Origin of the sequence: Chryseosolibacter indicum (assembly GCF_018598585.1) — a bacterium.
Lineage (GTDB): Bacteria > Bacteroidota > Bacteroidia > Cytophagales > Cyclobacteriaceae > Chryseosolibacter > Chryseosolibacter indicus.
This window is the reverse complement of the sequence record NZ_JAHESD010000052.1, coordinates 1-42,881: the sequence shown is the minus strand read 5'-3', so window position 1 is coordinate 42,881 and position 42,881 is coordinate 1. Positions and strand designations below refer to the sequence as shown.

36 protein-coding genes, 1 tRNA gene and 2 pseudogenes are annotated in these 42,881 nt (G+C 38.2%); 21 read left to right on the top strand and 18 right to left on the bottom strand.

Annotated elements, in window-relative coordinates; translation table 11 throughout:
- The 7 genes and pseudogenes from KK060_RS18645 to KK060_RS18615 all read right to left on the bottom strand — a co-directional run.
- Window positions 1–182, bottom strand: a pseudogene (locus KK060_RS18645) (hypothetical protein); the annotation flags it as partial.
- Window positions 183–308: 126 nt separating this feature from the next.
- Window positions 309–3,713, bottom strand: coding sequence for an efflux RND transporter permease subunit (locus tag KK060_RS18640; protein ID WP_254155289.1), 3,405 nt, complete (start codon window positions 3,711–3,713; stop codon window positions 309–311).
- Between the two features lie 68 nt (window positions 3,714–3,781).
- On the bottom strand, window positions 3,782–4,918 hold the full coding sequence (locus KK060_RS18635; RefSeq protein ID WP_254155288.1) for an efflux RND transporter periplasmic adaptor subunit: 1,137 nt from the start codon (window positions 4,916–4,918) through the stop codon (window positions 3,782–3,784).
- Between the two features lie 31 nt (window positions 4,919–4,949).
- Complete coding sequence (locus tag KK060_RS18630) at window positions 4,950–6,416, bottom strand: TolC family protein (RefSeq protein ID WP_254155287.1); 1,467 nt, start codon at window positions 6,414–6,416, stop codon at window positions 4,950–4,952.
- A 1-nt stretch (window position 6,417) separates the two neighbouring features.
- Window positions 6,418–7,059 (bottom strand): TetR/AcrR family transcriptional regulator, encoded by a 642-nt coding sequence (locus KK060_RS18625; protein ID WP_254155286.1) that lies wholly within the window; start codon window positions 7,057–7,059, stop codon window positions 6,418–6,420.
- A gap of 150 nt (window positions 7,060–7,209) precedes the next feature.
- The gene (locus KK060_RS18620) at window positions 7,210–7,542 is read right to left on the bottom strand and encodes a hypothetical protein (RefSeq protein ID WP_254155285.1); all 333 of its coding nucleotides are present in this window, start codon (window positions 7,540–7,542) and stop codon (window positions 7,210–7,212) included.
- 33 nt (window positions 7,543–7,575) lie between these two features.
- Window positions 7,576–8,130 carry an RNA polymerase sigma factor gene (locus KK060_RS18615; protein WP_254155284.1) on the bottom strand — a complete coding sequence of 185 codons (555 nt, stop codon included), beginning with the start codon at window positions 8,128–8,130 and terminating at the stop codon, window positions 7,576–7,578.
- A gap of 156 nt (window positions 8,131–8,286) precedes the next feature.
- Between KK060_RS18615 and KK060_RS18610 the strand changes: the two genes are divergently transcribed.
- The 7 genes from KK060_RS18610 to pth all read left to right on the top strand — a co-directional run bounded on the left by KK060_RS18610 (window position 8,287) and on the right by pth (window position 16,440).
- A complete protein-coding gene (locus KK060_RS18610; RefSeq protein ID WP_254155283.1) occupies window positions 8,287–9,117 on the top strand; it encodes an alpha/beta fold hydrolase in 831 nt (276 codons plus the stop codon).
- 449 nt (window positions 9,118–9,566) lie between these two features.
- On the top strand, window positions 9,567–13,250 hold the full coding sequence (gene purL, locus KK060_RS18605) for a phosphoribosylformylglycinamidine synthase (RefSeq protein WP_254155282.1): 3,684 nt from the start codon (window positions 9,567–9,569) through the stop codon (window positions 13,248–13,250).
- Window positions 13,251–13,324: 74 nt separating this feature from the next.
- Entirely contained in the window at window positions 13,325–13,900 is a 576-nt protein-coding gene (locus tag KK060_RS18600; protein WP_254155281.1) for a DUF4136 domain-containing protein, read from the top strand.
- Between the two features lie 118 nt (window positions 13,901–14,018).
- A tRNA-Gln gene (locus KK060_RS18595) sits at window positions 14,019–14,091 on the top strand.
- A gap of 78 nt (window positions 14,092–14,169) precedes the next feature.
- Window positions 14,170–15,099 carry a ribose-phosphate pyrophosphokinase gene (locus tag KK060_RS18590; RefSeq protein ID WP_254155280.1) on the top strand — a complete coding sequence of 310 codons (930 nt, stop codon included), beginning with the start codon at window positions 14,170–14,172 and terminating at the stop codon, window positions 15,097–15,099.
- A gap of 22 nt (window positions 15,100–15,121) precedes the next feature.
- The gene (locus KK060_RS18585) at window positions 15,122–15,778 is read left to right on the top strand and encodes a 50S ribosomal protein L25/general stress protein Ctc (RefSeq protein WP_254155279.1); all 657 of its coding nucleotides are present in this window, start codon (window positions 15,122–15,124) and stop codon (window positions 15,776–15,778) included.
- Window positions 15,779–15,879: 101 nt separating this feature from the next.
- Window positions 15,880–16,440: an aminoacyl-tRNA hydrolase gene (gene pth / locus KK060_RS18580; protein ID WP_254155278.1), complete on the top strand. Its 561-nt coding sequence runs from the start codon at window positions 15,880–15,882 to the stop codon at window positions 16,438–16,440.
- A gap of 99 nt (window positions 16,441–16,539) precedes the next feature.
- Here pth and metG read toward each other — a convergent pair whose 3' ends face one another.
- Complete coding sequence (gene metG / locus KK060_RS18575) at window positions 16,540–18,633, bottom strand: methionine--tRNA ligase (protein WP_254155277.1); 2,094 nt, start codon at window positions 18,631–18,633, stop codon at window positions 16,540–16,542.
- 65 nt (window positions 18,634–18,698) lie between these two features.
- Window positions 18,699–20,603: a tetratricopeptide repeat-containing sensor histidine kinase gene (locus KK060_RS18570; RefSeq protein ID WP_254155276.1), complete on the bottom strand. Its 1,905-nt coding sequence runs from the start codon at window positions 20,601–20,603 to the stop codon at window positions 18,699–18,701.
- A 287-nt stretch (window positions 20,604–20,890) separates the two neighbouring features.
- On the opposite strand from KK060_RS18570, the gene KK060_RS25100 reads away from it, so the two are divergent.
- Both KK060_RS25100 and KK060_RS18565 read left to right on the top strand, forming a co-directional pair.
- Entirely contained in the window at window positions 20,891–21,025 is a 135-nt protein-coding gene (locus KK060_RS25100; RefSeq protein ID WP_302180119.1) for a hypothetical protein, read from the top strand.
- A 39-nt stretch (window positions 21,026–21,064) separates the two neighbouring features.
- Complete coding sequence (locus KK060_RS18565; protein WP_254155275.1) at window positions 21,065–21,226, top strand: hypothetical protein; 162 nt, start codon at window positions 21,065–21,067, stop codon at window positions 21,224–21,226.
- Between the two features lie 266 nt (window positions 21,227–21,492).
- Here KK060_RS18565 and KK060_RS18560 read toward each other — a convergent pair whose 3' ends face one another.
- The 5 genes from KK060_RS18560 to KK060_RS18540 all read right to left on the bottom strand — a co-directional run bounded on the left by KK060_RS18560 (window position 21,493) and on the right by KK060_RS18540 (window position 26,601).
- Window positions 21,493–21,717, bottom strand: a complete 225-nt coding sequence (locus tag KK060_RS18560) for a hypothetical protein (protein WP_254155274.1) — start codon at window positions 21,715–21,717, stop codon at window positions 21,493–21,495.
- A gap of 150 nt (window positions 21,718–21,867) precedes the next feature.
- Window positions 21,868–23,436: a tetratricopeptide repeat protein gene (locus KK060_RS18555; RefSeq protein WP_254155273.1), complete on the bottom strand. Its 1,569-nt coding sequence runs from the start codon at window positions 23,434–23,436 to the stop codon at window positions 21,868–21,870.
- Window positions 23,437–23,447: 11 nt separating this feature from the next.
- Window positions 23,448–24,917, bottom strand: coding sequence for a tetratricopeptide repeat protein (locus KK060_RS18550; protein ID WP_254155272.1), 1,470 nt, complete (start codon window positions 24,915–24,917; stop codon window positions 23,448–23,450).
- A gap of 143 nt (window positions 24,918–25,060) precedes the next feature.
- Complete coding sequence (locus KK060_RS18545; protein WP_254155271.1) at window positions 25,061–26,161, bottom strand: tetratricopeptide repeat protein; 1,101 nt, start codon at window positions 26,159–26,161, stop codon at window positions 25,061–25,063.
- On the bottom strand, window positions 26,158–26,601 hold the full coding sequence (locus KK060_RS18540) for a hypothetical protein (RefSeq protein WP_254155270.1): 444 nt from the start codon (window positions 26,599–26,601) through the stop codon (window positions 26,158–26,160). Before KK060_RS18540 ends, KK060_RS18545 begins: the two co-directional genes overlap by 4 nt.
- 165 nt (window positions 26,602–26,766) lie before the next feature.
- Between KK060_RS18540 and KK060_RS18535 the strand changes: the two genes are divergently transcribed.
- From KK060_RS18535 to KK060_RS25360, 3 genes are all read left to right on the top strand, one after another.
- Window positions 26,767–27,462 (top strand): sensor histidine kinase, encoded by a 696-nt coding sequence (locus tag KK060_RS18535; protein WP_254155269.1) that lies wholly within the window; start codon window positions 26,767–26,769, stop codon window positions 27,460–27,462.
- A gap of 187 nt (window positions 27,463–27,649) precedes the next feature.
- Entirely contained in the window at window positions 27,650–27,874 is a 225-nt protein-coding gene (locus KK060_RS18530; RefSeq protein ID WP_254155268.1) for a hypothetical protein, read from the top strand.
- A 239-nt stretch (window positions 27,875–28,113) separates the two neighbouring features.
- On the top strand, window positions 28,114–28,194 hold the full coding sequence (locus KK060_RS25360; RefSeq protein WP_496196145.1) for a hypothetical protein: 81 nt from the start codon (window positions 28,114–28,116) through the stop codon (window positions 28,192–28,194).
- A 91-nt stretch (window positions 28,195–28,285) separates the two neighbouring features.
- On the opposite strand, the gene KK060_RS18525 is transcribed toward KK060_RS25360, so the two are convergent.
- Window positions 28,286–28,915 (bottom strand): response regulator, encoded by a 630-nt coding sequence (locus tag KK060_RS18525; RefSeq protein WP_254155267.1) that lies wholly within the window; start codon window positions 28,913–28,915, stop codon window positions 28,286–28,288.
- An 884-nt stretch (window positions 28,916–29,799) separates the two neighbouring features.
- Between KK060_RS18525 and KK060_RS18520 the strand changes: the two genes are divergently transcribed.
- The 9 genes from KK060_RS18520 (at window position 29,800) to KK060_RS18490 (ending at window position 37,758) form a co-directional block, all read left to right on the top strand.
- Window positions 29,800–29,991 (top strand): hypothetical protein, encoded by a 192-nt coding sequence (locus tag KK060_RS18520; protein ID WP_254155266.1) that lies wholly within the window; start codon window positions 29,800–29,802, stop codon window positions 29,989–29,991.
- 219 nt (window positions 29,992–30,210) lie between these two features.
- Window positions 30,211–30,366: a hypothetical protein gene (locus KK060_RS18515; protein WP_254155265.1), complete on the top strand. Its 156-nt coding sequence runs from the start codon at window positions 30,211–30,213 to the stop codon at window positions 30,364–30,366.
- A gap of 68 nt (window positions 30,367–30,434) precedes the next feature.
- A complete protein-coding gene (locus KK060_RS25250) occupies window positions 30,435–30,881 on the top strand; it encodes a CPBP family glutamic-type intramembrane protease (RefSeq protein ID WP_367397508.1) in 447 nt (148 codons plus the stop codon).
- 148 nt (window positions 30,882–31,029) lie between these two features.
- A complete protein-coding gene (locus KK060_RS25245) occupies window positions 31,030–31,512 on the top strand; it encodes a CPBP family intramembrane glutamic endopeptidase (protein WP_367397507.1) in 483 nt (160 codons plus the stop codon).
- Window positions 31,513–31,684: 172 nt separating this feature from the next.
- Entirely contained in the window at window positions 31,685–32,839 is a 1,155-nt protein-coding gene (locus KK060_RS18510) for an HlyD family secretion protein (RefSeq protein WP_254155264.1), read from the top strand.
- Between the two features lie 12 nt (window positions 32,840–32,851).
- A complete protein-coding gene (locus tag KK060_RS18505; RefSeq protein ID WP_254155263.1) occupies window positions 32,852–35,050 on the top strand; it encodes a peptidase domain-containing ABC transporter in 2,199 nt (732 codons plus the stop codon).
- Window positions 35,051–35,374: 324 nt separating this feature from the next.
- Window positions 35,375–36,199: a hypothetical protein gene (locus tag KK060_RS18500; RefSeq protein ID WP_254155262.1), complete on the top strand. Its 825-nt coding sequence runs from the start codon at window positions 35,375–35,377 to the stop codon at window positions 36,197–36,199.
- Window positions 36,200–36,263: 64 nt separating this feature from the next.
- On the top strand, window positions 36,264–36,776 hold the full coding sequence (locus tag KK060_RS18495; RefSeq protein WP_254155261.1) for a hypothetical protein: 513 nt from the start codon (window positions 36,264–36,266) through the stop codon (window positions 36,774–36,776).
- A 25-nt stretch (window positions 36,777–36,801) separates the two neighbouring features.
- Window positions 36,802–37,758: an HTTM domain-containing protein gene (locus KK060_RS18490; protein WP_254155260.1), complete on the top strand. Its 957-nt coding sequence runs from the start codon at window positions 36,802–36,804 to the stop codon at window positions 37,756–37,758.
- 91 nt (window positions 37,759–37,849) lie between these two features.
- Here the strand turns inward: KK060_RS18490 and KK060_RS18485 are convergent, their stop codons facing one another.
- The 3 genes and pseudogenes from KK060_RS18485 to KK060_RS18475 all read right to left on the bottom strand — a co-directional run.
- Window positions 37,850–39,466, bottom strand: a complete 1,617-nt coding sequence (locus tag KK060_RS18485; protein ID WP_254155259.1) for a prolyl oligopeptidase family serine peptidase — start codon at window positions 39,464–39,466, stop codon at window positions 37,850–37,852.
- A gap of 144 nt (window positions 39,467–39,610) precedes the next feature.
- Entirely contained in the window at window positions 39,611–42,481 is a 2,871-nt protein-coding gene (locus tag KK060_RS18480) for a fibronectin type III domain-containing protein (protein ID WP_254155258.1), read from the bottom strand.
- A 173-nt stretch (window positions 42,482–42,654) separates the two neighbouring features.
- Window positions 42,655–42,881, bottom strand: a pseudogene (locus tag KK060_RS18475) (biotin synthase BioB); the annotation flags it as partial.

The window sequence follows — 42,881 nt, the reverse complement described above, 5'->3', positions numbered from 1 at the left end:
TCACTTAAGTTGCCGAAATTCCACCAAATAACCGCTAAAACAGATAATACCGACGGGAACCAGAACCCATAACGAATAAAGCTTTTCCAGAAAGGAGTCCAGTTTTTGCTAACAGCAAGTATTGCCTGAAATAGATAAATATCAATCAGAAAGAAGATTATGATAAAAATAATAAACGTCATGATGCGTGCTTTCATCGTAAATATATCAGTGCCGGAAGACACTTTAAAATGAGCAGGTGTTGCCCTATTATGAATAAAAAAAGTCGTCCTATATCTAAGACGACTTTTTTTAAAATTTAGTTTCTGTTAGCTCAATGCTACTGCACCTTCAGGGTTTGATGATGGACTTTCTCGTCTTTTATAAACCCGATCCTTTAATTTATCAACCAACAGATAAAGCACTGGAACGAGTATCAACGTAAGGAAAGTACCGAATATCAGTCCAAAGATCATAGTCCAGGAAAGTGGTCCCCAGAAAGCTACGTTATCGCCACCAAAGAAAATATGCGGATTAAACTCTGTAAATAATGTTACAAAGTCTATGTTTAAACCAACGGCTAATGGTATCAGGCCAAGTGTGGCAGCAAGCGCTGTAAGAATAACCGGGGTCATCCTTGTCTTTGCAGCTTCAATAACGGCCTCTCTCGTTTTATAGCCTTGGCTCTTCAAGAGATCCGTAAACTCAACCAAAAGAATCCCGTTACGAACCACAATTCCTGCCAATGCCATCACCCCTACTCCAGACATTACTATCGATATTTCCATTTTAAAAAGTGAAAAACCAAGTAATACACCAATTACACTGAAGACAATTTCAGTAAGGATAATCAGTGGTTTGCTTATGGAATTAAACTGAATAACCAGGATCATAAGGATGAGCATAAAAGCCACACCGAATGCTGTTACAAGAAACGTCCCTGTCTCTTCCTGATCTTCCTGTTCACCTGTCATTTTAATCTCTACTTGATCTGGTTTCGAAAATGAAGGAAGACTTTGTTGTATCTGCGCTACAATCTCATTAGCATTATAGCCAGACAACACATTGGATGCTAATGTTACTACACGCTTCTGATCTATCCTTCTGATCCCCGCATAACTATTTGAGTATTCAATTTTAGCTAACGCAGATAAAGGAACTTGCCTCACAGCCCCACCAGACGCCATATCACGATAAGTAATTGGCAGGTTCATCAAAATGTTGATGTCATTCCGCTGCTCTTCTTTAATCCTTAACTGGATCGGATAATCGTCATTTTCATCACGGAATTTTGATATTTCATTTCCATAGATAGCTGTACGCAAGGCCATACCAATTTGTCCTGTAGAAATACCCTCACGATTTGCTTTTTCGCGATCAATATTAATTACAATCTCAGGTTTATCACTTTGAAAATCTGATTTCAATTCTTCAACACCCGGAATCTGTAGTGAGTCCAGGTATCTTTTCAAACGATCAGCCGTTGACACGAGCATATCAAATTCATCTGCAGCTATCTCAATGTTAATAGGCTTACCCGTTGGAGGACCATTCGCTTCCTGGTCTACAGAAATCTCAGCACCTTTAACACCTTTTACTACTTCCCTGATTTTATTGAGGTAGTCTTTTGTAGAACGTCCATCGCGTTGGGCAAAATCAACAAAAGCAACGGTCACCTTGCCCAAATGAGGGCTGGCCTGGCTGCCTCCTTCTAATTGGTTTTCGTTTGCACCAATGGCTACATTAGAGATAATGGACTCAACAAGCGTTGAATCTTCTTTAACAAGTTCCATTATTTTATTTTCAACCGTGCGAGTAACAGAATCAGTTACGCGTTGATCAGTTCCTATCGGCATTCTGATGTATGCATAGATAAAGTTAGGGTCGCCTTGCGGGAAGAATACAACCGGAGGCTGACGAATTCCTGTGAAGATAATAGAGAAGATAAACAACCCTATAACACCAACCACAATCCATATCGGACGATATCTGTGTAAGCACCAGGTAATCATCCTGCTATAGGCATGCTGTACCGACGGCCAGGTGTTGTTCTGAAATCTTACAATCACATTCTTCAAATAGAAGTGATGAAGGGCATATAAAGCGAAAAGGAATATGGTAAAGTTTCCTAATCCAGGCGCACCAACAATATATGACATCAACGCAATTGACCCCAACACAACTGCTGTAATCTTAAAACCTTTTGTTATACGACCTTTCTCTTCATGATCATAGTCATGTGGTTTCATAAAGTCTGCCGCAAACACAGGATTCATAATATACGCCACAAGCAATGATGCAAGAAGTGCGACAATAAGTGTTATAGGCAAGTACATCATGAACTTTCCAATTACACCTGGCCAGAAAGCCAGTGGAATAAAAGGTGCAAGCACTACCAGCGTTCCCGAAAGTACAGGGAGAAACACTTCACCCGCCGCAATCTTTGCTGCTTTTCTAATGGGTACTTTGCCATTATCAAATACTCGGTGCGTATTCTCAATCACTACGATGGCGTCATCCACGACAATTCCCAATGCTAGTAAGAATGAGAACAGCGTCATCATGTTTAATGTAAATCCAAGCGTAGGAAACACAAGGAATGCAATAAAGCTTGAAAGAGGAACGGACAATCCAACGAATATCGCGTTAGTAGCTCCCATAAAAAACATCAGAATCAATGTTACCAGTACAAACCCAATAATGATGGTATTGATCAGGTCATGCAACGTCATCCGGGTGTTGTCGGATTGATCGGCTGTTATCGTAATCTTAACACCAGGAGGAAGAATATCTTTTTCAAATTCTTTTACAATTTCATTAATTTGATCAGACGCAAGAATAAGGTTCTCACCACTTCTTTTAATAACGTTAAGTGTAATTACATTCTTCTTATCTAAGCGCGCAAAGCTCTCTTGCTCTTTATGCGAATCAACAACCTCTGCTATATCTTTCAGATAAACCTTACCGCCACGTATCGATCCTACAACGGTATTAGCCAATTGCTCAGCAGATTCAAATTCACCGTTTACACTAAGGGAACGCTTCATTCCATCTACCGATAGCTGCCCGCCTGATACAATAACGTTCTCATAGGATACAGCACTGATAATATCATCAAGGCTAACACCTGCAGAGGCAGCTTTAAACATATCTAGATTGATCTGAATTTCTCTGTCTAATGCTCCTACAATATCCACCCTTCTGATCTCTTTCACAGATTCAATACGATCCTGCATATGCTCAGCATACTCTTTCAACGTATGAAGGTCGTAGTCACCAGAAAGGTTTACGTTCATAATAGGGACTTCGGAAATATCTATCTCAATTACCTGTGGATCTTCATCAAGATCTGTAGGAAGATTTCGCTTCGACCTGTCAACAGCGTCTTTCACTTCCTGCTTGGCATCATCAATAAGAATGTCCGGTTCAAATTCAATAATTACATTTGAAAAGTCCTGAACCGAGTTACTGGTAATTTTCTTTACGCCTGAAATTGATTTTACTTCTTTTTCAATCTCTTTTGTAATCAGGTTCTCAATGTCCTCTGGGGCAGCACCCGGATAAATAGTAGCAACATATATCTGCGGAAAAACAACCTCAGGGAAATTCTCTTTCGGAAGACTGATGTATGTTAAAATACCAGCCAAACAAATGATAACAGTAGCAACATAAATGCTGACTTTATTATCAATGGACCAGCTGGTAGGTTTAAATTCTTTATTTGGTTCAACCATAAATTAGTATGCGTTAAAAGTTGATAAAAAATAGTCGTACTCAAATTTGAGTGCGACTATCTTCATAACTAGATTTTTATTACTTCTCCATCACTTAAACCCTGATATCCAAAGGTTACAATTTTATCACCTGCCTTTAGTCCTTGTACCTGAGCAAGATTATTAAACACGCCGTCAACAGTAATTATTTTCTTACGCGCAACAGTTTGTTTTCCGTTATTTTCTGCAACATAAACGATCTTCTCATTATTGACAGTCTGAATCACATTCACAGGAACTACAATCGCAGATGGCTCAGTGTTAAATACTACTTTAATAGTACCTGTCATGTTAGGTCTGAGATCAGGATGATTTGGCAAATTAATTTCTACATTAAACGTCCTTGATAAAGGATCAATATTCTTCCCAACAAAAGTTACTTTCGCTTCAATATCTTTCTTCAACTCAGGAATACTAACAATTACTTTATTGCCCTTCTTAATGGTTGTAACAAAAGCTTCAGAAACTTTTGCTGCCAGCTTCAGATCACTTGCATTAACAACGCGCGCTGCAGGCATACCTGGTGATATATTTTCTCCTACTTTAACAACCACTTCATCCACTGTTCCGCTTATAGGAGCTTTAATCTTCGCCATTTCATTCTGTTCTCTTAATGAGGCAAGTTGTTTCTCAAGGCTTTCTTTATTTGTCTTGGCCTGAAGAAATTGCACTTCTGTTCCAATCTTCTGGTCCCACAGATTCTTTTGTCTTTCGTAAACACTTTTCGCCAATTCGAGTTGGGCCTCCATAGACTGGATATTTGTAACAATAACCGAGTTATCTATCTGTGCAAGCACTTGTCCTTTTGAAACTGATTGTCCTTCGGTTACATAAACCTGAGTAACAACACCCATTGTTTTGGCACTCACCAACACATTATTATCTGATTCAATAAGACCCTGTGTTTGTACAAAGTGATCGAATGATCGCGGAGCAAGCGCTGTAATAGAAACTTCTTTTGCTCTAACACTGGTAGCAGCATCTGGATTTGCAGCCGCTATCTCTGCTTCAAGCTTTTGAATTTCTTTTGTCAGTGCAACCTGGTCTTTCTTTAATTTTTCAAGACGCGCCTGTTTGTCATCTTCAGGTGATGCCGCGCTGCATGCAGCTAGCAGACCTGCTATAATGGCAACAAAAAATAACCGGAAATAGATATTTGATTTCATGAATATAGTTTTTTCAGCGTAGGTCATATAGTTATTTGGTAGAGGTGTTATCTTCTGGCAACAATTTTCCATAAGCTTTATCAAGATCTACTTTAGCCACCAATGCATCATATAACGCATTGTAGTAATTAATCTGTGCTTCACGCAAACTGCTTTCTGCGTCAATTACCTCAATGTTAGAGCCAACACCTTGCTCATATTTTATCTTGGTAACCCGTGCTACATTTTCTGCCAGCCTCTTGTTTTCGTCCTGCGACTTTAAAGAGGTTATAGCATTCATATAATTAATGGCAGATTGTTTGGTCTCCAAATCAATTGCCTGTTTCAGATTTGTAAATCCATTTTCAATTTTCTGCAACGTCAATTTAGATTGTTGGATTCGATAATTTCGTTGAAGACCACTGAAAAGCGGAACATTTAATGTAAGGCCAAGCATTGTATAAGGATACCATTTATCTGGGCCTGTACCAGGGATAAAAGCAGCATTCTTATTAGTTTCAGTCCTGAATAATCCCATCACATCCGCAGATTGCGTAGAATAACCAAGGTTTGCAAAAACAGAAATCGACGGCAACGACGCTGAATATTTATTTTTAATATCAAGTGTTTGAAGTTCTCTGTTCGATTCAAGTATACTATAGTCTATTCGTTGTTTATAGTCCCACTCGAGCGCATAATTATTAAGAACATTTTCATCAACCTGCAATGATGCAATTTCACCAGCAACTTCTATTGGCTGATTTAAAGGATAGTTCATCTGAAACTTCAACAAATGAAGAGACAGTTCCTGCAGGTTGTAGAACTTAGTACGTTCAGATTTTAAATTGTTAAGTGTAACCTGAATCCTATCAACATCAATACCTTCAGCAAAGCCATTTTCATTCATTGCTTTAGTGGTCTTTAACAAAGATTCAACCCTGGTTATGTTGTTATCAAAAAGTTGCATCCTATCCTTGTTAATTAAAACCCCGTAATAGGCCTTTGTTACTTGCTGAATGATTTGCTCTTTGGTTTGTTGTGTAGTTTTAACAGATAGTTCACGATAAGCGCTTGCTGCTTGCAAACCTACAAGGTATGAACCATTGAAGATAATCTGGCTGATGGTTATCCCTGCATCACCGGCACTCTTCAATTGAAAGAAGTTTTGGGCCGCTACTACATCTCCGTCTTCAACGCCTTCCATGGGAGGAATAAAACTAAAGGCAGCAGTATCTGATGCACTTGGCTCTGTATACTGTTGAAAGAATCTTTGCAATTTAGCATTATGAGTTATTGACACCTTTCCATCGACCTGCGGTAATCCTATACCTCTCGTCTCTTTCACTCTCGCATCTGCAATCCTCTCATCAAGTGTTGCATTCTTTACATTAATAGAGTTCTCCAGCGCATAAGTGATACATTGCTCCAATGTAAATACTTGACCACTTTGATTTTCCTGGGCAAAACTTCGTGCCGGCATTATCAAAGCAAGAATTAAAAAATGATACAATCGCTTCATGCTATAATATGGTTGTGGTTTGGTGTTTATTAACTTTCTCTTTATGCTTCAAATACAACTTTCTGCCTTTCTCAGTAGCTATACCGTGAACAAAGTGATCGAATATCTCCATCTGCACCTCCGGAAGCTTAAACTTCTCTCTCGGAAACAACTCCTCATCAAACGCCAGCTGTACTAATTCCAGGCGCATAGTACTAATGATATCAGCGTTAATCTCTGGCCTGTAATAACCCTCTTCAATACCTTGTTTAATGTTTCTGATAACTGATTGACGTATAATCCTGTTTTTGTGATTTACCCAAACTGCCCACGCCTTCGGATGATACTTCTTCAAATCAAATAATAGGGAGGGATTCAACTCCTCCATATTATGCTTTAGTTTTAAAGACAAAGCCGCCAATTCTTCAATTGCATTTCTCGACCTGAAATGAATATTATCAAACTCAATTGTCTCTCTGTCTAAATGAGCTTTACATGCCAGTGTTACAATATCTTCCTTGTCGGAAAAATGTTGATAAAGCGTTTTTTTAGACACAGAAAGATGCCTGGCTATATCATCCATAGAAATACTCCTTACTCCATACTTTGTAAAGAGAACTTCAGCACCTTTTAAAATTTTATCTCTGATCGATAATTCTTCCATGGCCGGCAAAACTATGGAAACTTTCACTATTAAAAAAGTTTCCAACGTTTCCTTTAACGCAAAAATTTCCTATAGGTTAGCATCTTCATGTCTTTTTATTAAAAATTTATTTAAAAGTGCTAACCTTCAAAACTTCACCAACTACTCTGATTAAACTGAAGTATTTTTATCGTTGGAACACCATTTCTCGCGCAAGCGCGCTTTAAAGCGTTCCCTGTCTTCAGCATTCATGCTCGATAATTTTTCGTAATACTTATGTTTCCAGCGTGCAGGCCCATTGTTGCAACCTTTACCGCCAAATCCGCCGAAAAGTATTTTACTGAGCAATAAAAGACCGAGGGCCTGAAAGAATGTTATAGCCGGACCGTTAAATAAAGCTGGAATCAGCCAGTTCCATAACATCATTGTGATATATCCAAACAACACAATAAAGAGGACGCAGACAAAGACCCATTTAACTATTTTCAAACCCTTGTTATTCATAGTACTTATCAAATTAGAATTGCCTTTGGCAACTCAAAGTTCTTCATATAATTTTTGTAACTTCTTTCTTAAAGCAAGAATAGCATAACGCTTCCTCGACAAAAGTGTATTGATGGAAACACCTGTGTCTTCTGATATTTCACGAAAGCTCTTTTCTTCTAATTCATTTAGAATAAAAACTTCCCGCTGTTCAAAAGGTAATTCATCAAGCGCATCCATAATAGCATCCCAAAGCATCTCTCTTAAATATGAGTCTTCAGGTGTATTGCCAAGATCAGGAAGTATTTCCTGAAGTGTTATCGGAGAATCATCATCAGTTCCCGTCTGAAGCCCTAACTCAGTGCGTTGAGGACGAACAGAATCTCTACGGTATCTATCGATGATTTTATTTCTTGCTACAGAAAAAAGCCATGAAGTAACTCTATCCAATGATTCAATGGAATCAAAGCCAACAACAAATTGGTAAAAGACGTCCTGGAGTATATCTTCTGCTTCATCATTGTTTGAAACACGGTTACGGATAAAACCCAGCAACTTGTCTTTCTCTCGCAGAAATGTTTGTTCTTTAATTTGCATGGCCAGTTCCATAACCTTGCTCTGGTTTTTTAATCAGAGACGGGCAATGGACAAGATTATTTTACAAAACAATGAAATTTTATAAGAAAGTTACGCTCTCTGACTCTTTTCGGTGCCTGTTGTTTTATTAAGTTTAGCAAACATCAAAGTTTTTAAGAAACGTATTTAATGATTAGCAATCACTATCTGAACTATCAAAGCAGCCGCATTCATTATGTGAAGGCAGGAAATGGCAAGGAAACCTTATTATTCTTTCATGGCTTCGGACAAGACCACACCGTCTATATTCCATTAATTCAATCGTTAGCAAAACATTATTCACTCTATATTTTCGATCTCTTCTTTCATGGGCAAAGTAAATGGGGATATGACGAACGGCCTCTTGAGAAAAAATATTGGAAAGAAATGATTGCTCAATTTCTCAAAGAAAACTCAATCACCTCATTTTCTGTTGTTGGATACAGCCTTGGAGGACGGTTTGCACTAAGTACCCTTGAAGCCTTCCCTGAAAAGATAAACAAAGTGTTTCTTATTGCTTCTGACGGCATAAGAGAAAATACATGGTACAAACTCGCGACTTATCCTTTTTTTCTCCGGAAGTTCTTTAAAAGCATGATTCACAATTATAATCGGTTTCTCACTATAGCGGACAAGCTTGTTAAATGGAAGCTTGTAGATCCTGGTCTTATTCGTTTTGCAGATTATCAGATGGGAACAACTGAAAAGCGGAAAAGAGTATATTATTCTTGGGTGGTGTTCAGGCACATGAAATTTAACATCCGAAGGCTGGCGAGCCTTATAAATAAGCATAATATCCAAACAGTAGTTATTGTAGGCCGATACGATAAAGTGATTCTTCCCGAACACATGGATAAATTCAGGAGCCTTTTAAACAATCATAAATTTCACGCTCTGGAGTCAGGACATAGCGGTTTAATATATCAAAGCCTTCCTTTTATTGCCGAAAAAGTATCTCCTTCGAATTATATCATACGCTAAAGAAGAGCTAACGATCTAAAGGTTGCTTAGTAATGTATCCTCTTACTGATCAGAAGGCATTAGAAATACCTATATTTGCTGATACCTGTCAATATCCAAGTCTAACCTTTGTAGTTACCGGCAAGCTTCGAAAAACTGATCCTTAAAGCTTTACTATTTCCTATACAAATTCCCAATTTTTCAAAAGGTACCAGACAATAACAGGCCTACTCTTAATCGTTACCAGGCCAATCTTTTCTGTAAAAACATAACACTCCGCCAACTTGGCAGTAAATTACTCCATCATGCCTAACTTATCTCAACTAGTGCTCTCTTACTGCTCTCCTACTCCACTGCTACTCTTCCTACTCCTGCCATTATTTCCGGCTTACCACCCTAATTTTTATAGAAATCATAGCTGAAACATTAAAAATGCTTTTAATTTTGCAGCTTCAATTCTAAACGATTCCATGATTTTATTCTTTCGTTCGGAGGCCAATACACTTTACGCTGTTGGCTCGGCACAGCCTTTACAAAAAAATGATGTTCAAAAGCTTACCTGGCTTTTCAGCGGAGCACAGCCCTTAGAAGAAAAGGTTCTGAATGGCCTTTATATCGGCCCGAGGAAAGAAATGATCACCCCATGGAGCACCAATGCTGTAGAAATCACACAGAACATGGGTATCACAGGAATTCAGCGAATTGAAGAATTTGAAGTAGCTAATGGTGAGAACGCGAAGTATGACAGGATGCTTCAACATTTGTATAAGAATCTGGATCAGGACTTATTTACCATTAACCATTCACCTGAACCCATCCTTGAGATCGATAATATTGCCGCCTATAATGAAAAAGAGGGATTGGCTTTAAGCAAAGAAGAAATAACATACCTTGAAGAAGTTAGCAAACAGCTGGGAAGGAAGTTAACAGACAGTGAAATCTTCGGCTTCTCTCAGGTAAACTCAGAACATTGCCGTCACAAGATCTTTAATGGTACTTTTGTAATTGATGGACAGGAAAAGCCTTCAACTCTTTTTCAGCTAATAAAGAAGACATCGAAAGAGAATCCTAATTATCTCGTATCTGCCTATAAGGACAACGTTGCCTTTATTAAAGGTCCGAAAATCGGGCAGTTTGCACCAGCAAGCCAAGACACGGCAGATTATTTTACAATCAAAGAATTCGATTCTGTAATATCAGTTAAAGCGGAAACACACAACTTCCCTACCACAGTTGAGCCTTTTAATGGAGCAGCTACCGGTTCTGGTGGCGAAATAAGAGACAGGCTGGCAGGAGGTAAAGGGTCTCTCCCTCTTGCTGGAACAGCAGTATACATAACCTCCTATCCAAGATTAAATGGAGGACGACCATGGGAGAAAAAGTTTGAAGCCCGCAAATGGTTATACCAAAACCCGGAAGAGATTTTGATCAAAGCGTCAGATGGCGCTTCAGACTTTGGCAATAAATTCGGGCAGCCTCTTATTACAGGTAGCGTATTAACATTCGAACATTTTGAAAATGATAAAAAGTATGGTTTCGATAAAGTGATCATGCTTGCAGGTGGTGTTGGTTTTGGCAAGGAACAAGACAGCAAGAAAGGGCACCTGCAACCTGGTGATAAAATCGTTTTACTGGGTGGTGATAACTATCGTATTGGTATGGGAGGTGGCGCTGTGTCTTCAGTAGCTACAGGAGAATACGGAAATGCCATTGAACTTAATGCTATTCAGCGTTCAAATCCTGAAATGCAAAAGCGTGTGATGAATGCTATCAGAGCGATGGTAGAATCAGACGAGAACCCGATAGTAACTATTCATGATCATGGCGCCGGCGGCCACTTGAACTGTTTGTCAGAATTATTGGAAGAGACCGGAGGAAAAATTGATATAGATAAAATCCCTGTAGGTGATCCTACCCTTTCTGATAAAGAAATAATAAGTAACGAGTCTCAGGAAAGAATGGGACTTGGTATACGTGAAAAAGATATTGAGACTTTAAAAAAAGTTTCTGAGCGCGAGCGTGCTCCTTTTTATGTTATAGGCAAGGCTACTGGAGACGGAAAGTTTGAGTTTAGTAAAAACGGTCAATCGCGCAAGCCTGTTGAATTAAACATAAGCCATCTTTTTGGTTCATCACCAAAAACTCTTATTAGCGACTCAAAACAAGTTATACAGTACAAGCCTGTTCAGTATGATCTGAATAAGTTTCAGGAATACCTTGAGCAGGTACTTCAGCTTGAAGCGGTAGCATGTAAAGATTGGCTCACTAACAAAGTAGACCGTTCCGTTACAGGTAAAGTTGCCACACAACAAACCTGCGGTCCTGTTCAATTGCCACTGAACAACGTCGGTGTAATGGCATTGGATTACATCAGCAACAAAGGGGTAGCTACTGCTATAGGGCATGCACCAGGAGCTGCCTTGGTCGATCCGGTTGCAGGAAGCAAACTTGCAATAGCAGAAGCTCTAACAAACATTATATGGGCCCCACTTCCCTATGGCCGTAAAGGTATTTCATTAAGCGCCAACTGGATGTGGCCTTGCAAAAACAAAGGAGAAGATGCAAGACTGTATGAAGCCGTTGAAGCTGTAAGCAATTTTGCCATTGCCTTAGGAATCAATATTCCCACAGGAAAAGATTCTTTGTCAATGACCCAGAAGTATCCCAATGGAGAAGTGGTTGTAGCACCAGGCACCGTAATTATTTCAGCTGTTGGCGAGGTAAGTAATGTAACTAAAACAGTATCACCTGTACTCGAACCGATTAAAAACTCTAAACTGGTTTATATTAACCTTTCTAAAGATGAATATAAACTGGGTGGATCCAGCTTAGCACAGGTATTGAATCTATTAGGAGATGAAGTGCCTACAATAAAAGACGAAGCTTACTTCGCAAAAGCATTTGACGGTGTACAGAGTTTGATCAGCGAAAGCAAAGTGCTCTCAGGGCATGACATTTCAGAAGGTGGTTTAATCACTGCGCTACTTGAAATGACATTTGCTGTACCGCAAGCCGGACTTGATATCAATATTTCTGAATTAAATGGTGATTTGATTCAGATTCTTTTTGCCGAAAACCCAGGTATTATCCTTCAGGTTAAAGCAGAAAGTGATTTAACTTCATTAAAAGATAAAGGTATTACTTATCAGGTTCTCGGTACTGTTACCCAGGAAAGAGTAATTAAACTGACATTGGAGTCCGGAACACAAACCCTGGATATTGACGCACTTCGAGATACATGGTTTAAAACATCTTATCAGCTTGATAGCAAACAACGCCCGCAGCAGCATGCTGAAAGCAGATTCAAAAACTATAAGAGACAAGTTCTTGAATACAAGTTTCAGGAGAGATTTGATGGAAGATTCGAAACATATGGAATCGATCCATCCAGAAAGAAGTCGTCCGGTATAAAAGCCGCTATCATTCGTGAAAAGGGCGTAAACGGAGATCGCGAAATGGCCTACTCCCTTTACCTCGCCGGCTTCGATGTGAAAGATATTCATATGACTGACCTGGTCTCTGGCAGAGAAGATCTCTCCGATGTTAACCTTATTGTTTTTGTAGGAGGCTTCTCCAACTCAGATGTATTAGGTTCTGCAAAAGGATGGGCAGGGGCTTTTCTTTACAATCCAAAAGCAAAACAAGCACTTGATAATTTCTATAAGCGAAATGACACATTAAGTCTTGGCGTTTGTAATGGATGCCAGTTAATGATGGAGCTAGGCCTGGTATACCCTGAATGGAAAGATCATCCAAAGATGCACCATAATAGTTCAGAGAAGTTTGAGTCTATGTTTTTGAACGTAACCATTCCTCAGAACGATTCGGTCATGCTGAAAAGTTTTTCAGGAGCGCGGTTAGGTGTTTGGATTGCTCACGGTGAAGGAAGATTTATCCTTCCTGAAGATCAGAGTCAGTATCAGATTGCAGCACAGTATTCTTACGCGGAATACCCTGGCACCCCGGGAGGTTCAACACATTCTGCTGCTGCCCTGGTATCGAAAGACGGAAGACATCTTGCTATTATGCCTCATATTGAACGGTCGCTATTCCCGTGGAACTGGGCCTACTACCCAACAGAAAGGAAAGCAGACGTAGTTTCTCCTTGGATAGAAGCCTTTGTAAACGCCCGCGACTGGTTAAAAAAAATCTAAAAAGGTTACATTCTGCCAACTGTTATTAAAGAATTTTTAGCTTATCTTCAAATTCCTTAATAACAGTTGAGCCTATGTCAAAACTCTTCGCTCCTTTGCTGCTTTGCGTGCTCCTAGCATCTTGCCTCGGATACAAGGAATTACCAGTTGAATACGATTATAGCTATAAGGGTAATTTCAAAAAGTATAGAACGTTTGACATCATGAAACCTGCAGGGGTAAGTGACTCTACCATGGTTAATGATGTAATTGAAAAATCCATTATCGCACGAATGAAGTTTTTAGGTTACCGACAAGTAACTAATAAACCACATTTGATAATAGGATTTAAGATGTTTAATGATAGCCTGAAGTTCAACGGATATAATCAACCCGACATTGAAGAATGGGCAAAAAGCCAGAAGGACGATCTAAATTACGATCCCCAAAAGTTTAGTATGAAAACAGGCACCCTGCTCATTCAATTGTATGACCGCAGGCAGAACCGTTCCATCTGGCAGGGATATGCTACCACCATGTATGGCAATATTGATTTTAACAACAGCCGACACTTACGAAATGCAGTAATTTCCATTCTGGATAAATACCGTTTCTGGGCTGAAGGATTTATTGAAAACGGTGGAGCAATTGCTGAAGAAAAAGACCTTTAATTTTTTTGCCCGCGGTTACCATTTTAAAAAAATAATTCTACCTTTGCTGTCCCAAATTTAACGGCTTGCAACACCGCGGCCGGGGTTTCTAAAGTAGTAACATACTTAAGAAAGGCATTGTCCGATGGTGTAACTGGCAACACGCCTGATTTTGATTCAGGAAAGTCCAGGTTCGAGCCCTGGTCGGACAACAATTAAAAATCCCGTCATAAAGGCGGGATTTTTAGTTCTGCTAAGAAGCAGACACTACATAAAACAAAAGACTGTCCATGGCGGTTAAAATTTTCAGTGGAAGAGCCACTCAATATTTGGCTGAGAAAATTGCTTATGCTTATGGTGCTCCGCTGGGAGTAATAAACTACCAGCAATTCAGTGATGGTGAAATGTCACCTTATATTGCTGAATCCGTTCGTGGTCACGATGTATTCATCATTCAGTCTACCTTCCCTCCTGCTGACAATTTAATGGAGTTGTTACTTACAGTTGATGCTGCTAAACGAGCAAGCTCTCACACTGTTAATGTAATTATCCCCTACTTCGGCTACGCCCGCCAGGATAGAAAAGACAAACCTCGTGTTTCAATTGCTGCTAAGATGATAGCAAACCTTCTTTCTGCAGCTGGTGCCGATAGAATTATGACCTGTGATTTACATGCAGATCAGATTCAAGGCTTTTTTGATATTCCTGTTGATCACCTTGACGGTTCATACATCTTTGTACCTTATCTCAAATCTTTGAAGTTAAAGGACATTATGTTTGCAACACCTGACGTAGGTGGTATCAAACGCGCCAGAAACTTTGCCAAATTCTTTGATGCTGACTTGGCTGTTTGCGATAAATACCGTAAAGAAGCCAATAAAGTAGCTTCGATGCGACTTATCGGTGAAGTTGAAGGCAAAGACGTTATCCTGGTTGATGACCTTGTTGACACAGCAGGAACCATTTGCAAAGCGGCCGGGCTGTTAAAAGAAAACGGAGCAAAGTCAGTAAGAGCAGTGTGTACCCATGCGGTGCTTTCAGGAAAGGCGTATGAAAACGTGGAGGGTTCAGCCCTTGAAGAGTTGGTGGTAACAGATACAATTCCTTTAAAACAGGAGTCGAGCAAGATTAAGGTTATCAGTGTTTCTGATCTTTTTGCAAAGGCTATAAGGATCATACACACCAATGAGTCCATCAGCTCACTATTTATCAAGTTGTAAACTTTAAACTAAATTATATTTTATGAAAACTGTTGAGATTATAGGGTATAAACGAGCAAATCTTGGCAAAGCAGATTCACAACGATTAAGAGATGAAGGACTTGTTCCATGCGTACTTTACGGAGGAAACGAGCAGGTCCATTTCTATTCGCCAATGATCCTTTTCCGCGACTTGGTTTATACAAACGAAGCACACTTCGTTCATTTAAATATCGAAGGCGAAGAAGCACAGGCTATTCTTCAGGAAGTTCAGTTTCACCCTGTAAGTGAAGTACTCTTACATGCCGATTTCCTTAGAATTTCAGAAGAAAGAAAAATCAAGATGAGCATTCCTGCCCGTCTTGTTGGCCAGGCTCCTGGGGTATCTAAAGGTGGAACGCTCGTTCGTAAGCGCGCTGCCTTAAAAGTTTATGGCTTCCCTAAAGATATGCCTGATCATATCGACATCGATGTATCTTCTTTGGATTTTCACCATGCTATTAAAGTAGGTGATCTTAATATTCAAGGGCTTGAATTCCTTGATCCAAAACAAGCTACAATTGCTGCCGTAGAAGTACCTCGCGCTGCTAAAATGGCTGCTGACGCTGCTGTTGCCGCTGAAGGAGGTGCTGCTGCTGCTCCTGCCGCTGCTGATGCTAAGAAAGCTGAAGCTCCTAAGAAAGAAGCTGGTAAAAAATAAGCAGTACAAAGCTTTTGAGATAATGAAGAGAGGAGACATGTTCTCCTCTTTTTATTTTTAAGCGTTCTTCTACTTTCAATATTTAACCTAATTCTATAGTAATGAAATATCTTATTGCCGGGCTTGGTAACATAGGACCAGAATATGAATTAACCCGACACAATGCAGGATTTCTTATTCTTGATCAGCTAGCCGATACACAACAGGCAGCTTTTAAAATTGATCGTTTAGCAGAGAAGGCTGAGTTTAGATTTAAAGGACGTACCGTCCACTTGATTAAGCCTTCTACCTATATGAACCTAAGCGGAAAGGCTATTGCATATTGGCTCAATGAACTCAAAATTGAAAAGCAAAACCTTCTTGTGGTTGTCGATGAAATAGCTCTTCCATTTGGAAGCTTGCGCTTGAGAACAAAGGGAAGCTCGGCAGGTCATAACGGTCTTAAAAACATAGAGCTTCTTCTCGGCGGTCAGGAATACAGCAGACTACGCGTTGGAATCGGAAACACATTTAACCAGGGCAAACAGGTTGATTATGTCTTGGGGAAATTTTCGAAAGAAGAGTTTGAGAAGTTTCCGGAGATAGCTAAAAAAGCAAATGAAATGATCCTCTCATTTTGTACAGCCGGCCCTGCAATTACTATGTCTCAGTTCAACGACTGATAATTTCTTTTTAAACCAACCTAGAACAGTAGCAATGGCCTCACGCATAGGCATATCTGTTTTGAGCATCTCAATGCTCAAAACAGATTCTTATCTTGTTTAGCTTACGGTAGATCCGGGGCTTACAACATCAGAAGGTTGCAGTAATTTCAACTTACCATCAGCATCCTCCGCCATCAGGATCATGCCCTGCGATTCGATACCCATCATCTTTCTTGGCGCCAGGTTAGCAATCAGTGTTACTTGTTTTCCTGTAATCTCTTCCGGACTAAAATGCTGTGCAATTCCGCTCAGTATTGTTCTTTTGTCTAAACCTGTATCTACAGTAAGTTTTAAAAGTTTGTTAGACTTCTCCATTTTTTCGGCTGCAAGAACAGTTCCTACACGTATATCAAGCTTACCAAAATCATCATATACAATTTCGGGTTTAAGAGGCTTAACTGTTGATGTTGTTTCTGGATTCACGGCCTTTGGTTTATCTTTTTTAAGTCGTTCCAATTGTTTCTCTAACTCTGCATCCTCTACATTCCGGAAAAGCAACTCAGGTTGATTTAATTGGTGGTTTTCAGGAACAGTAGGAACAAGTTCTTCTTTTTTCCAAAACAATTTCCATCCGTCAACCAGAGATAGTCCATTTAATTGTTTAATGATGCTCGCAGATGCATCTGGCAAGAAAGGAGCACAAGCAACACCAATGTTTCCAACTATCGTCAAGACATAATTTAATATGCTCCCCACTGCTTCCATGTCTTCTTTTGCAAGCTTCCAAGGTTCAGTATCAGCAAGAAATTTATTACCAGTTCGCGCAAGGTTCATCATCTCAAACTGTGCCTCGCGGAACCTGAAATTATCAAGGGCGTTCACCATCGACTTCACTGATCTGTTCATCTCCTCGTGCGCTTTATTATACAAATCAAGAATTCTCTTTCTCTTTTCTGTTGTACCCGGTAATTCTTTTTCTGAAGGAACCTTGCCATCAAAGTACTTCCAGGTCAACACCATCACCCTGTTTATGAAGTTGCCAAGAATAGCAACCAGCTCACTGTTTACTTTTTGCTGATAATCCTTCCAAGTGAAGTCCGCATCTTTCGTTTCAGGTGAAATAGAATTCAATACATAGCGAAGCTCGTCTCTCCTGCCAGGAAGATCCTGGAGATACTCGTGTAACCACACAGCATGATTGCGTGAAGTTGAAAGCTTCTCCCCTTCAAGATTCAAAAACTCATTTGCAGGAACATTATCCGGCAGGATAAAATCGCCCGCAGCCTTGAGCATGGAAGGAAATATAATGCAGTGGAATACAATGTTATCTTTCCCGATAAAATGAATGAGCCTTGTTTCCGGATCTTTCCAGTACTTCTCCCAATCGTTAGGTCTAAGTTCTTTTGTAGCGGAGATATAACCTATTGGCGCATCAAACCAAACATATAACACTTTGCCTTTAGCATCAGGAAGCGGAACAGGGATACCCCAGTCCAAATCTCTTGTAATTGACCTTGGCTGCAGTCCCTGATCTATCCATGACTTACACTGCCCGTAAACATTAGTTTTCCAATCGTCTTTATGACCTTCGATGAGCCACTCTTTAAGCCAGCCCTCAAACTTGTCGAGCGGAAAATACCAATGCTTTGTTGGGCGGAGAACAGGTTCCTTTCCTGAAACCGTTGACCTTGGTTTTATAAGTTGCTTAGGACTAAGACTTGTACCGCATTTCTCGCACTGGTCACCATAAGCATTAGGATTACCACAATTAGGGCAGGTGCCTACGATATATCTGTCAGCAAGAAAAATCCCTTCCTGCTCGTCGAAGTACTGATCTGAGGTCTCTTCAATAAAAAGTTTCTGCTGATCGATTTTAGTAAAAAAGTCCTGCGCCGTTTTATAATGAACTTCATTGGAAGTCCTGGAGTATATATCGAAAGAGATCCCAAAATCCTCAAATGCCTTTTTCATAACGGCATGATACTTATCCACGAATTGACGAGGGGTCATCCCCTCCTTTTTAGCGCCAATGGTTATGGCCACCCCATGTTCATCTGAACCACAGACAAAGACCACATCCTCACCTCTTAACCTCAGAAACCTCACGTATGTATCCGCAGGCAAATAAGCACCCGCTATATGGCCAATATGTAAGGGACCATTGGCATATGGCAAGGCAGAGGTAATGGTATATCGCTTGAATTTTTTCATATCAATTAAAAACGCTGCAAGATGATAAATAGAAATGGAAGGTAAAAGGACGAAATAACGGCTGATTAAGCCATTATTTTTGAAGTAGACAAAGGCAAAGTAACGAAGAACTCGGTGTAACCCTCACTGGTAGTTTTGAGATTAATAACCCCACCGAGCTTTTGAACAGCCGTTTTGGTAATATACATACCTATGCCCCCTGTCTCGGATCGCTCGGAGGCGCGAGAAAACATTTGAAATATCTTATCGGGGTGGGCTTGATTTATTCCTATGCCATTGTCAATTACTCTAACCTTTAAAAAGTCGTCCGCAGTTTCAATGAAAATATTAACAAATGGGTCAACACGGTCAGAGTCATTATAGAACTTAATTGCGTTGTCGATTAGGTTTTCGAGAATAATGCGTATAAATTCTCTGTCGGAATAGAACTCGATGTTCTCTTCTATTTTCAGTTTAATGTTGAGATGCGGTGGCAACCCTTTCTTCTTCTCCAACAAAAGAACGTCGTTAATTACTGAGTTAAAGTCAATACGCTCAGAGGAAAGTATTGAGTTGTTAATCTGATTAACAATAACGAGTCGGGTAAGAATGGTATTAAGCTTTTCTGCAGTAACATCCAGTTTCCGAAGATAACCCAAAGCCACAGGATCAGTAACATCCAGAAGCGCGACGTTACACATTCCTTTTAAGCTTGCTAGTGGACCTCGAATATCGTGAGATGTTTTATAGATAAAATTATCGAGCTCTTCATTTACGCGACGCAGAGACTCGTTGGCCTTTTCGAGGTCAATGTTCTTCTCCTTAAGTTCTTTATCAAGGTTTATGTTGGAGTTTAGCAGTTGTTTGTTCTGCTCTTCAATAATGGCTTTAGCCTCAGAAAGCGCTGCGTTTACCTTTTTCTTAATTCTATTACTGCGGAAAAGCACGAAGATTAACAGCGTTGATAATACCGCGATAATTATGATAGCAAAATTGAGACTACGCTGGCGTTTGATTACCTCTTCTTTGGCAGCGATGGTTGCAAGATTTTGACGCTCAGCGTAGTTTGTTTGAATTTTTGCTAAATTTTTAATTAAATCTTGGCTGTATATACTGTCCTTTAATAAAATATATTTACTCTGATAGTGCGATGACTTTTCAAAGTCATGCTTCTTATAAAAGAGGTCAGAAAATACTTTATAAGATTCTATTAGTAATTCATTATATCCTTCATTTGATGCAATTTTTTCACATTCTGTTAACGTTACGACAGCCGAATCCAGCTTATGCTGTTTTATAAATATGTATGAGAAATAAAGGAGATTCTCTGCCTCAAATCTTTTATTCTCTATTTTTTTTGAAATTGTATAAGAGCTTTTAAAGTGTTTGGCAGCTTTAGGGAAGTTGTTCATTCCATAATAGGACATGCCTAATCCGAATTCCGCATCAATTTTTGTTCTTTCGCTACAGTTCTCACCACAGGTCTTCAGAGCAAGATCAAAGTATTCATGAGCTTTCGAAAAATCCTTTAATTGATTATAACATAATCCAATATTGACAAGTAGGTAATCTAATGTCTTTAACCTCAACGCCCGGTTATAAAAATCCAAGGCAGTCTCATAGTTGTTCAATTTAAAGTATACTAATCCAATATTATTAAGTGAAATACTTATCTCCTCTGCATTATTGTCTTCTTCACGCATCTTTAAAGCTTGAAAATGTATATCCAATGCTTTGTCATACTTCGCTTGAATAGTATATGCTATCGCTAAATTGTTTAGTATTGACTTATAATCTTCTCTTAGTTCATTCCTTTTAGCTTTTGATAATACTTCAAGTAAAACTTTTTCCGCTTCATTTGGTTTATCCATTCTATTAAATAGTAAACCAATTATTCTCGAGGAATTTACAATTTTTGATGTGTCTCCTAATTGGTAGGCAATACGACTAGCCTCTTGAACGACTTTAAGCGCTTCTTCATTTTGTTGCATAGACGCATATAATCTAGATAGAGAGATTAATGCATCATATTTGTCACTTCCAGAGCTCTTATCTATTACAACCTTAATTGAATCGATTTGTCTAAGTTGACCATGCGAACCAGTAAAAAATATTAACAGGATTATTGAGCAAATAAATACCCTTTTTAAAACATAAAATTTGAAACCGTACGCGAGTATCTTAAACACAAATATTGGTAGGTAAAAATACAGTAATACATGTCACCTTTACATGACAATTTAGTCAATAAAACCAACAAATCTAAACATAACTCACCATGAAAAGAATTATTTACTTGATCATTATTACTATTGGTAGCTGTCTTACAATTTCATCTTGTACTGAAGAAGAAGTAGCTCCTGCTTATGAGAATGGTAGTAACGGCGGAACAGCAGGAACAGGTGGTTTTTAAAGTATTGGGTATCAACATTTTCTTTCTAATTAATAAAGCATGAAAATTAAAGTTCTTTTCTTCTTAGGCATCGCTGCAGTAGCCACTCTTTCCTTTACGTACGATACTGAAACAACTTCCGAAAGAACAAAGGTTAAACTGGAAGAATCCTCAATTACTTTGAGTCCCATAGGAGGAGTAATTGCTGAAGATAAATTTTGAAGAAAAAGCTAGTAATCAGCATTGTTTATATCCAACACATCAGGATGTATTGGAACTAATAAAATGTTAAAAATTTTATTAGTTTAGTTAAAATAATCAAAAAATATTACATTGATTTTTTACGCGTTTTTGATAAAATTTGAATTCCTTACAAAGGAATAGATTAAACTTCGAGTTTTTTTTACGAAAAGCAACGTTGCTAACTTTTACTCGATATAGTTAGTTTATTAAAACACAAACCGGCTTTAGGTTTTGCGCTGCAAATACTACCATTTAATGATCTCACGCTCTTCTTGATCGTGAAATATCCTTATTGCTAATAACAAACCCGATGATGTCATATCTACCGTAGTCATAATGATAGTATCAGGTTCTTTAAACTGTTTTAAGCCCAAAATGCCTAATGAATTTAAGGCACCACGGAACATTGCTTGGGATGTGGCTTTGGATACCAATTGCTCTTTTATCTGGTAGCTTATTCCAGGAATCACGGCTTTGCTGAAGCTCCTTTATACCTATGTTCTTCCTTTTCAAGTGCTTCGTAATGGGTTTCCCCTGGTCTATTTGTTTAAAAGTAGAAGGACATTAAATAAGGCAACGGTATCAAGCTAGGTTCTTTTGGCAAACCAACCATCTAATTCTCAATTAAAGGCTCTAATCCTATCCAACAAAGATTTTGAAGCGTGATCCGATTGTATAGTATAATCAAGTATGCGAGGATCGTGTATCTCCTTCTGAACAAGTCTATTTAGTCCTACTATTGTAGCTATGGTACTCCTCACTTCTGTTGTTACCTTTTCCAGTGAGGCTTCCTTTTCTTTATATGCTTGTAACCAAGAGTCTCTGTTTAAAGCAAGCTGATATGTCCTCTCCTGTACTTTCTTCTCTAACGCTTCATTAATAGTTTTCCTGGTTTTGTTTATTCTTATCAGTAGCATTATTACGATAAGTAATGCAAAAGCTACAATGCCAATAAGAATGTTTACCAAGCGCTGAACAGCAATGTTCTTTTCGGTGAGATCAATGACCTGACCCTGTGCTTTTATGCGCGCTATGTTCTCCCTTTGCAGATAGTCGGACTCAACTTTCATTAGATTAGTTGTAAGATTCTCGTTGTAAATGCTGTCCTTTAATTCTATATACTTATTTTGATAATAGGCCATTTTCTCAAAATCCTTTTCGACATTATATAAATCAATAAAATGACTATAGATTTTTATTGCCTCAAGATTAAAGGGAGTGCCTCTATCAATTATTACTTCTGCTTCTTTCAAATATTTTACAACTTCGTATTGATTACTATCATTGTAAATTTTGACCAGGTAATCAATGTTATCCAGAACAAATCGATGGTCTTCAATTTGATTGGCCAAGTAATAGGATCTTCTGAAATTCTGAACCGCTAAATCAAATTGTTTAAGTCCAAAATGGATAATTCCTGAACAAAAATTCCACTCAATTTCAATTTGAACAGAGCAATTCCCTTTCCCTTTACATATAATTGAAGCGCTATCTAAATATGTTTTAGCTAATTTAAAGTCATCGATGCATGCGTAGGAAAGACTCGTATTTATGAAAGTCCTTTCCATATCATGATAATCATTTATCTGTTGCTTAATACGCAATGATCGAAGAAAGTATGAGAGTGCCTTTTTATAGTCTCCAAGTTTAAGGTAAGATATTCCGATATTACTGGAAATCGATGCGAGTTCCAAATCATAATTGTTTGTGTATAGCTCTAATGCCTTAAAATTAGTTCTTAAAGACTCATCATAATTAGCAGTATTATTATATGCTAACGCTAAATTTAACAGAATCTTTTTCCTCTCAAGAATTAGATTTAACTTTTCCGCCATGGGTAACACTTTGAGCAGAACATCTTTAGCTTCTTCTGGTTTAGCCATCATATTATATAGTTGTCCAACTATTCGAGAGGCGGTCACCCATCTTACGGTGTCTCCTTGCTTCACTGCTAACTCACGGGCTTGCTGAGCATAGGTGAAAGCTTTTCGTATATCTTTACTAACTATCTCTCTTACTAGATCAATCAAATAATCGAACTTTACCTTACCTTCTGTTGTATTTACAAGATTTAACAATGAATCTGCTTTTGATTTCTGGCAGTAGGCGTTGGGTGTGTGAAGTATTAAACCAAGGAGAAGATATACTAGCAAATTATAATTTACTAGTAACCTTATGCGATTCTTCATATCCTTAACTGTTAAGCTTGTTGGGTAAATTCTTTATTATTAAACACTTCGATTACAGACATTAGATTACCGGAAGTCAATTCCACTTCTTTTATGTACTGGATGGCGTCTGGTTCTTTAAATTGCTTTAAGCCTAAGGTGCTTAATCCTTTTAAAGTAGCTATGGAACTTTTTATTTCAGTTGTTGCCTTGGCTATCAGTTGTTCTTTTACCTCATAGGCTTTGTGCCAGGAGTCGCGGCTTTGTTGAAGTTCTTTTGTACGTTCCTGTACTTTCTTCTCAAGTGCTTCGTTAATGGTTTTCCTGGTTTTGTTTATTCTTATCAGTAGCATTATTACGATAAGTAATGCAAAAGCTATAACTCCGATAAGAATATTTACCCAACGCTGAACAGTAATGTTCTTTTCGGTGAGATCAATAACTTGTTTTTGTGCTTCAATACGGGCCATGTTTTCTTTTTGGAGGTGCTCAGCTTCTACCTTCATGAGGTTTGTTGTCAGAGCCTCATTATAAATGCTGTCCTTTATACTAATATATTTCTCTTGATAATATGCCATTTGTATAAAATCACCAAGTTTTTTATAAAATGCTACCAAGCAAGAGTAGATTTTGATTATCTCTAAATTGAAAGATGCACTATTGTTAATAAGAACTTCAGCTTCTTCTAGATAAGTTTTAGCTTCACTCATTCTACCTTGAGAAATTAATATATGACTTAATTGAACTATATTATCCAACACCAAACGGTGGTTTCCTAAATCTTTAGCTGTTTTTAAGGATTTGACAAATTGATATTCAGCCTTAGCTGAATCTTTAAGATTGAGAAAAATTTCTCCTAAACTATAATATCCATTAAGTATCACATCATCTGAACAGTGTGTTTTACAACTATTTAAGGCACTGTCAACATATTCCTTGGCCCGGCCAAAGTCTTTTAAATTGATATAACAAAGACTAACATTTAAGAGATCACTTTCAAAGTCATAATATTCTTGTAATCTATTCTGAAGATCAAGGGATTGTAGGTAGTATGAAAGTGCTTTATTGTACTCTTTAAGTTTATAATAAACAAAGCCAATATTATTTAATACTATGTAAAACTCCTGGTTTTCTCCATCCATTTGACAAAGCTCTAATGTTTCAAACAGAAGCTTCAGAGCTGCATCGTATCTAGCCTGTTGTGCAAATAAAGACCCCAAGCTTATTCTTATTTTCTTACGTTCCTTTATTAAATTTCTCAAATCTGCAAGTGGTAAGGCTTCTAGTAGAATAACTTGTGCTTCTTTATATTTATCCAACCTCTTATACAGTTGCCCTACAATCCGTGAAGCTGTTACCCATACACTTGTATCTTTCTGCAAGGATGACAACGCTCGTGCTTCTTGGGCATACTTCATTGACTCGTTATAATCAATCAGCGATAATTCACGAGCTAAGTCGATAAGATTATTAAGCTTCTCCTTACCTTCTGTTGTATTCACAAGAGTTAATAAAGAATCTGCTTTAGATTTCTGGCAATAGGCATTGGGTGTGTAAAGTATTAAACAGAGGAGAAGGTATACTAGTAAATTATAATTTATTAGTAACCTTGTGCGATTCTTCATATCCTTCACTGTTAAGCTTTTTAGGTAAATTCTTTATTATTAAACACTTCGATCACAGACATCAGATTACCGGAAGTCAATTCCACTTCTTGCATGTATTGGATGGCGTCTGGTTCTTTAAATTGCTTTAAGCCTAAGGTGCTTAACCCTTTTAAAGTAGCTATGGAACTCTTTATTTCAGTTGTTGCTTTGGCTATCAGTTGTTCTTTTACCTCGTAGGCTTTGTGCCAGGAGTCGCGGCTTTGTTGAAGTTCTTTTGTACGTTCCTGTACTTTCTTCTCAAGTGCTTCGTTAATGGTTTTCCTGGTTTTGTTTATTCTTATCAGTAGCATTATTACGATAAGTAATGCAAAAGCTATAACTCCGATAAGAATATTTACCCAGCGCTGAACAGCAATGTTCTTTTGGGTGAGCTCAATAACTTGTTTTTGCGTTTCAATACGGGCCATGTTTTCTTTTTGGAGGTGCTCAGCTTCAATTTTCATGAGACCAGTAGTAAGTGTTTCACTAAGTATACTATTTTTCAATAAAATGTACTTCTCTTGATAAAGCGCTAACCTCTTATAGTCTCCAATCTTTCTGTATAGATCAATATAACATGAATATATTCGAGTTATTTCCAAATTATAAGATGCATCATTTGTTATGAAAGTTTCTGCTTCTCTTAAGTATTTCACCGCTTCCTCAATTCTATCTTTCCTGATTAGGATAGACGCTAATTCACTAATGTTTTCTAAACTAAACCGAGTATCTCCAATTCGCTTTGCCAATACGTAGGATTTAATAAAATAATCTTTCGCTATCTCGAACTCGAGAAGGTTTGTATAAATTTTCCCTAAACAAAAGTTCCCTTCGATTTTAATAATGTCGGAACAGTTGGTTTTACAAACATTGAAAGCGCTATCAACGTAATACTTTGCCTTACTAAAGTCATTCAAATTTCTGTAGCAAAGGCCAATATTTATAAGCGCTCTATCCAAATCAAAGTAATCCTGTAATTTAATCTTTGCATCTATACATTGGCGATAGTATGAAAGTGCTTTTTTATAGTCACGTAATTTATAATAAGTAAGCCCAATGTTATTTAAAGCTATATCGTAGTCAGCTTCTCCCCTACTCAAATCCTAGATTCGAAAAAATACTTTAATGCGGAATCATACCGAGCCTTCATAAGATAAGAAATCCCTAAGCTATTAGCTGATCGCTTCAACTCGTTACTCAATTTCTTCTTTCTGGCAATAGGAATAATTCGACGGTAGAGATTAATGGAGGAGTCAAGCATATCTAGTTTCCTCATAGTTGTTGCCAACAATCTTCCCGATAAAACTATGCGTACGCTGTCGTTTAAATGCTTCGCGATACTCATCGCTTCAAGTGCATATCTATTGGACACCTTATAATCTATATTAATATTTTCCCGTGCTAATTCAATCAATACATCAGCCCTTACTGTGCCGGTAGTATTTGGAAGTAACGCCTTTAAAGAATCTATCTTTTGTGCTTGTGTGTGAATGAATAGGGATAAAGCCGCAATAAGGAAAACACAGGTCTTTAACTTCATATAATTGTTTAGGAGTACTTTTCAGAAAACAAGTTTATCCAATGGTAAAAAGCAAGACCATTGTACTATTTTATTGCCATCATTTTCCTGAAGTTAGGGTTAAATAGTTTGAACAAACTATAACATAGGTAATTACTTATTAATTTTAAAGCAAAATTCTTATTCATGCCAATTTTTATATCGAGGAAGAAACTGGAAGCGGAGATATCAAAACGGGTGGCGGAGACGTGTGATCATATCATTTCAGAGATGGGTGCTGAAATTCATGATGACCTCATTCAAAAGCTCTCTGTCTTCAGGTTATACATTGACAGAATAGAACGATCGGCAACGGATGCGAAAGAAGTAGAATCGCTGGCTCTTAAAATGGGTAATGACTTTGAGCAGGTAACAAAGGTAATTCGTAATATTTCTCGCAGGCTTCTTCCTGCCCGCATTGAAGGTGATACACTGGCGAATACCCTTGCTATGCTCTGCCAGAACATGGAGCATCCTGGTTCTAACCATATTCATTTTTCCAATGAAGGATCGCCCAAACGTTTTGCAGATAACATTGAGATGTTTTTATTCAGGATTGTACAGGAGTTAATACACAATGCTTTTAAGCACTCTTCGGCCTGGCATATATGGGTCAGGTTGAAATGGGAGGAAAAGAAACTTCTTATTGAAGTTGAAGATGATGGCAGCGGGTTTGCCCGTATTCCGGAATTTATCAATCGCTTAAAAAAGAAACACAATACCCTGAAAATACGGACCCAGGCAATAGGTGCCAGGATTCAATATCTTCAAGGAGAAAAAGGTTTACTTGCAAGAGTTGAATATGAAATGTTCCATAAACAATCCGTTGATACAACGATATGAAGTGAAGAAGAGGACAGGGACAGGGACCAGGACAAGTATGTATAGCTCAAGTCTGATCCGTGTGGTCCCTTCTTTTCATTAATTATTGTGTATCAAAAACGTTGTTGCATCGTCATCGTTTTGATCATCCCATCCTTCATCACCATCAAGTTTGCGTTGCAAATAAAACTTAACTGCAGCCTGATTCATGAACAGATCCATCCGGTCGCTGTATACTCACCGTATCCGGATGGTTTTGATGTTGTCAGAAACCCTAACAGGAACAATACTTCCCGCAACTCCTGTAAAATCATCCACAGGAATGGCTACTATTTTTGGGGGGTACAAGATAATCCTTGACCGCTGCGGAGAATGGAGTACTAAAGGCTTTGCCGTTAACCAAGAACGCAGTAGCGCGTTACTACATCATTAATAAATGTTTATTCTCCCTTATACATTCCGGCTGTTACCCAACTAGCATCCTTCTGGCATCAGTATTGGTTCTGTGATAATTCACTGTAAATTCAATGATCCTTCATTAAAAAGGCCTTTTTGACAAAGTTGATACAAGGATCACAGAAGAAGGACAGAAGGATGAATGAAGGCAGATGAAAGGGAGAAGGAAGGCGGAAGGTAGCGCTCATACAATTATTGCCGAGTTATGGGCCGGAGGTGAAGGTGCTGAGCCCGGAGAGCTTGCAAGAGCAAATGATGGAGATGATTGAAAAGAGCAGGGCATTGTATAAGAAGTAACTCGCGTGTTGTCCTAAATCGGCTAAAGAGGTATTTTGAATTGCTCCTATAGCGATGCTAATTACCAATTTCTCTGCGGGAGGTATTATGACTAGAGAATTCCGTTACGGAAGGCGTATGCGAGCAACGCAGCAGTATTGGGAACATTTACCTTTTTCATAAGCCTTATCCGATAAGTTTCGGCGGTGGAGGGGCTCATCTTTAGGTGTACAGCAATTTCCTTTGTTGTTATGCCAGTGGCTATTGCTTTTAACATTTCCTTCTCCTGGAATGTAAGCGTAACAGAAGGTATTTCCTGCCAGCGTTGTGCATTTGTCTGAATGATCTTTAAAACACTCTCAGGGAAATATGTGCCTGACTGCAGCACGTTTTTTATTGCTTTGCTGATTTCACTGTAGCCGTCAAGTTTATAAACGATGCCATGTACGCCAGACTTTAACAGGTTGATGATCATCTCGGTGCCATCCAACCCTGTAACTGCTATTACTTTAGGGTGCTGGTCGATGGCCTTTAACCTGGCAAGTAGGTCGAAGCCTGTTACTGAACGTAGCCTTACATCCAGCAAAATAAGATCAACAGTGTTCTTTATCAGGGCTTCCTGAAATGTTTTCTCATCATGTGCTTCATAAACGTTTTTTACAACGCTTTCGTGCTGAAGCATGGCTCGCAGTCCTTCGCGCAGAAGTGCTTCATCATCGACAATAAGAACATTTACCTTCATTTAAGTAATTGGTGTTTTTCCAAAGATATACTGAAAACCTGACAAGTAATTGTATGGATTTCCTGATTAAATAAGTAAAATGGAGATACTTCCTTTAAGGAGTGGTTAATTAGTACAATGAAAGACGAAATGGATGAAGATAATAAGAGGCTAAAGACCGTGACCTGCCTGATTGTGGCGATAACCATTGGACTATTGCTATCAATAATACTGCTCCTTTTTATACTTCCCGTCAGCGCAATGAATATAAAGTCAGGAAAACCTGATTCCATGTTGTACGGTTTTCCTGACATAATATGCGCTAGCAATGAAATCTGATAATTAACATCTAAATTTAATTCATAAACCTTCTGAGGAGCTAGCAGGTTGAGTAAACTCTAAAGAAGCTTAATAAAACCCTTTCTTGAAGTGAAGCGCGAGTTTCACTTCTATTTTTAAGATATTATCATTTAAGAGAATAAAAAGGCCCATCCGGTATAAACCCCACACCTCACCCCTACTGGTGGGGTGTTTTTTTATATCGCTGCTTAATACAATAGATCCTCGTTTTTATTTCCCGATGTTAGATTCTTGATGGTTGTTTGATTTAAAAAAATCTCTATTTCTGGTATTTCTCAAGATCAAGCATTCAGTACTAGCACCCAGTGACGAACATCCATAAAATCCAGACAACCCGTCGTATGGTTTTCCTGATAAACTATCTTATCGCTTTGACTTTATAATTTATACCAGGCATATTAGAATACGTTTTTGCAAAGACCCTGTACCAGACAGATTTCTGGTGTTATAAAATCACTTTATAAATTTAGAATTAGAAACTCTAAGTTCAAAAATCTGGAAAGCCCTGCTCTCCTTTAATATTTCTCATTTAAAACATTTAAAAAATGCAAAACTTAAATTTACAGGAGTTCGCACCTATCGGTGTGGTGGAACTAAATCAAGAAGAAAGTAACAATACTAATGGTGGAATCCTTTGGGCAATTCTTAATGCAGCGCTTGTAATTTCTGCTATTGATAACTTTGGCGATATTCGCGAAGGCCTGGTCGATGGTTGGAACGGTACACCTCGTCATTAATAAGCCAAAACATATTGAATAAAATAGCATGTTCCTGAAAAAGACCAAATACATGGATTACTTTACGCTTCTTTTTGCATTTGCAATAATTCATCTTATAGTTTGGCTTATAGAGAATTTACCTGCTATTGTTCGTTATGTCTACAAATCATTCTTTTAAAAATTTAAACAAAGCTAATTATGTTGAACATTGAATTTAAATTAGACGAAACTCTAAATGTGGAGGAACTATCATCTGAGGAGGCATCTTCAACAAACGGTGGTGAATCTCTATGGTATTGGGTTGCGTATGGAGTAGGAGCTATCGGAAGAGGTATGGAGGCATTTAGAAGTGGGGCGGCATATTCATCTGAGCACATGCCAGGATTGAAATAGGTATCCATTGATATTTAAAGGGTACAAATAATTGTACCCTTTTTATTTTTATATTAATAGCTAAAAAAATGTTACCAAAGTCGGGTCTATATCTTCTATTTATAATTCTCTTGGTGTTAGCAGTTCTTACTGGATATTTATTTAACTGGATTAACGATACGTTCTTTCATTATAGTTCTGGAAATAATGACCTTGACTCATTCTCAGAGCCAATCAAATTTCTTCTAATAGTAGTGATAGCACCACTTGTTGAAACGTTATTTTTTCAACATCTACCTTATCAAGTTCTAACAAAATTAAAAATCAGGAATAAGCTTCTGCTCATTCTAACGCTCTCATTAATTTTTGGACTCTTTCACCTCTACTTTTGGCTTTATGCTATAATGGCATTCTGTGGCGGTATTCTTATGAATACGCTTTATATTTTTTCACGGCATTATTCAAAATACTATTTCTTAATTGTGGTTGCCTATCACTCGCTCTATAACCTCTATGGTTATTTATTTGTGGTTTGACTCGCAAAAAATGGCGTAGTTCTACATTCGCTAATCAATTTACCTTCAATTATATTAACTGGATAAAGATTATAAACTGGCAATAAAACTTTTGAAAGAAAGACACCATAAATACACTAACCCATGTAAGTCCTTTAAGTAATAGAATATGTTATTGAATACATCAGGATCAACAATTGGAATTGATAGACGTACGTTTAAGACATTACTCTTCATAATTTTATTTACAGTTATACGCGTTTTGACCGCTATTGCGTTTAACATTATATCAAAGCATATTTCGACAAAGTCTATACTGGAAGATTTAAGAGAAACTGAAAATGTTTATACGGACCTTCGAATACTTGTTATACTCGGCCCAATGCTAAAAACATTTCTGTTTCAATATATTCCTTTTAAGTACTTATTAAACAAATGTAAGCCAGCCCTAATTATAATGTTATCATCTCTCCTTTTCGGAATATGGCACTTTTATAATCCACTCTACATTTTAAGTGGAATATGTGCAGGATTGATTTACAATGTTGCGTACTATTTCAAAAGAAATAGTAATCCCTTTGTCATCACTTTTACAATTCATAGTTTATACAATTTAATCGCATTTATTATAAACAACAGTAAATTCTATTAAGATAGCTTGGCTAATTAAATTTTCCTTTCTTTCTGCTATAATTTTACTCCTGCTAATTTGATAAATAATATTCTGTACGGTTTTCCTGACAAAATAATTATGGGCTTGCTTTCCTAACGTACGTATCTCATATTCGATTACCATTCCTAATAAAGGGATAATAATCATTAGCATGTTACCACAAGAGATACTCACAAATTCTATTGAGAGTTTAATTAAGCAACATTCAAAAGGAAGTAACACCTTATACATTACGGTTATCCTTTTTATAATTACTGCATTATTCTCCCTGCCATTCATATCTATTTCCGTCACTATTCATTCACATGCACTTATTCGGCCTTCGACCGAAGTTACGTCTATCAGGTCGCTCGCAAACGGCACTCTTAAAGAATCTTTTGTCAAGGAAAATCAGTTAGTAAGAAGTGGTGATATTCTTTATAAAATTGAGAACAATGTACTGAACGAAAAGGAGAAATTTCTAGAAAAGAAGAAAGAAGAAACACTGAACTTTAGCAAAGACTTAAGTATCCTTATTCATCATAGTGCATCAAATACAACTTTACCTTCTCTTAAAACATCATTTTATCAACAAGCTTTTTCTAATTATGAAAAGAAGTTGAATGAGGTACTAACACACTATTCGAAGGTTAAACGCGACTATGACCGAAATCTGAAACTTCACGGGGAGAATGTAATTGCTGATGCTGAATTTGAGAATTATGCTTATGAGTTAAACAAAGCAACTCACGAACTTGAGCTTCTCAAACAAACACAACTTACTCAGTGGCAAAGTGAGTTACGGAATTATGAAAAAGAGTTAGCGCAATATGAGAGTGAGCTTTCACAGCTTCATGAGGAGAAACAAAATCTTATTATACGGGCACCTGTGTCCGGTACCATTCAAAATCACGCCAGTCTCTATGCGGGAAGCATGGTTTTCTCTAACCAGGACCTTGTTCAGATTTCGCCTGATACAAGTCTTATTGTAGAAGCTTATGTTTCGCCGAACGATATTGGTCTTCTTCAAAAATATATGTATGCAAGATATCAAATTGATGCCTTTAATTATAACCAATGGGGTCTTGCCACGGGAAAGATAACAGAAATTTCTAATGACATACAACTTATTAATGAGAAGCCTGTATTTAAAGTAAAATGTTCGCTAGACACAGAGTATCTCGCATTAAAGAACGGATACAAGGGAAGTTTAAAAAAAGGAATGACACTGCAAGCCAGGTTTATTGTAACAGAAAGAACACTATGGCAATTGCTATATGACCAAATGGATGATTGGATGAATCCTAACCTGTACAAAATCCAATAATAGCAATCTGAAATGAAAAGACCAGTAAAAATCAAACAGAGAGACATAATGGACTGCGGAGCTGCATGTCTCGCCTCTATAGCTTCATTTTATAATCTTAATCTTCCTGTTTCCCGGATCCGCCAGTTAGCGTCTACAGATAAGAAAGGAACAAACGTATTAGGGTTGATAGAAGCAGCCACGCAGCTTGGATTTGAAGCTAAAGGAGTAAAAGGACAATTTGAAAGTCTGTTTAAAGTTCCTACGCCTGCCATCGTTCACGTAATTGTAAAAGGCACGTTACATCATTACCTGGTGCTCTACAAGATCACACCTAAATACGTAGAAGTAATGGACCCAGGGGATGGTGAGCTGCACAAGTACTCTCATGAAGAATTTAAAAAAATATGGACCGGTGTTCTGGTGCTATTACTCCCCGGCCAAAACTTCGAATCTGGTAATACAAAAATTTCTCTCGCAACACGGTTCTTGTCATTGGTTGGCTCTCATAAAAGCATTATTACCCAAGCACTGTTTGGTGCATTAGTATATACACTAGTAGGGCTTACGACATCAATCTATGTTCAAAAGATTGTAGACTATGTGCTGGTAGACGGAAATAGAAACTTGCTTAACCTGATGACAGTGGTAATGCTTGGTCTGCTGGCCTTGCAAATCTTTGTAGGTGCATCGAAAAGTATTTTTATTTTACGTACTGGTCAGCTTATTGATGCACAACTTATACTTGGTTATTATAAGCATTTACTTAAACTGCCCCAACAGTTCTTTGACACCATGCGGGTAGGTGAAATTATATCGCGCATTAATGATGCAGTAAAAATCAGGACATTCATCAATGATGCTGCCATTAATATAGCAGTTAATCTATTCATTATCATTCTGTCGTTTGCTTTAATGTTCACTTACTACTGGAAACTGGCATTGGTTGTATTACTGATTATTCCTATATACACTTTAATCTACTTCATTACTAATCTTATTAATAAGAAAGCTGAGCGAAAAGTAATGGAGAATGCATCTGAGCTTGAATCACAACTTATAGAATCACTTAATTCTATAAGTACGATAAAAAGTTTTGGTCTTGAGAGCTATACAAATATTAAAACAGAAACACGTTTCGTCTCTTTACTTAATTCTGTATACCGTTCAGGCTTAAACAGTATTTATTCTGCACATTCGACAGAGTTATTCTCACGGCTATTCACCATTATTCTTCTATGGGCCGGAGCAGGATTTGTTCTTGATAAAGAAATAACACCCGGAGAACTTCTATCGTTTTATGCATTAATAGCCTATTTTACAGGACCAGTGAGCAGCCTTATAGGAATGAATAAAGCTGTTCAAAACGCATTAATTGCTGCTGATCGACTTTTTGAAATCATGGATCTGGAACGTGAGAAGAATGAGAATAAAATCAGGCTTACAAAAGAAATTATTGGTGAACTTTCATTTAAAAATGTTCAATTCAGATATGGATCACGAGTTACCGTATTTAATGATCTAAACCTCACGATTCCTAAAGGCAAAGTAACTGCCGTGGTTGGTGAAAGTGGCTCAGGAAAATCAACACTTATTACCATTCTTCAGAATCTGCACCCTATACAAAATGGAAGTGTGGCTTTAGGTGAATATGATTTAAAGTATATTGAAAATGAATCATTGCGATCGCTCATTAGTGTAGTGCCACAAAAGATTGATTTGTTTGCAGGAAACGTTATTGAAAATATAGCAGTAGGTGAATATGAGCCCGATATTAAAAAAATAATCTTAATTTGCACGGGCCTTGGAATTATTGACTTTATTGAAAAGCTACCAAATGGTTTTAACACTTACCTCGGAGAAAATGGTGCTACTCTTTCGGGTGGTCAAAAACAACGTATAGCTATAGCCAGAGCACTATACAAAGATCCTGAAATCCTCATACTTGACGAAGCAACAAGTGCACTTGATTCAGCATCTGAACAATATGTCCATAGAATGATTGACATATTGAGAAGTAATAACAAGACAGTTATTATCATTGCTCACCGTCTTAGTACTATTTATATGGCGGATAAAATTGTAGTACTCGATAAAGGAAAAGTGACTGAAGAAGGCTCCCATGAGGAACTTTTGAAAAATCGCGGCCAATATTTGAGATTATGGAGTCAACAATTTCCTTCAATTGATGAAGCTATAAAATCCAAAGATCACGAGCATTATTCACTCTAAATTGAAAATAATCTAAAGACAACTCGGACATACTCACCATAAAGCACATCTTTCTTCCCTTCTCCTTAACATCAACTTAAGAATAAGCATTTTACTGTCAATCGACTGTACTAACAGCATTATTGGCAAAGTAAATAACAATACCACTACCCTACCGGAAAATCACCCTAAAAGTATAAGGGTTTTTCCCGTTGTTTTCGCATCCATTCCAGATCACTTTTGTCATGTAGTCGTTCATGAACTCTATTTAAAAGCTCTGAAGTTGATGTTTCGGCCAGACAACTATTTCAGAAAATTATTGTAACAACTTAAATTAAAATCAACATGAAAAGAAATCTTAGAATTTATGGTGCTGTATCTGCTGTATTACTTGCATCATGTGTTATGTCATGCGAAGACCAACTGCTTGATGAACCTCAAGCTTCAAATCAAGCAACGCCTTCGACCGGAAAAAGTAAAACTTCTGCAAGATTTAACGAACAACCATCAACAGATATTAAGTCTGTAAAACTGGAGAAAGATGATCTGGTACAGATTCAGGAATTACTTAAAGAGGTTGACCCTGAACTTTATCAAATAGAAGTGCATGAGGGTGGTAAAGTAGTAGATCGTATCGGTAGCGCTGCCATTTATGATTTGCAAAAAGTGGGTGCATACTATGATGAAACGTTCGGCGGATCAGTTGCGGCAAATGAAATTCTTACTACGGTAAGTGACTATATAAAAACTATCTGGACGGCTAAGCTTCTTGAATCAAGAAAGTATGCAGAACTTATTACCAAAGTTGAAAGTATCCTTAACAGAAACGTAATACGTAACGTAAGTCTCGAGGCAGTAAAACTTGACAGCAAGGAGATAAGAGGTATTGAGAAAGCACTATCGAACATCGACCCCTCACTCTTCCAGGCTGAAATACACCTTGGTGGAAAAGTTGTAAGTCGATTGGGCAGTGGTGAAATTTCTGACCTACAAAAAGTAGGTGCGTATTATTCGCCTGAGTTTAGCGACTCGTTCTGTGGTAACGAAATTATTACCACTGTCAGCGATTATATTAAAACCATCTGGACGGCTAAACTGCTTGAATCTGGACGATATGAAGAAGAAGTAGCTTACGTTGAAAGTGTACTTAGCGCTGCAAGCGTACGATAGGTTTTATTCTAAGAGAAGCCTTCGTGAAGGGCTTCTCTAGTTTTTCTTCCTTAATATTTATTTTATGAAAATAAAAATCTATATCATTCTGATATTGGCCTGCGTTCACTTTGGTTTGATCTCTGTAAAAGCATTTAGAAATCAATTTGCTTGGGCCGAATGGCTTGCAAAGCATGAAACGCTCTCAAAGGTTGTGGAGTACTATTCTCAGGTTACTGTGATGCAGGCAGATTATAGTTTCTTTTCTCCCAACATTGCGTCCGATCTGAAGATCGAAGTAATTGTTGAAGATGAAAACGGAAAACATCCTGTAAATCTTTTTGATGTTTCAAACCCTGAGGTAAATACACGTTTTCAATGTTCAATCATTGGTTTTCAGAATGTATCAATTGCTCAAGAATTGATTGCGCGTTCGTGGGCTGCAAGAGCATACGAAAAATATCCTTCGGCAAAATTCATCGGTGTAAGAGGAGCAACTTACCAACTACCTACACAGCGGGAATATTCCTCAGGCAAGCTCCCATCCTACAAAAGGATGTTCGAGATTACGTTCAGCACTTCACACGGCAGAATGTAGAAAACAAATTCTTAACAAGATTATTATGAAGCATATACATATAAATTTTAATATACGTGAGTTGCTGATGCGTCCTGCTAAAACAGAACCTTTGGCATTCTTACGCATTGCTACAGCAATAGTGGCTCTTGCAGAATTACTCCTGCTAAGTTCTCATTGGAAAGATATTTACGGTAGTCATGGATACATAGAATGGGTTATTAGCAGTAATCTCTTTAGTATGCCGAATTTACCCACCATGGCAGGAATAAGTGAATTACTAAACCGTGAAGTGGTTTCGAACGATATGATAATGTACAGTTTACTGGGACTATACATTGTCTCACTTTCGTTAATGATGCTTGGATTTAAAAGCAATATCATGGCATTCTTCTCGTGGCTACTACATTTAACCATTAATAATAGTGCTAACATGTATGGTTATGGTGTTGAGACGTTCATACATGTCAGCCTATTCTACCTGATATTTATGCCTTCGTCTTCTCACTGGGCCATCTCTAAACATCCTGAAACAACTACTACAAAAATTTACGCTAATCTTTTGTTAACCATTCTTCAAATCCATTTGTGCATTGTTTACCTGAATGCGGGTATTGCAAAAATAGAAGGTGATGATTGGACAAGCGGAGAGGCTATATGGCGCGCAGTAGCGCAGCCATCATACAGTCAGGTAAACATGTTCTGGATCGCATACATGCCTTGGCTATCTTTTATTGCAACGTATCTTGTATTGCTTCTCGAAACTGCCTACCCTCTTTTTATCTGGTTTAGATTGTCAAGAATATATTGGCTTACTGGTATTATATTAATGCACGCAGGTATCGGAATATTCATGGGGCTATATGCGTTTTCAGCAATTATGACGGTATTAAATATTTCAGCATTTGGCTGGAGCTACATAGAAAATGTAGCCAAATATGCTCGAGGGAGATTTGCGTGGTCTGGCAAAAATAAGCTAGCCTTTAAAGAATATATTCACTAGCTATTTCGGCTAGTCATTTAAATGCAAGTTATGAAAACAGAAAAAGGTATCGTTTTGATACCTTTTCCTGTTAAAGAAAGTTTAATGAATTTTACTTTTGGATCATAACCTTTTGCTTAATCGACCTTCTGCCCTGATTAGCCATAATAATGTAAATTCCATTTGCAACACCATTGGATAGCTGTGGCCTTATTCCCTCAGCCAGTTCAGCAGGTGTGTGCTCAGCCTGATAGTGTGTTTTACCCATTTGATCTATCAACTGCAGGTATACTGATGTTTCAATATCACCTGTTTCAAGTTGAATGAATAACTCTTCCGCCGATGATGGATTGGGGAAGGTAGTCATTTCAAAAACATCTTCTGCTTCAATATCTTCAATTACTGTTACATCTTCGGTGCTTGCAATCCTTGCAGTAGACGTTGTAACTGTTATCGGTGCAGACCATTTATTCCATTGGGTTGAGGTTGGATTTGCGACTCTGCTAAACCTAGCCCGGTACTTTCCAGGAGTTTTGGCTGTATAGGTAAATGAGGTTGCCCCTGAGATAACTACGCCATCTTTTTCCCACTGGTAAGCATGAAATCCTTCTGCCAACATCAAGATGGGATATTGTGCCTTAGAAGCATCAATAACTGTGATACCTTTTGAAGCATGTATATTTTCTTTTCGTTTGGATAACATCCATGAATAAAACTCTGCCTCTGCAAATGCCTTAGGCCAACAGGTGTGTCCTACCCCTGAATACAATGAATACCTTACTACTGAACCTGCTGCTTTGTAATCATTTACAAGCTGCGTTGTGTATGCGGGGGCTGGGTTTGTGTCATTACCTCCCTGATAAGCCCATAGGGGAATGTGCGCAACCTTACTTTGAAGTTTGTATTTGCGTATGCTGGCATCGTTAATTGCAGACATTGGCTGAGCTGCAGCAAAAAGCCATGGTGCTCTTTTTATTGCTTCATATACTGCATAACCACCGATGGACAGACCGTGGACATATATTCGGTTTTCGTCAATATTATATTTCTGAGCAATTAACTGAACCAACCTAATGGCATCCTGAACATTCAAAGAATCCCATACATTGAACATTTGAGGTACAAGAACAAAGCCTGGAAAGTCGCGGCTTCCTAAAGTAGTATTATTAGGTAATTTACCTGCTGCTCGGTTTCGCGCATCAAGATGTTCTTTACCTCCCTGTTGGAGGTTATAATCATTATTCAACAACTTATGAGTCGCAGTTTTTGGAGCTGGAGGATTATTTACATTGGGGTCATACGACCAATTGGAATGATAACAGGCATTGTAATAACAATTACCTCGTTCAACCGCTCCATGAAATAACACCATTAAGGGATATCCTTCTGCATACGTAGAACTATAACTCAATGGCTTCAGCAGCCGGTAGTTCATTACAAAAAGATCGGCACTTCCATTTTTCCTTTTCAAGTGCCCTTCGGTATATGGGCTTGAGTCAAAGGATGTCATGTCAAGATAAGTATTGGTCTTTACACCTGAGGAACTTTCGCGAAAGCTAAAAGTTTGATTTTCGACAAGGTAAAAGTAGTTAGTTGAGGAAATCCTAGTTCGAATGTCTAATGTGCCATATGGCATTCCCGTGTTGTACAGATAAGAAGCTTTAACCTGTGCGTTGCTGTAATAATTGATTACAAGAAGGCACAACAAAGAGAGGTAGATTTTTTTCATGGAATTGATTTTTGCTTACACACATATCAGAAAGGCCAACGATAGATATGGTGAGGGCAAAAATGTTATACCTGAAAAAAGAAAGGTTGTATCCATACCTTTTGTATAAAAAGCAGGACACAACCAAATGAAGTGACGTCTATTCTATTCCCTAATAATAACCTTATGCTGCTTTATATAATCACCTTGTTTTACTCTGATCAGATACATTCCCTGTTTCAGATTTTGCTCGGGTGCAATTTGCAATTGTGTGCTTCCCTGGTCCATACTATATTGATTTGAAAATACTTCTCTGCCAATAGGATCTATAAGAGTTATATCTATCAGGCCAGTATGCCTGGTATCTATCTGCAAATTTATATTGCTCTGCACTGTAGGATTAGGGAATACATTTGCAACAAATGGTACTGGCACGTCAGGCTCTGTTCCTACCACCAATCCGCTCTTTAAAGCAGCTGACGGTATCAAAGCCCATTGGTTATTGGTATCAGGTCCTTTGTATTCAACAATAAGTGTATCGGTCTCTATATAATCAAAAAAGTCTACTGTAATTCTTTGCGGACCTTCTGATAGTGTTATCGCTTTACTCTCGACTGTTTTCAGATCATGAACACCATCATTTTTAACGATTATATTTTTGTTAATGCTTAGCCTGCTTCCGTCATCAGAACTTGTTCTGAACTGATAGCTTCCGGGAGTGGTGATAAACAGGAAGCCGTCAAATCTGAAGCTAAAATAATCGTCCTGTGTTTTAGGCGAGAGCGTGAAGTTATCAACAAAACCAGTATACTCCGGCTTTGCCCAATTGATGCTATCCAGGTTTGCCCAGTATCCTGCGCTATGTCCATAAAAGAGTCCTGTAATACCGTTGTAAATGGTAATCGTATTACTCTTAGTCCCCTCGTTACCACCTAAGTCAACCGCAGCAACCTGTACCTTATACACTCCGTTAATTTCTAGATCGTTTAAGCTAAATGTAGTGTCAGCTGACTGCGTCTTTATGGTTTGATCATTGATGGAGATGATATAATTACCAATACCTGCGTTATCCTGAGCAGGGCTCCACATAAGCTGAAATGTTTCAAGCGACAACCTTTTTGATTTAAGATTAAGCGGTGCCTGAGGTGCCTGTGTATCTGCTGCTGTTGAAATTTGAAGTACATCGTTAGCTGATGGTGCATATTGCGATCTTGCCGTATTACTTACCGCCCGGGTCTTGTACTGATATACAGATGAAGGCAATAAACCAGTATTGGAATATGATGTTGTATTGGCTGCGGTTAATGTTACCATTTCCCAAGTGGAGAATTGGTTATCTCCCGTTCTTCGTCTCCTCCAGATCTCGTAGCCGATTTCATCCTGAGCGTTATCCGTCCATTGAAGGTTGATTTGGGATGGTGATGAACTTTGTCCATTGAAATTAGTTGGAGCGCTAATGGTCATTGGAGCCTGATCATTGAAGAAAACATTTTTAGCTGCTGTTGGTGCACTATTACAATTATCATAATTTGCTACCACCAGTGTATAAGCACCATTTCCCATAGTTGATGTGACGTTTAAGTAACGTACTGTATCATCCTGATCACCTGGCAAATTGAGCAGGGTTCCGTTTTTGTACCAGTAATAGTGGGCAAATTCACCTACTGATTCTAATCTTGCCTGATTGCCTCCATTCAGATCTTTGAGCATTACAGTACCTACTTGTCTTATTTCTGCTACGGGAGGGTTTGGTTGTACAGTTACGTTTACTTCGGGAGACCATTCATTCCAATCAGCTTCTGTTGGATTTTCAACACGTGAAAAACGTGCGCGATATTTTGCTGAAGCTTTCGCAATAAAAGTTGCCTGGTTTGCACCGTTGATTATCTGGCCGTTCATCTGCCATTGATAGGCTTTGAAACCTTCCGGCAGCTGAAGCTTAAGGCCCTCGTCGCTACAAATAGAAGGAGTGCCTGCAAATACGTGAATAGAAGCTTTATTTACTCCCAACATCCATTTAAAAAAGTCTGGTTCGTTGTACGCTCTATTCCATGTAGTATGACCAAGGTCAGGATACTCTGTAAGTTTAACAATAGCTCCTGCATCTTTGAAAAGTTTAACATACCGTCTTGTTCTATCAGGTGTCGGCTCCTTATCAAGGCCTCCTTGAAATGTCCAATTAGGTATGTGTGTAATAGTTGACTGCAGATCCCTACTTGTTATGCCCGCGTCATTTACTGCTGACATGGTTATTGCAGCAGCAAACATCCACGGTGCTCGCTTCATAGCCTCATAAGCCGCGTAGCCACCCAATGACAAACCATTAACATAGATTCTGTCTTCATCAATATTATACTTTTTAACAAGAATCCTTATGATGCGGAGCGCATCCTGTACCTGTGAACCCGTCCATCCATTAAGTGTCTGTGGAAAAAGTACAAAACCGGGGAAAGCCCTGTTGGCTAGTGAAGGATCATCCGGACGTTTATTACCGGCTAGATTCACCGCATCCAAGTAAATTTTTCCTCCATGAAGAAGGTTATGATCATTATTAAGCAATTTAGAACTGGCATCTGTTGGTGCTGGGGGATCATTGGTTGCAGGAGAATATGCTCTGTTTGAGTGATAGCACGTATTATCCCAGCAATTCGCGCGCTCACCAGCACCATGAAACATTATAATCAAAGGATATCCCTTTGCATAATTTGCATCATATCCTACAGGTTTTAATAGCCTGTAATTCATGACGAAAGCATCTGCAGCTCCATTTTTTTCTCGTAGGTTTCCTTGTCCATAGGCTTTGGAGTCCCAGGAGGTCATGTCAAAATATGTATTTGTTCTTACTCCCGGTGCACTTTCGCGGTAGCTGAATGTCACGTCTTCCTGCAGATAGTAATATCGGGTTGCTGTCTTACTAATACGGAGGTCTAACGTGCCATAAGGCATGTTTTCATTATAGATAAAAGTGGTGTCAACCTGGGAAAAAGAAAGATGATAGGTAAAGGAAATTAGAAAGAGTGTAATAATTTTCTTCATACGTTTTTTTATCGTTCTGGCGCTGTATTTACAGCACACAGGAAGAAAAAAAAGCATACCATTTTGCCGCTTATCAGCTGGGATAAAGTTAAATAGTCTTAGCAGCCTTTAAAATGGTGATACAGCCGTATGAAGAAAACTTAGATATAAACTGTGGAAGTTAAAACCACAGTTTATACCAATGCAGATACACTAGCTTCTTTGTGAGAAGGCCGTGGTTTCAATTGTAGAATCTGAAACATTTCTTTGTCTTGTACAAAACCTGGATTAGGTGTTGTAAGCAATTTATCACCAGCAAAAATTGAATTAGCACCAGCTAAGAAACATAAAGCCTGCTCTTCCAATGTCATCCTAACCCTGCCTGCTGAAAGACGGACCATAGCTCTTGGCATAATGATAC

Excerpts from the sequence above, each read along its gene's own strand:
- KK060_RS18640 (WP_254155289.1), bottom strand. The coding sequence starts at position 3,713 with ATGGTTGAACCAAATAAAGAATTTAAACCTACCAGCTGGTCCATTGAT.
- KK060_RS18635 (WP_254155288.1), bottom strand. The coding sequence starts at position 4,918 with ATGAAATCAAATATCTATTTCCGGTTATTTTTTGTTGCCATTATAGCA.
- KK060_RS18630 (WP_254155287.1), bottom strand. The coding sequence starts at position 6,416 with ATGAAGCGATTGTATCATTTTTTAATTCTTGCTTTGATAATGCCGGCA.
- KK060_RS18625 (WP_254155286.1), bottom strand. The coding sequence starts at position 7,059 with ATGGAAGAATTATCGATCAGAGATAAAATTTTAAAAGGTGCTGAAGTT.
- KK060_RS18620 (WP_254155285.1), bottom strand. The coding sequence starts at position 7,542 with ATGAATAACAAGGGTTTGAAAATAGTTAAATGGGTCTTTGTCTGCGTC.
- KK060_RS18615 (WP_254155284.1), bottom strand. The coding sequence starts at position 8,130 with ATGGAACTGGCCATGCAAATTAAAGAACAAACATTTCTGCGAGAGAAA.
- KK060_RS18610 (WP_254155283.1), top strand. The coding sequence starts at position 8,287 with ATGATTAGCAATCACTATCTGAACTATCAAAGCAGCCGCATTCATTAT.
- purL (WP_254155282.1), top strand. The coding sequence starts at position 9,567 with ATGATTTTATTCTTTCGTTCGGAGGCCAATACACTTTACGCTGTTGGC.
- KK060_RS18600 (WP_254155281.1), top strand. The coding sequence starts at position 13,325 with ATGTCAAAACTCTTCGCTCCTTTGCTGCTTTGCGTGCTCCTAGCATCT.
- KK060_RS18590 (WP_254155280.1), top strand. The coding sequence starts at position 14,170 with ATGGCGGTTAAAATTTTCAGTGGAAGAGCCACTCAATATTTGGCTGAG.
- KK060_RS18585 (WP_254155279.1), top strand. The coding sequence starts at position 15,122 with ATGAAAACTGTTGAGATTATAGGGTATAAACGAGCAAATCTTGGCAAA.
- pth (WP_254155278.1), top strand. The coding sequence starts at position 15,880 with ATGAAATATCTTATTGCCGGGCTTGGTAACATAGGACCAGAATATGAA.
- metG (WP_254155277.1), bottom strand. The coding sequence starts at position 18,633 with ATGAAAAAATTCAAGCGATATACCATTACCTCTGCCTTGCCATATGCC.
- KK060_RS18570 (WP_254155276.1), bottom strand. The coding sequence starts at position 20,603 with ATGCAACAAAATGAAGAAGCGCTTAAAGTCGTTCAAGAGGCTAGTCGT.
- KK060_RS25100 (WP_302180119.1), top strand. The coding sequence starts at position 20,891 with ATGAAAAGAATTATTTACTTGATCATTATTACTATTGGTAGCTGTCTT.
- KK060_RS18565 (WP_254155275.1), top strand. The coding sequence starts at position 21,065 with ATGAAAATTAAAGTTCTTTTCTTCTTAGGCATCGCTGCAGTAGCCACT.
- KK060_RS18555 (WP_254155273.1), bottom strand. The coding sequence starts at position 23,436 with ATGAAGAATCGCATAAGGTTACTAGTAAATTATAATTTGCTAGTATAT.
- KK060_RS18540 (WP_254155270.1), bottom strand. The coding sequence starts at position 26,601 with ATGAAGTTAAAGACCTGTGTTTTCCTTATTGCGGCTTTATCCCTATTC.
- KK060_RS18535 (WP_254155269.1), top strand. The coding sequence starts at position 26,767 with ATGCCAATTTTTATATCGAGGAAGAAACTGGAAGCGGAGATATCAAAA.
- KK060_RS18530 (WP_254155268.1), top strand. The coding sequence starts at position 27,650 with ATGAACAGATCCATCCGGTCGCTGTATACTCACCGTATCCGGATGGTT.
- KK060_RS18525 (WP_254155267.1), bottom strand. The coding sequence starts at position 28,915 with ATGAAGGTAAATGTTCTTATTGTCGATGATGAAGCACTTCTGCGCGAA.
- KK060_RS18520 (WP_254155266.1), top strand. The coding sequence starts at position 29,800 with ATGCAAAACTTAAATTTACAGGAGTTCGCACCTATCGGTGTGGTGGAA.
- KK060_RS25250 (WP_367397508.1), top strand. The coding sequence starts at position 30,435 with ATGTTACCAAAGTCGGGTCTATATCTTCTATTTATAATTCTCTTGGTG.
- KK060_RS25245 (WP_367397507.1), top strand. The coding sequence starts at position 31,030 with ATGTTATTGAATACATCAGGATCAACAATTGGAATTGATAGACGTACG.
- KK060_RS18510 (WP_254155264.1), top strand. The coding sequence starts at position 31,685 with ATGTTACCACAAGAGATACTCACAAATTCTATTGAGAGTTTAATTAAG.
- KK060_RS18505 (WP_254155263.1), top strand. The coding sequence starts at position 32,852 with ATGAAAAGACCAGTAAAAATCAAACAGAGAGACATAATGGACTGCGGA.
- KK060_RS18500 (WP_254155262.1), top strand. The coding sequence starts at position 35,375 with ATGAAAAGAAATCTTAGAATTTATGGTGCTGTATCTGCTGTATTACTT.
- KK060_RS18495 (WP_254155261.1), top strand. The coding sequence starts at position 36,264 with ATGAAAATAAAAATCTATATCATTCTGATATTGGCCTGCGTTCACTTT.
- KK060_RS18490 (WP_254155260.1), top strand. The coding sequence starts at position 36,802 with ATGAAGCATATACATATAAATTTTAATATACGTGAGTTGCTGATGCGT.
- KK060_RS18485 (WP_254155259.1), bottom strand. The coding sequence starts at position 39,466 with ATGAAAAAAATCTACCTCTCTTTGTTGTGCCTTCTTGTAATCAATTAT.
- KK060_RS18480 (WP_254155258.1), bottom strand. The coding sequence starts at position 42,481 with ATGAAGAAAATTATTACACTCTTTCTAATTTCCTTTACCTATCATCTT.